This window comes from Bifidobacterium aquikefiri (assembly GCF_002259795.1).
Lineage (GTDB): Bacteria > Actinomycetota > Actinomycetes > Actinomycetales > Bifidobacteriaceae > Bombiscardovia > Bombiscardovia aquikefiri.
The window spans coordinates 230,686-288,356 of record NZ_MWXA01000005.1 but is presented as its reverse complement, the minus strand read 5'-3'; the positions used below and the strand labels follow the sequence as shown (position 1 = coordinate 288,356).

Here is a 57,671-nt window from a genome sequence, read left to right as displayed (position 1 = left end):
GCCAAAATGGGTTGAAGTCATGAGTGCGGACCCGCTTCCAGAAGGTACACAGATTCGCAACTCCAGCCGGAATGCTCCGCTGAGCAGACCCCGTCCCGGTCATGCGGACCTTACCGGTATGCGCAAGTATGGCTTTACCGATGCGCGCCAGGTTCTCGAGCGTTCCAGTGCTCGGGAGACGGCCTCGCGTGTAGCTTTGGGTGCGGTTGCCGGGAACTTCCTGAAGCAGGTGCTTGGCATCGAAGTGGTTTCTCAGGTTGTGTTGATGGGCGGTGTCGGTGTCGACGAACATGCCCCATTGCCAAGACCGGAAGACAGGGATGCCATCGACGAGTCTCCTGTTCGTACACTTGACAAGCAGGCAGAGGAGCGCATGGTTGCACGCATTGATGAGGCGCACAGGCAAGGAGACACCCTTGGCGGCGTCATAGAAGTTGTCGCATATAACGTTCCTGCAGGACTCGGCACCTACGTTGAATCCGATAGAAGACTCGATGCTGCGCTCGCATCTGCGTTCATGAGCATTCAGGCGATCAAGGGAATCGAAATTGGCGATGGTTTCCAAGAGGCGATGCGTTTTGGCTCTGAAGCACATGATGAAATCGTTGAGAGCGATGGCCATATTTCCAGACTTTCCAATCGCGCTGGAGGACTTGAAGGCAGCATGTCGAATGGTGAACCCATTCGGGTTCGTGCCGCCATGAAACCGATTTCATCGCTGCCACGTGCGCTGCGTACCGTCGACGTCTCAACTGGTGAAGAGGCGACCGCCATACATCAGCGATCTGATACGACAGCGGTTCCCGCTGCTGCGGTTGTCGGGGAAGCCATGATGAAGCTTACACTGGCCCGTTTCGTGATTGAGAAATTCGGCGGTGATTCACTTGAGGAAACGAAGCGCAATGCGCAGAATTATCTCAAGTCCTGGCCGGAACACTTGCAGTGATCGATAACACATTACTTGAATTTGCTGGGCAGTGGGGAAGAGAATGCATCAAATGAACGAAAGCAATGTGGACGATAGTTTCAAGTCGAAGAGGAAACACAGAGGGCCTCGCGTCGTAATCATCGGTATGCCTGGGGCTGGAAAAACCCGTATAGGCAAGGAGGTATCCCATCTTCTGAAACTACCCTTCATGGACTCTGATGTTGCAATCGAGCGGCAGGAGGGTACGAGTATCCCCGCCATCTTTGAGGATCTTGGTGAGGATGAATTCAGAGGCATAGAGTGCGATCTGATAGTCAACGCCCTACTTGATCACGAAGGTATACTTTCGCTCGGAGGGGGAGCGCCGATGCAGAGGCGTACCCGTCAAGCGTTGGAGCGATATCGTGACAATGGTGGCCTGATCGCCTATCTGGATGCAGATCCCGAAGAGATGATGGAGCGCGCCTTACGCTCGCAGAATAGACCATTATTGTCGGGCGATGCGCGTGGAACATGGCTCAGGCTCTATGATGAGCGTAGACCTGTTTTTGAACAGTTGGCAAACATTGTGATTAGCACTCACAGAGCGGCGCCTTCAGTGGGAGCACATAAATTGATCAATGCCATGCAAGAGCGGATTGTGCACGTTTCCGGAACCGATCCATATGACGTTCTCATTGGTGATGGTGTGCTGGAACACGTACACGCCTTGTTGGGTAGCACACCCGTGCGGGTTGCGCTGATTCACACTGCTCCTGTGCAGCGTCACAGTGATGCAGCGAGGGCACAGTTGCGAACCTGGGGTTACCAGGTGTTGGATATCAGCATTCCCGATGCGGAGGCAGGCAAGACAGTACAGGTCGCCAACGGTATATGGAAGCGGCTGGCCGATGAGGGATTTACCCGTTCGGATGCGGTAGTTGGTCTTGGAGGCGGTGCCGCGACTGATGTCGCTGGCTTTGTTGCAGCAACTTGGATGCGGGGCATTGCCTATGTGAATTGCCCGACCTCGCTTCTTGCCATGGTTGATGCCTCTACCGGAGGCAAGACCGGAGTCAATATTCCTGAGGGCAAGAATCTGGTTGGCAGCTTCTATACGCCGTTGGGCGTTGTGGCGGACACGCGATTCCTTTCCACACTTCCCAACGATATTTTTATCGAAGGATTGGGAGAGGTCGTCAAGTCAGGTTTTATCATGGACACGCACATTCTTGACATTGTGGAAGACCATGCGGATGAACTGCGAACCATTGACTGTGCAAACATTACCCCTCAGATGCATGATGTCATTGCTGAGCTTATAGAACGCACCGTCAGCGTCAAATCCAAGCATGTTTCAACCGATTTGAAGGAATCTGGCATGCGCGAGTTTCTCAATTATGGTCACACTCTCGCTCATGCAATCGAGCAGATCGAGCACTTCCGCTGGCGCCATGGTCAGGCCGTCGCCGTCGGCATGGTGTACGCGGCTGAGCTTGCGAACATTCTTGGATACATAGACGACCGGACTGTCGAATTGCATCGTTCAATTCTTTCTTCGGTCGGTCTCAAAACACATTGGGACGGTGGAGACTTCACTTCGGTGCTCGCGTTAATGCATCGCGATAAGAAAGCTCGTGGCAATACCTTGCGCTTCGTGATCCTGGATCGTATTGGCCACCCGATTCATCTTGACAATCCACCGGAATCGGCAGTGCGCGAAGCCTTCGAAAGAATTCGTAGCAATTGACGCTAATCTACCTGATGAATCCTGTGCAACTGGTATGAACGTCCGTTAGATGCCACTCAACTTTGGGTGGTTGAACATGATTGGAATGATATGGCAAAAATGAAAGTTCTCGTGTTGAATGGGCCTAATCTTGGGCGTCTCGGTGTGCGGGAACCAGATGTGTATGGGCATCAGAATCTCCATCAGCTTGCGCGGCAGTGCACTCAATGGGCGAACGATCTTGGTTTCAGTGTTGAAGTGCGCCAGAGCGATGACGAAGCCGAGGTAATCCATTGGATCCACGAAGCCGTTGATAACCACAATCCTGTGATACTTAATCCTGCTGCCTTCACCCATTACAGCTATGGACTGGCCGATGCGGCAGCTCAGCTTCACACTGCAGATCTTCCCCTTATCGAGGTGCATATCTCCAATCCCGCTTCACGCGAAGCTTTCCGAAGACACTCCGTCATTTCACCGGTAGCTACATCAACCATCACCGGTCTGGGCTTTGTGGGCTACAAACTTGCCCTTGAAGCCATTGGCGAACTTGAAAAATAATCAGGAATTCGAGTTTTGTGGCAATTGCAAAGTACAGCTATCTGTTTTCCCAGTATTTTCGGTCGAGATATCAACGATTTGATCAGTGTGTGCCTTGCAATTGTCACAAAACTCGAATTTTCGATGGAATTTGCTCGTTCGAGGACGGATCTCGTAATACAAAGCGTCGTTCGTTGATGATAGGCTGAAGTTCCATGGTTAGACAACATGGAACATCACAGGAACACATCACAAAACATATTTTCGTCACCGGCGGTGTTGTATCTTCCTTAGGTAAAGGACTTACCGCTTCATCATTGGGAAGATTGCTTCGCAGTCGTGGCATCCACGTACTTCAGCAGAAGCTTGATCCATACATCAACGTAGACCCTGGAACGATGAATCCTTTCCAGCATGGTGAAGTGTATGTCACTGAAGACGGCGCTGAAACAGATCTCGATATTGGGCACTACGAGCGATTCTTGGATGTATTTCTTTCGCAGAAGGCAAATGTCACCACCGGTCAGATTTATCAGAGCGTGCTTCGCAAGGAGCGTGCTGGTGAGTACCTTGGCCAATGCGTTCAGGTGATTCCTCACATCACCAACGAAATCAAGAGCAGAATGCGTGCTCAGGCATCTGATGACGTTGATGTCATCATCACTGAAATCGGTGGAACCGTTGGTGACATTGAATCCCAGCCATTCCTTGAGGCAGCGCGAGAGGTTCGCCGTGATATCGGTCCGGAAAACTGCATCTTCGTGCATGTCTCTCTCGTGCCATACATCGCCGCTGCACACGAGCTCAAGACAAAGCCAACACAGCATTCCGTCATGATGCTTCGTCAGTTAGGCATTACACCTGATGCTCTGGTGCTTCGCTCGGATCGTCCGCTCAATCAGTCCATCAAGGACAAGATCTCACTGATGTGCGATGTCGACGAAGAAGGTGTCGTGAACTGCGTCGATGCGCCTAGCATCTATGACGTTCCGAAGATTCTCTTCTCCGAAGGTCTTGATGCATATGTCGTCCGTGAGCTCGGGTTGCCCTTCCATGATGTGGATTGGAATGAGTGGGAGGATCTGCTTGAACGCGTGCATCATCCACGCAACGAGGTCAATATCGCGATTGTTGGGAAGTACATCGATCTTCCCGACGCATATCTCTCCGTGACCGAGGCGATCAAGGCTGGTGGTTTTGCCAACTGGGCCAAGGTAAACGTCAAATGGGTCACCGCCGACGTGTGCGCAACCAATGAGGGAGCACAGGCCGCACTCGGACAGATGGACGGCATCGTGATTCCTGGAGGTTTTGGCATTCGAGGCATCGAGGGCAAGATTGGAGCGCTCCGCTGGGCAAGGGAGAACAAGATACCTGCTCTGGGACTGTGTCTCGGATTGCAATCGATGGTCATCGAGTACTCGCGTCACGTTCTCGGACTTGAAGATGCCAACTCCTCTGAATTTGAGCCTGATTGCGAAAACCCTGTCATAGCCACGATGGAAGAGCAGAAGTCGATCGTTGAGGGCAACGGCGATATGGGCCATACGATGCGGCTCGGCTCGTACCCGGCCGTTCTGGATCCAAAGTCCCTGGTCTCCAAGCTCTATGGCACCACCAACGTCACCGAGCGGCATCGCCATCGTTACGAGGTTAACGTTGCATATAAGGATCGCCTGAACGAAGCCGGACTTCATATTTCTGGAACCAGCCCGAACGGCGAGCTCACCGAATTCGTTGAGCTGCCACAGTCCGTGCATCCGTTCTACGTCGGAACCCAGGCTCACCCCGAATTCAAGTCACGTCCAACCAAGCCTCACCCATTGTTCGCGGGACTCGTCAAGGCCGCGATCGATCATCGCGACGCCAAATAATGAGCCAATGCCCACTTTTCGAGATGCAGTCAGCTAGCTTCGAATTCTGGGGTAACGTTCAAGACGAGTACGTTCTTTCACTGAAGCGCCAGCAGCTCTGCAACGATTGATGAATGTTTCGTGAGCAACATCACGAATGTGTCAATCTCAGTTTCGCTCTTTACGAAGCATGCAGACTTGTCTGGCGCTTCGTGGCACGCTTGATTATTGTCAGGCGTTGTATATGAATATCGCGAGCATTGAGAGGAGGGTCATGAATGGCCGATGAAACTGTGACAGAGAGTGCCGCAACAGACAAAACCGTTGGAAGCAGTTCAGCAGCGGGAACATCCGTGAATGCTTCGCAGTCATCTCAAGATGTTGAGATGAGCCAGTATGTGGCCGACCGGGAACGGGTCAACGAGGAGAAGATCAAGAAGGACGACGACATCATCTCCCAGTTTGGCGACTACGAATATGGTTGGCATGACAAGGATTCCTTTGGAGAATCAGCGAAGAAGGGTATCAGCGAGCAGGTCGTGCGCGATATTTCGGCGGACAAGCATGAGCCTGATTGGATGCTTCAATACCGGTTGCGTGGGTACAAGGCCTTTCTTGAGAAGCCTATGCCCAATTGGGGAGTCGATCTGAGTGGATTCAAGGCTCAGGACTTCAAATATTATGTGAAGCCGTTGAAGGAGCAGGCCAAGCGTTGGGAAGACCTGCCCGATAGCATCCGTAACACATACGACCGTCTTGGCATACCAGAGGCCGAGAAGAAGCGTCTTGTCTCCGGGGTGGCGGCGCAGTATGAGTCTGAGGTCATATACAACTCGATACGTGACGATCTCAAGGAACAAGGTGTCATCTTCGTCGACACGGACACAGCCGTACGCGATTATCCAGATCTGGTGAAGAAATACTTCGGCACCGTGATTCCTCCCGAAGACAACAAGTTCGGCGCACTGAACACTGCAGCGTGGTCGGGTGGGTCGTTCGTGTACGTGCCCAAGGGCGTTCATGTCGACATACCGTTGCAAGCATATTTCCGCATCAACACGCCAAATATGGGGCAGTTCGAGCGCACACTCATCATCGCGGACGAAGGGTCGTACGTTCATTACGTCGAGGGTTGCACCGCTCCTATCTATTCGACAGATTCGCTGCATGCGGCGATCGTCGAGATCATCGTTGAGCCTCATGCCCGCGTGCGTTACACGACCGTTCAGAACTGGTCAAACAACGTCTACAATCTGGTGACACAACGCGCCTATGTGCGTGAGGGCGGCACGATGGAATGGGTCGATGGCAACATCGGTTCAAAGGCGACGATGAAATACCCTGCATGCATTCTTGCTGAGCCCTATGCCAAGGGTGAGACGCTTTCACTTGGGTTTGCAGGCAAAGGACAATATCAGGATACGGGTGCAAAGATGATTCATCTTGCGCCGCACACAAGTTCGACCATCGTCGCTAAATCCATTTCACGTTCCGGTGGTCGGTCCGCGTACCGAGGCCTTGTCAAGATACTCAAAGGAGCAGAGGGATCAAGTTCCTCGGTGGTGTGCGATGCATTGCTTGTCGATGACTATTCGCGTTCTGATACCTATCCGCATGTGGATGTTCGCGAAGATGACGTGTCCATGGCGCATGAGGCAACCGTGTCCAAGGTCTCCGAGGATCAGCTCTTCTATCTGATGAGTCGCGGACTTGAGGAGAAAGAAGCCATGGGCATGATCGTGCGCGGCTTCGTCGAGCCGATCTCCCGACAGTTGCCAATGGAATATGCGTTGGAATTGAATAGACTTGTTGAACTTCAGATGGAAGGCTCGGTCGGGTGATGAAAGACAACACAAAGCAAACCGGCAGCGTCGAACAGCCCGGACAAACTGCGTCGGACACTTCCGAGGCGGGTTCTGGTACCAAGGTGAGGGAACGGGAAGTAACAATGCCCCATCGCGACCCGAACAATCCCTATGCATTCCCCGCTTTGATGCCTTCAAGCGCCGACAAGGCGATCCGTTCCTTTTCTCCGGACGCGTTCAGCATTCCGACGAAGGCTCAGGACGATTGGAGATTCACGCCGATCGACCGTATCGATGAGTTCTTCCACGTCTTTGAACCCAGTGGCAAGACCAAAGTCGAGGTCAGTGGCATCGACGGCTCGAATCTCGATCCTGATCTGGTCGAGGTCAGCGAGGTTCCCAAGACACAGGCGCCTAGCGGCACCATTCTGAAACCGAATGATCGTGTCTCAGCGGTTGAATGGGCAAGTCAGGCAACCGCGCATGTTGTGCACGTCAAAGGTGAGAATCCCACGCCAGTTCTGGTGAAGATCACCGGCGGCGGATTGGATATGGATGCCCTGCATCTGGTAATCGTCGCCGATGATCGTACCCATGCGGATATCGTGATCGAGCATGAAGGTCAGGCACGCATCGCTGAGGGCGTCGAAATCACTACAGGCAAGGATTCTCATGTCAGCACCACTTTCGTTCAGGAGTGGACTCCAGATTCCAAGCACGTAGGCAATCACCGCATTCATGTGGGCGAGGGGGCCAGTCTCCGTCATTCCATGGTGACACTGGGTGGAAGCTTCGTCCGAATTCGCATGGATCAGGAATTCGGAGGAAACAAGGGCGATCTGAATATGCTTGGCATCTATTTCGTTGATCCTGGCGAACACGTTGAGCATCGTACGATGGTTGTCCACAACTACCCTGAATGCAAGTCCCGTGTGGTATATAAAGGTGCCCTCGATGGCAAGGGGGCGCATTCGACATGGGTTGGCAATGCGTTGATTCTGCCATCGGCTCCTGTCACTGATTCCTATGAGCTCAACCGCAATCTGGTGCTAACCCCTGGCGCAATCGCTGATTCTGAGCCAAACCTAGAAATTGAGAATGGCAACATCATTGGAGCCGGTCATGCAAGCTCCGTCGGCCGTTTTGACGATGAGGAACTCTTCTATCTGGAATCTCGTGGCGTATCCGAACGAGAGGCACGCAAACTCGTGGTTCGTGGCTTCTTTGGAGAGCTTGTTGAGGAAATTGGAATTACGGCAATCCGTGACCATCTGATGGGAGTCATCGATCGACGACTCTCTCGTGGGGAAGACGAACAAATGCGACATGTGTTGGAGGAAAACTGATATGGCAACCCTGGAAATAAAAGATCTGTATGCTTCCGTGGAAACGAAGGAAGGCAAGAAACAGATTCTTAAAGGTGTGAATCTGACCGTTCACTCTGGTGAGACCCATGCAATCATGGGGCCTAATGGTTCGGGGAAGTCCACCTTGGCATATACGCTCGCCGGTCACCCCAAGTATGAGGTCGATTCGGGTCAGGCGCTGCTTGATGGTCAGGACATTCTCAAGATGACACCTGATGAACGAGCCAAGGCTGGGCTCTTCCTTGCCATGCAGTACCCAGTCGAGGTTCCGGGTGTGTCCATGACCAACTTCCTGCGTACCGCGAAGACCGAGATTGAAGGCAAGGCTCCTGCTATCCGTCAGTGGACAAAAGATCTTAATGCATCCATGAAGCGTCTGCGCATGGATTCCAAATTTGCACAGCGTTCGGTAAATGAAGGTTTCTCCGGAGGTGAGAAGAAGCGTGCAGAGGTGCTTCAGCTCGAGCTGCTGAAACCAAAGTTTGCGATTATGGACGAGACCGATTCAGGTCTCGATGTCGATGCTCTGCGAATCGTCTCTGAAGGCGTGAATCGCGCAAAGGAAAATACCGATCTCGGCATTCTGATGGTTACCCACTACACCAGAATTCTGCGCTATATCAAGCCTGACATCGTTCACGTTTTTTCTGATGGCCACTTTGTCAAGACCGGTGGTCCTGAACTGGCGGATGAGCTTGAAGAAACTGGCTATGACCGCTATCTTCCTCAGGGTGCGGATTCAGAATCGGCTCTGGCATAGTTTCCACGAAGTAAGGCCCGCTGAAAAAGCGGGAATGTCACATTAAGGCAAGGTGTATGGGCAGTATGGTTGATTTCGCTACTATTCGTAGTCAGTTCCCGATTCTGAACCAGCAGATTCACGGCCATCCTCTGGTGTACCTTGACTCTGCTGCCACTGCCCAGAAACCGGAATGCGTGATTGATGCAGAAGCCGAGTTCTATCGCACCATCAACGCTGGGGTCCATCGAGGTGCGCATGAGTTGGCAGCCAGAAGCACGGTTGCCTTCGAAGAGGCGCGAGCCAAGGTAGCGGGACTCGTTGGTGCGCACAGTGAAGAGGGACACGAAGAAGTCGTCGTGACAGCTGGCGCAACGGCAGCATTAAATCTGCTTGCGACTGCATTTTCCAACGCATCTCTTGGTCGTGGGGGGGCAGCGGCGAAACGATTTGCACTGAAACCTGGTGATGAAATCGTCGTGAGCAAGGCAGATCACCATTCGGTGCTGTTGCCATTCCAGGAACTTGCGTACCGCACTGGTGCAACCCTGCGGTGGTTTGACCTCGACCAGGAGGGCCGCGTGCTTTCCGACACAGCAGACGAAGTGATCACCAATCGCACAAAGCTTGTAGCCATCGCCCATATTGCGAATGTGACGGGCGCAATCACCGACATTGCACCGATCGTGAAGCGCGCCCATGAAGTGGGTGCTCTGATGATCCTTGATGCATGTCAATCCGTGCCACATATTCCCGTGGATTTTCATGCCCTTGATGTTGATTTTGCCGCTTGGAGTGCTCATAAGATGTATGGTCCAACTGGCGTTGGCTTTCTTTACGGCAGGCGTGAATTGCTTGAAGCGTTGCCGCCAGCTAGTTTTGGTGGTTCAATGGTCGATTTGGCATATCTCGATAAACCCGCAGAATACAGCATGCCACCTGCACGATTCGAAGCAGGGACGCAGCCCGTTGCCCAAGTGGTCGCTGCGGGTGTGGCGGCTGATTGGCTTCGATCCATTGGTATGGAGCATGTTGCCGCGCATGAGAGCTCAATCACTCAGGAACTGCTGAAAATTGGCGATATAGAGGGCGTGAGGATTCTTGGCCCTACCGATGGCAATCACAGAATCGGAACGGTGGCATTCGATGTCGCGGGAGTTCACCCACATGATGTGGGCCAGTTCATTGATTCTCAGGGCATAGCCATACGCGTTGGTCATCATTGCGCGCAACCCGTTCATCGCCATTTCGGTCTCTTTGCTTCGAATAGAGCGTCCACGGGCGTGTACAACACTGCAGACGAGGCGCGGCTATTGGTCGAAACAGTCAAGAACATTCGTTCTTTTTTCCAGGTTCGTTAGCAGGCTCAATGCTCGCTGAGCGTCAGGCGCTAGATGGGCAGCTCATACGAGTGCAACATCGGATTTCGATACCAGAGAAAATGGAAACCAGAGAGGTAAGCAGGTAGGCTAAGCAACATGGCGATGGAAATGAGTGACGACGATCTTCAACAGATGTATCAGGAAGTCATCCTTGATGCTGCAAGAGCTCCACATGGCAAGGAGCATTTTCTCGAGGATACCAGAACGCAGTCGTTGCGGGCAGATATTGATGGCCATGTAAATCAGACATCGGCGGGAGATACGTCTGTGCTTGCCGAACACGAGGCATGCCTCGCTGCGCAATCTCATCAGTTCAATCCAACCTGCGGCGATGAGGTTACCATTCATGTAGAGATTTCGCAGCAGGAACCTCACATGGTGCAACGAGTGGTCTGGGATGGCCAGGGCTGTTCGATTTCTCAGGCGAGCTTGTCCGTCATGGTGGATCTCGTTGAGAATCAGACCGTGGAAAGGGCAATGAAGCTGAGTGATGATTTCCACACATTGATGGAATCTCGTGGTGCCGGCATACACGATGAATCTGTCGAAGATGATCTTGGCGATGCTATAGTATTTCGAGGCGTTTCGCGATATCCCATGCGTATCAAATGTGCATTGCTGGGTTGGGTCGGGTTGAAGGCTTCGATAGCCCAGGCATTGGCAAACATGAGTGACTCTGATTCGCAGGAAGGCGATTTCCTTGCGTTGCAACGGCAATCTGCTTTTTCGAACGTGAAGGAGTGAGATGGCAGACGAATCAAATTTGGTCCCACCAGCTGATTCAATTTTCGATGCGGTGGAAGAGGCTGTTGGCAGCAAAGAGACGGCTCAGCAGGTTCTTGCTCACCCAGAACGAGCGGCGTTGCTGAACAAGGCGAGCATGGATGACCCTGATGGCTTGGCTGCTGCAGCTCAAACTGCAGAAGGCGATCACGATATTCCATTGATTGCAGCGAATGATATTGGTCTAGCTACGGCCAAGGATGTTCAGGAAGCGCTGCACCAGGTGATTGATCCCGAACTGGGCATTGATGTGATAGATCTGGGCCTTGTTTACAAAATTGAAATTGATGATCAGCAACGAGCGATCATTACGATGACGCTTACAACGCCTGCATGCCCGCTGACTGATGTGCTCGAAGACGAATGTGCCAGCATGCTGGCCGGGCTTGTCGAAGAGTTTAGAATCGACTGGACTTGGATACCACGTTGGACAATGGAGATGATCACCCCCGACGGAAGAGATCAGTTGGCTGCAATCGGTTTCAATTTCAATGGCCCCATGCCCAATACGTAGTCGCCCTGTGTTCATTGTGAACTCATTCGAGTATAAAAGCCTTTTTTGCAAGGGATGGACGGCTCGAATTGAGCTATTCGCGGTTTATATACTTGAGTGAGTTCACAATGAATGGGAATGTTGCAATTTCTCTCGGCTCACAGTCGATTCAGTCCTCAACAATCGTTCCTTTCGGAACAACGGTGATGCCTTCGGGGGACACCGTGAATCCGCGTTCCAAATCATGCTGCGTGTCGATTCCAACTGTCGAATTCTCCTTGAGAACAACATTCTTGTCGAGAATTGCCTTGTACACACGAGCGCGACGATTAATGGTCACATTGTTGAATAGCACCGAATCAATGACCTGCGCCCAGGAATGGATACGAACGTTCGGTGAAATCACAGAATGATGTACTTCACCCCCGGAAACGATGACGCCCGGAGAAACAATTGAGTCAGTTGCATGTCCGAGCCTATCCTGACCGGAATGAACGAACTTTGCCGGTGGTAACGATCCAGAATCGGTATAAATCGGCCAATCAGTGTTATACAGATTGAAATCTGGCACATATGCTATCAAATCCATGTGTGCATCATAGAATTGCTTGATCGTTCCCACATCACGCCAATAAGCGTGATCCTGTTCTGTTGCTCCGGGAACATCGTTTTCATTGAAATCGTAGACACCGGCCTGATGCTTTGCAGCGAAGAATGGAGCGATGTCTCCGCCCATGTCGTGCTTGGTGTCCTCATTCTTTTCATCGATGGCCAATGCGTCGAACAACGCATCGGTATTGGCTACGTAGTTGCCCATCGAAGCAAGGATTGTATTTGGATCATTCGGCAAGCCATCGGTGTGTTCCGGCTTTTCCTGGAAGTTTCTGATCATATTATGCTGATTGGGATCCACCTGAATCACGCCAAATTGATTGGAAGAGGATGCAGGCTGACGAATTCCTGCAACCGTGAATTCCGCTCCTGATTCAATGTGCTGACGAACCATCTGCTCAAAGTCCATACGGTAGACATGGTCTGCGCCAAGAATCACAACGATGTCAGGTTTTACATCCTCGATGATGTTAATCGTCTGATAGATTGCATCCGCCGACCCCAGATACCAATGCTTTCCCAGTCTCTGCTGTGCTGGGACAGGGGAGACATAACTTCCCAACATCGGGGAGAATCGCCACATTCTCGAAATGTGCCGATCAAGAGAGTGCGATTTGTACTGAGTCAGCACAACGATCTGACGGTAGTCAGAGTTTACAAGATTGCTCAGAGGAAAGTCGATGAGACGGAACACGCCGCCGAAAGGAACCGCTGGTTTGGCACGATCTCTGGTGAGGGGCATCAGGCGAGTTCCTTCGCCACCTGCCAAAACTATGGATAGTATCTTAGGATTCTTAGACATGTTTGCCATCCTTTCCTCGGCTGTAATGCATTGAGACTTCTGTCGCATTGCATTGAGCGCTCCATCACGCTTCGAGTCACACCACCATCATTGCATAGAGTTCAGGAATTGGGCGAATATTGTTTCCGGCGAGTCATAATTTGTTCAGTTATTTAACTTCACGCCGATTTTCGTTCATTTTTGTGGGGTTTGTCTCAGTTGGCCTTTCGTCACATTGCGTGTTACAAAGAGCGGCTACCCTAATCTGAGCGCATTGTGATTGGCACATGCACAGGAGAAAGAGAAGATAATGGCATTGTTGGTCAGTTGGAAATTACATGGGGATGGTAAGACCCTTGCACCGGGCGAGGTGGTTGAGCCTGATGAACGACTAACGTGGAGCAGAACCGCTGGTATTGGTGCCCAGCATGTGATTGCAATGTTTGGAGCTACATTCCTTGTTCCAATTCTCACTGGATTTGATCCCTCGACGACGCTGTTCTTTACTGCCATTGCAACGGCGTTGTTCCTTCTAATCAATCAAAATCGGCTGCCAAGTTATTTGGGCAGCTCTTTTGGTTTTATAGCCCCAATAGCCGCCGTGACATCAGCTCACAAGGGCTTGGCGGTTGCAAGCTTCGGTATTCTCGTTACGGGCGTTCTGCTGGCCCTCGTCGGCGTTATCGTTCATTTTGCTGGGGCAAAGTGGATTGACATGCTGATGCCTCCAGTCGTCAATGGTGCGGTTGTTGCCATCATTGGCTTCAATCTTGCACCATCGGCATGGGCTAACTTCAAGACCTTCCCCATCACCGCATGTGTGACGCTGCTTGCCGTAGTGCTGATTGCAGTGCTCTTTAAAGGCATGATTGGGCGACTCAACATCCTCCTTGGCGTGATTGTCGGCTACGCGTTTGCGGCCTCTCAAGGCCAGATCAAGTGGGACAGCATCAAGGAAGCGGCATGGATCGGTCTTCCCCAATTCCATACACCCAAGCCAGATATGAGCATTGTGGTGATGTTCCTGCCCGTTGTCTTGATTCTCATTGCAGAAAATATCGGCCATGTGAAGTCCGTTGCACTGATGACTGGCCGAAACTATGACGGCCAGATTGGTTCGGCTCTCTTCTCAGATGGTATCGGGACGATACTTGCCGGAATTGGCGGTGGCTCAGGCACAACTACATATGCAGAGAACATCGGTGTCATGGCTGCAACCAAGGTCTATTCGACTGCCGCTTACTGGTGCGCTGCAATCTTTGCCTTTATTCTTTCCCTGTGCCCAAAGTTTGGTGCAGTGATCAATTCCATTCCCACCGGCGTCCTTGGGGGAGTGACCACGCTGCTCTACGGCATGATTGGCATGCTGGGCGTGCGTATCTGGGTTGAGAATAAGGTTGAGTTCAGCAAGCCGATCAACGTCATGGTGGCCGCCATAACGATGATCATTGGTATTGCGAACTTCTCCTTCACCTTCTCGGGTATCAGCTTCAACGGGATTGCGATTGGCTCCATTGCCGTGCTCGTGCTTTACCACGGTCTCACCGCCATCGGGAAAGCCACCGGAACCACATACGACAAGTGATGTGTTGAAATCACACTCTATGAGTGCGTCTGCTTGAAAAAGTCCACTGTTCTGCAGCATGATGTCAGAGAACAGTGGACTTTTGCTTGTTCCAACCACTGGGTCCACTCATGGGTGTCCTGCATATCTGCCCCAATCTGAGCTATCGTTTCGTTGCCCAAAAGGCTACAGCGCTTGAAGCGGCAACGTTCAGGCTATCTACGCCTCCACTCATGGGGATTTTCACCGTGAGATCGCTATCTGCAATTGTTTTATGCGATAGCCCGTCGCCTTCGGTACCGAATATCAGGGCCAACTTGCCGATATGGTCGGCTTCATCGGCCGAACTGCCAAGTCGGGCGACAAGTTCATCCAGGGATATCGAATCATCCGAAAGCGCCATGGAAGCTGTGATGAACCCAAGTCGGTGCAATTCCTTGATGCCATCTGTCGGCCAGTGCTCGTTCTCGTCATCACAGATACGAGTCCACGGCACCTGGAAGACGGTTCCCATAGAAACACGCGCGGCACGACGATAGAGCGGATCCCCACATGAGGGGGTGACCAAAACCGCGTCAACATTCAAGGCGGCGGCTGAGCGCATCAGCGCACCGACATTGGTGTGGTCAACGATGTTCTCCATAACTGCAATGCGAGTTGCGCTGGCACAGATTTCCTCCACGCTTGGCAGAGCCCAACGGTGCATGGCGCTCAAAGCTCCGCGATGCAGCCTATATCCGGTGATTGTCTTGAGCAATTCGGGCTTGGCCACAAAAACCGGTACTTCATCGCCCCAATGTGCATCTACATAGGCAAAGGTATCAGCCATGCCTTCAATCCAGGGCTCTTCAACGAGGAACGACATGGGCTTGATACCGGCATCAAGCGCTCTGACAATTACCTTTGGAGATTCGGCTATGAACAGTCCTTTTGCAGGCTCAAGGCGATTCCTGAGTTGCAATTCTGTCAAATGCGTATAGGCTGCCACCCGTTCGTCGTTAAGGTCCTCAAGAGCAATGAATTTCAATCGTGCAGCCCTCCAAACATGCCTGCAATCATTCTGGGTTCGCTGGCCTATCGGCATCCGGAGGAGTGAAAAGGTCACCACGGCAGACATCAGCAACATCAGAGTGCAAAAAATAAAAGGGAGAACGTGACTCATGAAACCATGAGTACGACTCCCTGATCGTGTCCGGAGCGGGACTTGAACCCGCACGCCCGTTTAAAATAGGCACTAGCACCTCAAGCTAGCGCGTCTACCATTCCGCCACCCGGACAAGGTTGCAAACAGACAACGGATAAAACTATAACACCATTTGCAGATTTCAGTGTTCTTCTCCCGTGTTTTTGACAAGAAACCCTGTATTTCAAGGAAAAATCGGCTCATGCAAACTGTGCGAATGGTGTGTCGCACACCTCGCGGTAGTCTAGTCCGCATGACCGATCCACTCTTTCTTTTCGATCCCAACAGTGACGACACCCCGTTGAACTGCGATGAGGCACATACGGGATGGAAACTCACACTGCCGCAGGGCATGAGACGGCATGCCTTGCAATCGATGCGGTTGAAGACGGGAGACACGCTTCAGCTTTCCGATGGCCAGGGATTGCGTATCTATGCTGCAATTGACGATGCAAGTGCCGGATTGGTCGAGATTCTCTCAGTCGGCAAGGAGCCTCAGCCTGTAACGCGACTGGCATTGATACAGGCACTCGCCAAAACGGGGCATGATGAGCAGGCCATTGATATGGCTACACAGCTGGGAGTCGACACAGTCATTCCCTGGCAAGCCCACCGTTCGATTGCCAAGTGGAAACCAGGGAGAACCGACCGGAAATGGCATAATGTGCTCGCTGGAGCCTTGGAACAATCTCGCAGAGCATGGCTGCCACAACTTGGTGAAGTCGCCGACGATGACGACGTCATTGCCATATGCCGTAGAGCATCGGTTCATGGAGACATCGTCATAGTGCTTCATCAGGATGCGACCACCACTTGGTCACGGATACGGGAATCCATAGCCAGGCTTGGCGATGCAAGTCTTGAAGATGGCAAGGCAAGAAGCGTATATGTCATTGTCGGACCCGAAGGGGGAATTGGTGAAGACGAGGTCAAATCCTTTGTTGCCGCAGGTGCAGTCTCGTGCGTGCTGGGACACAATATTCTGAGGGCTTCTTTGGCGGGGCCAGCCACGATTGCTCTCCTGAGCGAAATGCTCGGACGATTTGCATAGCAGTGCATGGCTTCTCCTGAAGGCGTTGCATCCGTCATGGGGACCTCACCATCCGCGCTGTTTTCGACTCATGGTCATTTATCCAAATGAGGCAATACGATGGCCATACCAACGGTATTTATCATTCATGTCTCGAAGGGAGATTCGATGAGCGAAGCAAACGAGTGCCTATTCTGCAAGATCATTGCCGGAGAAATCCCAAGTAACACAGTATTTGAGGACGATTCAACGATAGCCTTTTCCGACATTCATCCGAAGGCAAAGGTGCATGTTCTTATCGTTCCGAAAAAGCATTATGCCACTGTCGCTGAATTGGCGCAGCGGGATCCCAGTGAGCTTTCCCATATGGTTGGCATTGCAAAATCGATTGCCGACAAGGAGTTTCACGGCGCATACCGCCTGATATTCAACACAGGCGAGGATGCCGGGCAAAGTGTTTTCCACGTTCATGCGCATGTGCTCACCGGTGAGGTTCTGGCGGAGTAGAATCTTCGTTAGTCAATTCTTAAGAGAAAGGGTTCTGTGGCTACCACTACTCGCACCATCACGATTCCTACGGAGTTGAATCCTGTCAATGTCCTGGGACCGGTTGATGAGGTTATCAGAGAGGTGGAGCGTGCCTTCCCTGATGTGACGATCATTGTTCGTGGCAATCGCATAGCGATCATGTCCACTACGCGGGGGACTGAGCGCGATGCGCAAAAGGCTCAAGACGTTATCGAAACCATTGTCAGAGCGGCCTATACGGCACCCATGGATGCCGATACGGTTCGCAGAATGCTTGAAAGGGAAGGTTTGCGAAGGCAGGGAACGTTGCGATTTGCCGAACATGAGGGATCAAGGAAAGGCAGCGGAAACAGCGGGAATGCTTCTTCATTCGCCCGTGATGCCTCAATGCGAGCTGCCGCTCTTCGTGAGCGTGAAGGTCATAGGCATGATGTCCCTGGAGTGATCACATTCGCTCTTGGAGTTCCTGTTCGTGCAAAGACAGGAGGGCAGATTGCCTATGTCAATGCGATCAGTACACACACCATCACATTCGCAATTGGTCCGGCGGGCACAGGAAAAACATATCTCGCCGTTGCCAAGGCGGTTCGGGCATTCCAGAATAAGGAAATACGCAAGATTATTCTCACCAGGCCAGCAGTTGAGGCCGGTGAAAATCTTGGCTTTCTTCCAGGAACGTTGAATGAGAAGGTGGATCCATATCTTCGCCCACTCTATGATGCTCTTTCTGACATGCTGGGGGCGGATCAGATGAAGCATTATATGGATGACGGCACCATAGAAGTCGCTCCGCTTGCGTATATGCGTGGCCGTACCCTGAATGATGCGTTCGTGATACTTGACGAGGCTCAGAACACGACAGCACAGCAGATGAAAATGTTTCTGACTCGCTTGGGATTCAACACGACCATGGTCATTACCGGTGACATCACCCAGATAGATCTCACGGTTCCCAACTCGGGATTGATTGGAATCGAGCGCATACTCAAAGATGTTGAGGATATAGCCTTCATCCAGCTTGATGCCGCCGATGTGGTGCGGCACAAGCTTGTGGCCAAAATCGTCGAGGCATACGAAAAGGCAGATGAATCCAAATCCAGAAAGCGTGCAAGGCGTGGGGAATCCCACGGCGGTACTGATGCTCATGCAGCACCAGGTAATGAGAGAGATGTTCAGGGGATTGCTCATGAGCGTTGAAGTCACGAATGAAAGCCCGTGGGGAATCGAGCCGAAGGTATTCTCCGATCTTGGGACCTGGGTACTCAGCCAGATGCGTGTCAGCACGGATTGCGATGTGGCAGTGCTTTTCTGTGAGCCAGCGGCGATAGCTGATCTGCACGAGCGCTGGATGGATTTAAAGGGGCCTACAGACGTTATGAGCTTTCCCATGGATGAATTGCGCCCGGGGGATGGAAAGGCAGCCGCAGACGGGATTCTCGGAGACATAGTCATCTGCCCGGATGTGGCCAGTAAGCAGGCATCGGCAGCAGGCCACTCCACCATGCAGGAGATGATGTTGCTTGCCATTCACGGTATGCTGCATCTCCTGGGATACGACCATATCGGTCATGAACAGGAACATGAGATGTTCGGACTGCAACGGCAGCTGCTATTGACATTTCTTGCTCAGCGTCAGGGAGCGGAACCGCCGGCGGTTGCACCATCGCACTACGAGATTAGCGAGTCGGAGCATCGCACTGCGTTGAGCAATCACAAGGATGACTCGAGTTCCAATGATTCTGGGAGTGTGAAGCGGTGATAATGAGCGTGGATTCAATGCTGCTGATACTGGCCATGGTTGTTGTAGCGGTGATTTTCGTCTGGGTTTCGCTCGTGATGGCTTCAACGGAAGGTGCAATGTCCCGGGTGACTCGTGCGAGCCTGAACAATTTGATGCTCGAGATTCAGACCGATGCCGGGCTGAGCCAGTTCTCACGAATGAAAAAAATCGATCGTATCCAGCGAGTTCAAAGACTTCTTGCCGACAGATTCGCAACGGCCGGTGCCTGTGCATTCTTCCGAGTAACCTGCAATGTCCTCGATGGCGTACTGATCGCGATGATAGCCGGTGTCCTAGGGTTACCTCTGTGGCTGGTGCTCGTCTCGGGAATCGTCGCCGCATTGATCATCGCTACACTTTCCGTGCTGCTGCGTCCTCGTGTTGCGGGTGCCAAGAAGCCTCTCGACATCATGTTCAAGCATGCGACCATCACTACCATTGCATCGCTGGTGACGCCGTTCTCACATGCCAGCGGCTTCGCGCAAGGTAAGCGTGGGCACCGAGATCTGACACTTTCGGATGAAGAGGAACTTGACAAGATTCAGCTCGAACAGGGTCGGGCAATGATCGACCGCATGGTCGAGGCCAACGATTTCGATCCAGAGGTATCAGAGATGCTGAGGAATGTTCTGATGCTTTCCGATACGCTTACACGCGAAATTATGGTTCCCAGAACTGACATGATATGCATCGAGAAGGATGCAAGCCTGGGGACGGCAATGAAGCTCTTTTCTCGCTCGGGATTCTCTCGAATTCCAGTGATCGGTGACGACGTCGATGATCTGGTGGGTATGGCATATCTCAAAGATGTCGTTCGAGCCGTGGCATTCAACCCCGCGGCAGAATCTCGTGATATTGCCTCGATCTGCCGTACGCCCATGTTGGTACCCGAATCCAAGGCGGTTGACGATCTCTTCCACCACATGCAGCAGACACGTCAGCATATTGCTGTGGTTGTTGACGAGTATGGTGGCATTGCCGGTCTGGTAACGATTGAAGATGCCATCGAGCAGATCGTCGGCGAGCTTGAGGATGAGCATGACCGTACTCAGCACTCGCAACCCGAGCAGATCGATGAACACACATGGAAGCTTCCAGCCAGAACTCCCATTGCCGATCTGGAGGAACTCTTCGAAATAGATATCGACGAGGATGACGTAGACACCGTCTACGGGTTGTTGACCAAGATTCTTGGCCGTGTGCCCATTGTCGGTGCTTCGGGAGTGACCAGAGGATTACGCCTGACTGCTGTGGATTCCGCTGGTCGTCGAAAGAAGGTATCGACAATACTCGTCGAACCAGCGACTGAGCCGAGTCGTGCAGAGCAGGAGAACAATGAATCGGATTTGTCGGCACGGACTTCTGCACAACATGACAATCCAAACCAACATGAGATGCCTTATGAGAATCAGACCAGGAGAGCCGATGACACAGCAACAGACGAATGACAATTCAGTCAGCGAAGCAGGGGACTCGCAACCGTATCGTTCGGGGTTTATTGCCGTCGTTGGACGGCCGAATGTTGGGAAATCGACGCTCATCAATGCCATCATCGGCAAACAGGTTGCTATCGCTTCGTCCCGGCCGGAAACCACACGCAAGGCGATCCGAGGGATTCTTACACTTGACCATGCGCAGTTGGTGCTGGTTGATACACCTGGCATTCACAAGCCGCGAACGCTACTGGGGCAGCGTTTGAATGATGTCGTCGATGAATCATTGAGCGAGGTGGATGTCATTGCCTTCGTCCTTCCTGCAGACCAAGAGATTGGTCCAGGAGATAGGCGCATTCTTGCTCGGCTCAAAGAACAGTATGCGCGTGAGAAGCATGGCGACGAGTCAGACCCGCAGTGGAAGATTCCTGTGATCGCTGTTATTACCAAGATTGACATGCTCGATAGGGAACAGCTTGTTGCAAAGCTGGTTGAGGTCCAGCAGTTTGCGAACTTTGCAGAGCTTGTACCCATCAGTGCACAGGACGGCGACAACATTGATGAACTGCGCGATGTTTTGGTCAATGCCACCCCCGAAGGTCCCCAGATGTATCCAGAAGACCAGATCAGCGAGGAATCACCTGAAGATACCATTGCCGAGATCATTCGTGGAGCATTCCTTGAGGAACTCGATGATGAACTGCCTCACTCCTTGGCTGTCATCGTCGATTCAATAAGCTATCCCGATGATGATTTCAACCTTGATGAAGATAGCGCTGTACACGTGTCACAACCGTCTACCGGCAAGGTGACGGTTCACGTTTCTCTCTACGTGGAGAGAAATTCGCAGAAGCCAATCATCATCGGTCATCGCGCCGAGCATCTGGTGCATGTCAAGAAGCGACTGCGAACTCCGGTGAATCGCATCATAGGGGCTAAATCACAGCTCGATCTGCATGTCAAAGTCGCAAAGGATTGGCAGTCGAATCCCAAGCAGCTTCAGCGCATGGGATTCTAGACGCACCGAACCCCCACGTCTGCATCGGTTGCGTGTGAGGGTCGAGACTACCGACGCGGAACATACATCTGCGTGTTGAGCAGATTGGCGTAGCGGGCAATGACCTTGGGTCGAATGACTTTCATGGACGCGGTCATCAAGCCGTTTTCCTGGGTGAAGCCTTCGGGAAGAATGATGAACTTGCGAACCGACTCAGCTCGTGAAACACCCTCATTCGCCTCGTCAACATACTGCTGTATCTCAGCGCGGACAGCCGCGTTGTTTGCAGCCTCGCGGGGTGTCATGGGGTTCAGTCCCTTTGATTCGAGCCAAGAGGCCAAGGTCTCGCCGTCCAAGGTGATGAGAGCTGAGATGAAAGGTCGCTTGTCTCCCAAAACCAGAGCATTCTCAACGATTTCAGAGCGCTGAATCACCTCTTCAATCGGACCAGGGGAGACGTTCTTTCCACCGGCCGTGATGATGAGATCTTTCTTGCGGCCAGTGATGAAGAGAAAGCCGTCATCGGAGAGTCTGCCCAAATCGCCTGTGGCATACCAGCCATCCTTCGTGAAGGATTCTGCCGTAGCCTTATCATTCTTGTGATACTTGGCAAATACGCTGGTGCCCTTGATCTGTATCTCGCCGCTTTGTGAGATGCGAATTGAGAATCCTGGGAATGCGATGCCTACCGAGCCTTCATGGAACGGCGTACCCAATGGGTTGAAGGCACAGGGGGCTGTAGTTTCAGTCAACCCATATCCTTCGTATACCGGTACCTTTGCTCCTCGGAAGAAGCTGAGCAGCGAGGGGTCCAGTGGCGCTCCACCCGACACGATCCATCGTGCGCGACCACCCAGAGCTTGGCGCAATGAGCTATAGACAAGAGGATCAAAAGCCTGACGTCTGGCAGCACTGACATGACCAGCTCTGCCTTTCTCGGAAACCTCGGCCATGTAATCCTGTGCAGCAACGACTGCCGAGGCGAATACCATGCCTTTCATTCCGTGACCTGCCTTTTGAGAGGCTGCGTTATATACCTTTTCAAACACGCGGGGTACACCAATCATGACGGTAGGCCGAGCTACCTGCAGATCAGCGATGAGGCTCTTGATGCCTTCGGCAATATAAATCTGAATCGAGCTGTACGCGCATGCGTAGTTGATGGCGCGTGCAAACGAGTGTGCCTGCGGGAGGAAGAGCAGAACCGATCCCTTTGGATCCTGAAGCAGGTCTGGAATGTATTCACGAAGATTGTGAGCGAGCGTGCAATAATGCTCATGCGTCATCTCGACGCCCTTTGGCGCAGCAGTCGAACCGGAAGTATAGACGACCGAGCAGAGATCCTTGGTTGAAATCGAAGCTATGCGGGCATCGAGCTCCTCGTCACTGACTGTCTTGCCATATGCCTGCAGCTCCTCAAGAGCTCCATTTTCCATGCATGAGATGCGTTTGAGCGAAGGGCAGTCCTCAATGGCCCCATCCGCCTTCTCACGCATGTCACGGGTCTCGACGATAAGGCTTGTGGCATCCGAATTATTGACGATATAGCGGATCTGCTCAGCAGAATCGGTGTCATACACCGTTGCGATTATTCCGCCAATCGACACCACTGCCGCATCGACAACGTTCCACTGATAGCTTGTATGACACATGAAGGCAACTGCATCGCCTTTCTTGAGACCTGCATGAAGCAAACCCTTCGCAGCGGAACGTATGTCCTGCAGCATCTCGTTGGCGGTGCGCACCACCCATTCGCCATTGGACTTGAAGTGATACATCGGTTCATCGCCCAGACGCGTTGCACGATCGCGATATATGTCGTACAAGGTCATGCTTTCAGGAACCTTGCCAGCATCGGCAGTGGAGGTTGTCAGCAGCCCTGAAGCCTTATCAATGAAGGTAGTTGATGGATAGCCTTCTGACCACTCATGAATGCTGGGGAACTGATCAGATGCGTCTTGCTGATTTTCATTGGATTCGGAGTCGGCTTCCTCGGATGACACGACCTCTTCGTCAAGATCATCGTCGTGGTAACGACCCAGGGTTGCTGCACGTTTCGCGGTGGAAACCAGATATGATTTCGCTGAATTGAACAATCCCAATTTTTCTCCTTTAATTCGTACCTGTAAAGACTATCCTGTGGATGGGAGAATGAGGAGCTCGGCGAGGGTCTCTGTCGCCAATGGCTTATACACTCTATCTAGATTCGAAAGTGTCGAATTCTCAACAAAGTAGTGAGAAGGGATGCAAATGGTTCAGCAAGAGCATGGCTCAGTGACGTATGGAGTCATCAAAGAATCCAATCAACAGGAATCAAGAGTTGCATTAACGCCAGAAATTGTCACCAGACTCAAAAAATCGAATATCGCATGTGTCATCGAGCAAGGTGCAGGCGATGCATCGCAGTTCTCTGATGACCAGTATGAAAAGGTGGGTGCAACAGTCGTATCGCGCGATGAAGTTTTCCGCAGAGCGAATGTTTTTGGATTCATCAATCGTCCTCAAGACGCCGATTTGGCAGCGTTGCCACGTGGGTCGTGGGTCGTCGGCATGCTTGGTTCCTTCAATGATCCGAACTATGTGAAGAGGCTTGATCAGGCTGGGCTGACGGCTCTGGCGATGGAGAAGCTTCCTCGTCAGCTGAGCTCCGCGCAATCAATGGATGAGATGACATCGCAAAATTCAGTTATGGGATACAAGGCTGCGTTGTTGGCGGCCGATAGCTATGGTTCTTTCTTTCCTATGATGACAACGGCTGCAGGAACGATTCGTCCGGCCAAGGTACTTGTTCTTGGAACCGGTATTGCAGGCTTGCAGGCCATTGGCACAGCCAAGAGACTTGGCGCAATCGTTACGGGATATGATGTGCGTCCCGCTTCTCAGCAAGAGGTTGAATCGTTGGGAGCCAAGTTTCTTGATCTTGGCCTTGACTTTTCCAAGGGGCAGGGCGAGGGCGGCTATGCTCGACAGCTCACGCCGGATGAACAGGCGCAGCAACAGGCTGCCGTCGATTCCAAGGCTGCGGCCTTCGATGTTGTCATCACTACGGCAAAGGTTCCTGGGCGTCGTCCTCCAATGCTGCTGACCAAGGCTGGTGTCGATGGGCTTCACCGTGGTGCGGTCATTATTGACTGCGCGTCGAGTGAGCTTGGTGGCAATGTTGAAGGTTCACAGCCGGGAAAGACGGTTACCGACAATGGTGTGACCATATTCGGTACTCCAGATTCGGCCAGTGGAGTCGCCACCACGGCATCGAATCTTGCTGCGCGAAATCTGGCGGACGTCGTTTCGCATTTCGCATCTGCGGGAGGCATGAAGTTCGATCTTTCTCTGGAACTTGATGATGCCCTTGTTGTTTCCGGTCGTAAAGAAGGAGATGGTGGCAATGAGTGAGCTTGTTACCCCGATTACCCTATTCGTTCTTGCTCTGCTTATTGGGGTGGAGGTTATCGGCAAGGTACCGGCTACCTTGCATACGCCTCTGATGAGCGGTGCAAATTCCATTCATGGCATCGTTATTGTCGGTGTCATCATCGTGGCCTCGCAGGCTCATACGCCTCTTGCCTATGTTTTCATTTTCCTTGCTGCGGTACTGGGAACGATGAATGTTGTGGGCGGTTATGTAGTCACTGACCGCATGCTTGAGATGTTCAAGTCCGCCAAATCTACCAAAAAGACGAAGTCTGAAAGTGAACAGGCAATATCCGATGATGCCCGGGCGAAGAAGACCAATGAGGGAGCAAAGTGATGAGCACGATTGACGTTGTCGCCTCGTACCTATACCTGAGTTCTGCAGTTCTCTTCGTAGTTGGACTGCACTTCATGAATTCGCCGAAGACCGCTCGCAAAGGCAACCAGATCTCTGCAATCGGTATGCTCATTGCTGTGGTCATGGCATTCATAAGATTCTTTGTCACTGGCTATCTTTCAACGACAGTACTCATAGTGCTGCTCGTTGGCATCGCCATTGGTGCGATTGCTGGTCTTTACTCTGCGAAAAAGGTGAAGATGACCGACATGCCTCAACTGGTTTCCGTGTTCAACACGGTCGGTGGTGGCGCTGCTGCGCTGGTGGCATTGAACGATATTCTGACATCCGAGAAGATTCCAACGCTTGTTGTTCTGATAACCGCAGGACTTGGAATCATCATCGGTTCAGTCACCTTTACTGGTTCTCTCGTCGCCGCCGGCAAGTTGCAGGGCGTTCTTCCTGGAAAACCGATTTCATTGCCATTCAAAGATGTATGGATGATACTTTCCATCATCCTTACCATTGTTTCCTTCATCATGCTGATCGTTGACCAGCCACATAGAGAACTGTGGAGCTTGCTCACCACGTTGTTCGCACTGCTTTATGGATTACTGTTTGTGCTTCCTATCGGTGGCGCAGACATGCCGGTCGTCATTTCAGTATTGAACGCATGCACGGGTACGGCAGTTGCCATGAGCGGCCTTGCGATCGACAATGTAGCTCTGATCGTAGCCGGCGCACTGGTCGGCGCAGCAGGTGTAACACTCTCGGTATTGATGGCCCAGGCCATGAACCGACCACTCTCCAGTGTGCTCATCGGTGGTTTCGGAGGTGCCGATGCCACAGCTGCTGCCGAAGGTCCAGAAGGTGTGATGAAGGAGACCACTGCTGACGATGTTGCGGTGCAACTCGTCTATGCGCAAAAGGTCATCTTTGTGCCAGGGTTTGGTCTCGCGCAGGCACAGGCTCAGCGTGAACTGGCCGATCTTGGCGATCTTCTGAAGAATCGTGGCATCGATGTGAATTATGCAATTCATCCAGTTGCGGGTCGTATGCCTGGTCATATGAATGTTCTCCTTGCAGAGGCAAACGTCCCCTACGAAGAACTCGTGGACCTTGACGATATCAATCCACAGTTCCCTGCAGCTTCGATTTCTCTGGTGGTTGGCGCGAATGATGTCACCAATCCTGCGGCACGCAAGCCGGGAACGCCTGTTTCTGGAATGCCCATTCTCGATGTGGATAAGTCCGAGCATGTTGTTGTCATCAAGCGTGGTCGAGGCAAGGGATATGCCGGCATTGAAAATGAGCTCTACTTCAATGACAACACCCAGATGCTGTTCGGTGATGCCAAGAAGGAACTGCAGTCGATCATCGCCTCGGTCAAGGAACTCATCCAATAATTGAGCTCCAAGGTGCAAGTTTTCCAGTTTTGCGAACTTTGACAAGGTATTACCTCGTAATCGTCGAAAAGATGATTGATGCTCACTTGAGAAAGAAGCTATGCCTTGACAAGTTCGCAAAATTTGCATCTCAAGCAAAAACTGCGGATGGCAAGAGTGCCAATATCTAAAAGTGTGCTACACTGGCGGACGTTGCTTTGGCGAGGGATATGCACGATGTGTATCCGTGATCGACTCGGCGTTTGATGGCCAGTTTCTTGGTTTGTCTTGCGGTGCGTTGATGCGCCGAACGAAGGACATGATTAGGAGAAACACACATGGCTAACACAGTTAAGATCGAAGGCGCAGTACGCGACCAATTTGGTAAGGGTGCTGCTCGGCGTATGCGCGTTGCCAACCTTATTCCTGCAACCATTTATGCAGGTGGAGTTGAGCCAACATTCATCAAGCTTCCTTTGAAGGAAACAACGAACGCCCTGCGTCGTACCAACGCTCTCTTTGAGATTGCCTATGGCACAGGCAAGAAGATGGCCGTTGTCAAGGATGTGCAGCGCAACCCAGTGAAGCGCCGCGTCGAACACATCGATTTCTTTGAGGTCCGCGCTGGCGAGAAGGTTGTCGTTGAGGTTCCTGTCTTCGTTGAAGGCGAGACCAAGGGGGCTTCTGTTGCATTTGTGGATATGCAGAATCTGCAGGTTCGTGCAGATGTCACGAATCTTCCAGAGCGCATCACCATTAGCGTTGAAGGTCTCGGCGACGGTGACAAGGTTCTTGCCAAGGATGTTGCACTTCCAGAAGGCTCTGAACTTGTTATCGACGATCCTGAGGATTCAGTCGTGACCGTCGAAATTCCTAAGGAAGAGTCGCTTGAGCCACAGCTTGACCAGACCACTCCTGAGGCGACTGCAACAAGCGATGAGACTGATGCTGCTCCAGATCAGGCCACGCCAACTGCTGCCTGAGGAATCAATCACGTAGTTTCGTGAAACATCTGCGGTTGCATATATCGCCGAGATATATGCAACCGCTTTTTTCTGTATACGGCCATAATGTGATATAGGGCACACAACGGTCGCAGCACTGTGACATAGTGCTCTGTAAGGCGAGAAGCCCTAGGTTTCTTGTTCTCGATTACGAAAAGCTGCTCGCGTAGAACATATCGGCAGCATAAGTCAAGAAGAAGCATACAGTATGACACAGCAATCACATCATGATCGGCAAGCGTTGGATAAACTCACCGAGCCATTCACTGTTTTGCAGAATCCAAATCCTGCAACAGACGCCAAGCGTCAGGAATTGATTGACAAGCCTGCCTTTGGACAGGTCTTTTCTGACAACATGACGCATATGACTTGGACTAAAGGGGAGGGATGGTCCGATCGTCGAATTGAACCTTATGCGCCCCTGAAGCTGGAACCGGGCGCTTCCGTTCTGCATTATGCTCAGGAGGTTTTCGAAGGCCTGAAAGCATATCATCATGATGACGGTTCGGTGTGGCTGTTCCGTCCAGATGCCAATGCCGAGCGTTTCCAGAACTCTGCCAAGCGTCTCTATCTTCCTGAACTTTCGATGGATGATTTCCTCGGATCAGTCGCTGCACTGGTCAAGAAGGACTATCAATGGGTTCCGACCCGACGTGAATACACACTGTACATGCGCCCGTTTATGTTTGCGTCCGAGGCTTTCCTTGGTGTGCGTGCGCCGGAAGAGGTGGATTACTGCGTCATCGCATCTCCATCCGGCCCATACTTCCCGGGTGGGGTCAAGCCAGTGAGCATTTGGGTTGAAGACAAGTGGTTCCGCACTGGTCCTGGCGGCACAGGTTTCGCCAAGTGCGGCGGCAACTATGCGGCATCGCTGCTTGGAGAATACCGCGGTCTCGAAAACGGATGCGAGCAAGTCTGCTTCGTTGATGCAGCAACCAAGACCTACCTTGAGGAGCTTGGTGGAATGAACATGTTTGCTGTGCATAAGGATGGCCACATGGAAACGCCAAGCCTCACTGGCAGCATTCTTCCTGGCATCACGCGCAAGTCCATCATTCAGCTCGCACAAGATCACGGCCGCGACGTTGTCGAAACCATGATCAAGCTTGACGATCTGCTTGAAGACATCAAGTCGGGCGAGGTCACCGAGGTCTTTGCGTGCGGTACTGCCGCAATCATCACACCGATCGGTCGTTTCAAGTCTGAGAAATTCGATGTGACGGTCGGCGCCGGCGAAACCGGCAAGGTTACGCTCGACCTTCGCAATGAGCTTCTGGGCATTCAGCTCGGCGAAGTCGAGGATAAGCACAACTGGATGTGGAGAGTCAAGTAACATCGTTACCATTGCCACTGTGAAGGGGTGATGGCCGTACATATTGCAAGCTGTGCGCGAATCATGAACATGCAATTGAGATCCATTGATTCAACACACAGTTTGCAACTCCGCTACACATGGTGTAACCTATCAAAGGTTCGTTTTTTGGGGCTATGGCGCAGCTGGTAGCGCATCTCCATGGCATGGAGAGGGTCAGGGGTTCGAATCCCCTTAGCTCCACAAAAGCAAGGCTGAATCGTTGAAATTTCAACGATTCAGCCTTTTATGTTTTTCTCTGTTTCTTCTCCACCTCTGCAATTGCCGGTTTTTTGGGTTATGCTGAGTGTCGCAGACTTCGCTCGATCATCGTCTGGGCAATGCGCGAATATGGACGAGGAATTGTATTACTGACTCAACGTACCATGTCTCAGTTTGGGGAGGACTATATGGTCGAAGAATGTATTGTAAACTGCTTGCCGTTGACCGATGCCGAGCAACAGTCATTTCGGTCTGCGGTTCCTGAAATTCACCAGGAATTCGTTGGGGATGCGAAACAAAGAAACGACATGGTCTGGCTCTGCCATGTCCCGCAGGAGCTTCGTGAAAAGGCTACTGTGGTCATTGGCAATGCACCCGCATCTGAAATCAAGGAATGCAAGAATCTGAAATGGCTGCAGACTTTCAGCGCCGGTGTCAATTCGTATACGGGTGAAGGCATCCTTGCCAAAGGGGCAAAGCTCTCTGGTGCATCCGGTGCTTATGGGCAGGCTGTAGGTGAGCACATGTTCGCCATGATGTGGACTTTATTGAAAAACATCCACCTGTATCGCGACAATCAAAATAAACATCTATGGCAGGATGAAGGTCCCGTTTCTACACCGGATGAGGTGAAGGTCCTCGTATTGGGAACTGGTGACATTGGTTCGCATTTTGCCGTCTTATCTAAGGCCGTCGGTTGCTACACCGCTGGTGTTCGCAGAAATGCTTCTCAATCTGCACCAGGCATTGATGACATGCATGGTTTTGAAGAGCTTGAATCCCTGCTTCCACAGTCTGACGTGATAGCCATGAGTCTTCCCTCCACACCAGATACCAGGCATCTGATCAATCGGCATACTCTGAGCCTGATGAAGCCCAATGCCATAGTGCTCAATGTCGGTAGGGGAGATGCCATAGATTCGGATGCCTTGGCAGCTGCATTGCATGACAAGACGATCCAGGCTGCCGGCATAGATGTTACGGAGCCTGAGCCTTTGCCCGAAGATCATCCACTGTGGAACGAGCCCAATTGCCTTATCACTCCTCATGTCGCAGGTGGAAGTCATCTTGAAGCGACAAGCCGCAAGGTTCTGAGCATCGTTTTAGAAAATATGAAGCGCTATGCTGCGGGGGAGCCACTGCTCAACGAGAGCAAATAACAAGTTTGATATGCCTCGTTGGATTTTTTGAGTTTTGCGGCAGTAGTGAAGTATACGAAGCCAAAACCATTGAAATTTCGTCCGGTGGCAAGCAAAAAAACATTGGCTATACTCCGGAATTGCCGCAAAACTCACAATCTCGGTGAGAAGTGCATCTTCGCATTGGTATTGCATGCTTTTCGAAAAGAAGGCGTTCAGCAAAGTCACAAAAGTCGCCTTTTGTCAGTGGCTCGACTATCCTTATTGAGGTTGCGCGACTGCAAGCCGCACTATATGTAACCGAACCGAACAGCAGCGTTGTATGTGACGTTATGCATGAGAGGCAGGTGATAGCGATGATGAGGGTATTCAGTACCGTCAGCGGACAAATCGAACAGATAGACAAACCAGAACCTGGATCATGGTTATGCCTGAGCAATCCATCAGATGTCGAGCTTGCCAACGTCTCTCAATCTGCCGGCATTGACCTTGCAGATCTACGTGCTCCTCTTGATGATGAGGAACGTTCGCGTGTCGATGTCGAGGATGCATACACGATGATTATCGTGGACATTCCAACGGTTGAAGAACGTGGCGGCCGCGATTGGTACGAGACAATCCCTCTTTCGATCATTGTCACCGAGGATCTCATCATCACGGTTTGCATTCAGGATACGAATCTTCTCCATCCTTTCATGGAAGGATCGATTCGCGGATTCAATACCTACATGAAGTCGCGGTTCATTCTTCAGGTTCTCTACCGCAATGCCACAACGTATTTGCGATATCTGAGATTCATTGACAAGGAATCGGACAAGCTCGAGCTTAAGTTGCGGCACTCGATGCAGAATCGCGAAATTGTCATGCTGTTGGAATTAAGCAAGACATTGGTCTACTTCGCGACCAGCTTGAAGTCGAATGAAATAGTGCTTGAAAAACTCACCAGTCTTGAACGCATTCGGCAATATCCCGACGATGAGGATTTGCTTGGCGACGTCATCACCGAAAACAAACAGGCCATCGAGATGGCTAACATCTATTCCGGGGTTCTCTCGGGAATGACCGATGCCTTTGCCTCGATCGTGTCGAACAATGTAAGCAATGTGATGCGCATTTTCACCATCATTTCAATTACACTTTCCATTCCAACGCTTATTTTTTCCATGTACGGCATGAACTTCCAGAATGGTATGTTCGGGATGCCTCTGACTGGAAAGCCTTGGGGATTCGCCGCAATTGTGATAGTCTCCATGGTACTTTCAGTCGTTGTCACCTGGTTCCTGACGCGCTCGAGATTGTTCAAGTAACTGAGCATCGGAATCTAAACGTTACAATGCTGTGCTAAGTTATCGACCATAATCAGGTAATCTATGACCTTATTTGTTCATGATCTCTGATGGTCGCATGACCACATAGAAAGGATCGCTCCGATATGACAACAAGTACTGCACCTGTATTACTGGATGCAATTGATCGCCCAGTGACGGATGAGAACAGACCATTGTTGGAAATGAGCCATGTAGAGAAATATTTTGGTGATCTTCATGTTCTCAAGGACATCAATCTCAAGGTCACCAAGGGCGAAGTTCTTGTTATTATCGGTCCTTCGGGATCTGGAAAATCAACGCTTTGCCGTACCATCAATCGTCTCGAGACCATTGACTCCGGTACCATAACGATTGATGGAGTGCCGCTTCCTGAAGAGGGCAAGCAATTGACCAAGCTCCGTGCTGAGGTTGGCATGGTATTCCAGTCATTCAATCTGTTCTCACACAAGACGATTCTTGACAACGTCACTCTTGCACCACGCAAGGTGAGGGGTTTAAGCAAGGCTGCTGCCGAGAAAGAGGCGATGGAACTGCTCGCCCGCGTAGGCGTCGATTCTCAGGCCAACAAGCTTCCTGCACAGCTTTCCGGTGGGCAGCAGCAGCGCGTCGCCATCGCCCGCTCCCTGGCAATGCATCCGAAGGTTATGCTCTTCGACGAGCCAACCAGCGCTCTCGATCCTGAGATGATCAACGAAGTGCTTGACGTCATGGTTGATCTTGCCAAGCAGGGCATGACCATGATCGTAGTCACCCACGAGATGGGCTTCGCGCGTCAGGCAGCTAATCGAGTCGTATTCATGGCTGATGGTGAAATTCTTGAGGATGGAACTCCAGAAGAGTTCTTTACTCATACCAAGACCGACCGTGCCAAGGACTTCCTCAGCAAGATTCTTGATCACTGATATCCATATCCTGGTGCCTTCGGTGAAGTTTTCGATGCTTGGTGCAACATTTCTTGCTCGCAAGTTGGTGAAGCCTGAGACATTTTTTGTCTCAGCATGTAGTCGTTGTTTCAAAAGCTGAAACAACTGACCTGTAGTTTGAATTGCATTCCCACTATTGCCTTATCGATCGTAGTGGAATGCTCGGTACATTTAAGAGAAGGAAGAACCCGATGAAAAGAGTAATGCGTAAGATTCTTGCAGCTGCAGTCTCCGTGGCTGCGCTGGGGTCCCTGGCAGCATGCGGCAGCTCTTCAAGCAGCTCATCCAGTGGCCCACAGCTTAAGATTGGCATCAAGTTTGATCAGCCGGGACTTGGATTTAAGCAGGGCAGCACCTATACCGGCTTTGACGTGGACGTCGCAAAATATGTCGCCAAGAAGCTAGGCTATTCAGCCAATCAGATCGTTTGGAAGGAAGCTCCTTCCAAACAGCGCGAGACCATGATCCAAAACGGTGATGTCGACATGGTAGTCGCCACGTATTCCATATCTGATGATCGCAAGAAGGTCGTCGACTTTGCTGGACCATACTTCGTGGCCGGACAAGATCTGCTGGTACGTGCAAACGACAAGTCAATTACAGGACCGACGTCCCTGAACGGCAAGAAACTCTGTTCAGTGACCGGTTCGACATCCGCTCAGACCATTCAGAAGCAATTCGCCAACAAGGTGCAGCTCATGGAACAAACTGGTTATGCTGAATGCGTGACCGCTTTGATTTCCGGCACGGTCGATGCAGTAACTACCGATGACATCATTCTTGCAGGACTTGCTGCAGCAAAGGGTGACGGTCAGCTCAAGGTCATTGGCAAGCCATTCACCGAGGAACGTTATGGCATCGGTGTGAAGAAGGGCGACACGAAGTTGGTCAAGAAGATCAATGCCGCTCTCAAAGATATGGTGAGTGACGGATCGTGGAAGAAGTATATTGATTCCGCAACCAAGGGTACAGGTTACACGCCTAATGCGAAGTACAACCCACCGACAGTATTCGATGCCAAGTCGAGTACCACTGATTTCTAGGATTCGATAGTTCGCAATGCCTCTCATGGCATTGCGAACTCCATTGATTGTGTGTGTCCATCATGACTGTGCTGACTCAATACACAGGCTCGGCAACCATGGATAGACATCAGCAGAGTCGATCCATTCATTGGTTCTTTCGAGACATTGCATGAATTGGCACCAAGTTCATACGACTTGTGGAAAGTGATGAAGTATGTCGGATTTTGTAACATTGTTGACTTCATACGATGTGCTGGGCGCATTCAAGGTCAATGTTGAACTCACACTGTGGAGTGCGCTGTTCTCGCTGATCATCGGTCTCGTATTGGTGATGATGCGTATCAGTCCTGTGTCCAGTCTGCGCGGATTTGCAACTGGATATGTCGAACTGTTCAAAAATATGCCGCTGACCATCATCATGGTATTCATGGTGCTTGGAGCTTTCGGACAGCTCAAGTTCCAGTTCTCCAATAACTTCGATACCAACTTCTTCTGGCTCGCTGTGAGCGGGCTTTCGCTGTATACGGCTGCCTTCGTCTGCGAATCGCTTCGTTCGGGCATCAACACCGTCCCCATCGGTCAGGCGGAAGCCGCCCGTTCCCTTGGCTTGGGGTTCATGCAATCTGCCGGCATCGTTATTCTGCCTCAGGCGTTCAGAGGTGCGGTTGCGCCCCTTGGCAACACGCTTATTGCATTGCTGAAAAACTCAACGGTTGCCGCTGCGGCTTCTGTCGGCACAGAGACATCGAGCCTCATGAGTTCGATGATTGAAAACAACGGTTCGATGATCATATACATCTTCCTCATCTTTGCCATCGGATACGTCATCATGATCATTCCAATCGGTTTGCTTACCACGTGGTTGTCAAACAAACTTGCGGTGAGAAGATAAGGGAGAGCGATACATGAGTGCAACAACATCGGCCATATCCTCATTGTCAGGGTCGCCAACACCATCGTCAGCACCAGATTCCGCAGAAAATCAACCAAAATTGACGCGTCGAGCTCCTGACGACAAACGTTCGGTGCTCTTCGATGAACCTGGTCCCAAGGCACGTCGTAAGATTGCCATCGCCAATACCATTGGTGCGATAGTCTTCATCGTCCTTATTGCCTTGGTGCTGCGTCGTCTGGCAAACCCGCCACAAGGGCAGAATCAACTGAGCTGGTCACTGTGGAAGCCGGCACTGGATTGGCAAGCGTGGCAGGACTTCTACCTGCCGGGATTGCTGAGTACAGTCAAGGCTACGATTCTAGCTGTCATCGGCTCAGTCCTGTTCGGTATTGTTTTCGGCATAGGACGGTTGCTCAATTTCGGACCAATTCGTTGGTTATCGTCAATTATCGTTGAATTCTGCCGTGCGGTTCCCGTGCTGCTGTTCATGATCTTTCTGTGGCAGGCCTTCGCAGCCTTCGGATTCGCTGACAATTCTGCATTTCTGGCAGTCACATGGGGTCTGATTCTCTATAATGGTTCGGTCGTAGCTGAGCTTGTTCGCTCTGGAGTGGGCAATCTTCCTCACGGTCAGCGTGAGGCAGCTCTGGCACTGGGAATGAGTCCTGTGCGTTCGCTCATGTCCGTAGAGGTTCCTCAGGCCCTGATCGCAATGCTTCCAGCTCTGATCACACAGCTTGTTGTGGTGTTGAAGGACACGGCCTTGGGTTCGATCATTACCTATACCGAGCTGCTTCAGGAATCACGTCGACTTGGATCGTCATATTTCAATATGTTGCAGGCTCTGGTTGTTGCCGCTGTAATCTATTTTGTGCTCAGCTATTTGCTGTCTCGTCTTGCAGAAGGACTGCCAAACAGAATGCAGAGACGCACAGCTGGATTTGCCGTCGAACCGGTGCAGGCACCAATCGCCATCCTGGATCCATCAAATACGAGTATGATCGAGCGTGCCGAGGAACGCGAGTTGCCTTTGAGCGGCACTGAACCTGACTTCCATGATCACTACCATGGTTCAAATGCAGTGTCCGGGCATTGGAGAACAAGTCATCAGGAACATGGACACGAACCCATGCGTTCGGATCCGAAGGAGTAAGGTTCTGTGACATGACCAAAGAAGGCGTCCGCTTTTCAGTGGGCGTCTTTTGTATTGAGCGTTGATTCGTCGTGTCGAATGCGTTGTGCAATCGAGTACGGAGGATTATCGCCGAAATGGTTGTTGTTAGGGCAACAGTGTCCACATACATGGAGATAATGCGACATATGGCTTTTGAACAGGGTAATAACGGACAAGCTGACGTTCCAGCCGAACCCGAATATCGGTATAACGCAGAACTTGCTCAAAAAATTGAAGACAAGTGGCAGAACCGCTGGCAGCAGCAGGGTAGTTTCTGGGCAGCGAATCTTGATGGCAAGTTAACGGACGGCAGTGGCAAACATGCCGATGGTCGCACTCCATATTTTGTCATGGACATGTTCCCATACCCCTCGGGGAAGGGTCTGCATGTCGGGCATCCTCTGGGATATATAGCAACCGATGTGGTGAGTCGATATCACCGCATGAAGGGCGAGAACGTGCTGCACGCAATGGGCTACGATGCCTTCGGTTTGCCTGCCGAGCAGTACGCGGTACAGACTGGTCAACATCCGAGAATCACGACCGAGCAGAATATCGCCAACATGCGCCGTCAGCTGCACCGTCTGGGCCTCAGCTTTGATGATCGCCGCTCGTTCGCCACAATCGATCCAGGATACATGCGTTGGACGCAGTGGATCTTCACGAAGATATACAACTCCTGGTATGACCCCGAGTTCGTGCGCAAGGATGGGGGCACAGGTTCCGCCCGTCCGATTGACGAGCTTGTCGGTGCCTTCAAGAGTGGCAAGCGCACGATTCCCGGCCATGAAACCGAGTCCTGGGAATCCTTGGATGCTTTGGAACAGAGTGATGTGCTCAACGACTTCCGTCTGGCTTATATTTCCAAGTCCCCGGTGAACTGGTGCCCCGGTCTGGGAACTGTGCTCGCCAACGAGGAAGTCACTTCCGAAGGGCGTTCCGAACGCGGAAACTTCCCCGTATTCCAACGCGAACTTCGTCAGTGGTCAATGCGAATCACTGCTTACGGTCACCGCCTGATTGCGGACTTGGATATGCTTGACTGGCCTGAGAAGGTCAAGCTCATGCAACGCAACTGGATAGGCGAATCCCATGGCGCTTCGGTACATTTCGAAGTCGAAACGCCTTCTGAGCCCAAGGATATGAAGGTCTACACAACCCGCCCTGATACCTTGTTCGGCACCACCTTTGCAGTCGTTTCGCCGGAGCATTCCTTGCTTGACAGTGTCCCTGAGGACTGGCCCAGTGACATCCCATCCGAGCATAGAGCGCTCTGGACGGGAGGATATGCAACGCCTGCCGAGGCGGTGCACGCATACCGTCTCGAAGCTGAAAAGAAGACATCGAAGGACCGTGTCGACGAGCAGAATGAAAAGACCGGACTGTTCACCGGTCTCTACGCAACTAATCCGATCACTGGTGCAAAACTGCCAATATTCACCGCAGACTATGTGCTGATGGATTATGGCACCGGCGCAATCATGGCTGTGCCTGGTGGTGATGATCGCGATTATGATTTCGCTACGAAGTATGGGCTTCCCGTGGTCTATACCGTCAAGCCGTTGGCCGATGCAGACGATGATCTGAGCAATTATGAAGGCAAGTCGGCGTTCGTGTCCCATGATGGCATCGTCATCAACTCTTCGACTGAACGAACCGAGAGGCTTGGCGATGCATTGTCGCTCGATGGGCTGCGCGTCGACGATGCCATCGCTCGGGTGACCGCATGGTTGCAGAAGGCTCATGTAGGTGAGGGTACGGTTTCGTACCGTCTGCGGGACTGGCTGTTTTCGCGTCAGCGCTATTGGGGTGAACCGTTCCCTGTCGTGTATGACGATGACAATATCCCACACACGCTTCCAGACAACATGCTGCCGGTGAATCTGCCTGAAGTTCCGGATTACACGCCAAAGACCTATGATCCTGAGGATGCTGAGACCAACCCTGAAGCACCGTTGAGTCGCAATGATGAGTGGGTCCATGTCACGCTCGACCTTGGCGACGGTCCCAAGCGCTATCACCGCGATACGAATACGATGCCCAATTGGGCGGGTTCCTGCTGGTACTACCTGCGATATATCGATCCGGACGACAGCCGGCATATGGTTGATCCTGCTGAATGTGAGTACTGGCTTGGACCACATCACAACGAGACAGCGGGTACGTCCGGTGGCGTCGACCTGTATGTCGGCGGCGTTGAACATGCCGTACTTCACTTGCTCTATTCACGATTCTGGCACAAGATACTCTATGACTTGGGCTTCGTTGATTCGATGGAACCATTCCACAAGCTCTTCAATCAGGGCATGATTCAAGCGTATGCGTATACCGACAGCCGTGGTCAATATGTTCCAGCTGCGGAAGTTGAAGAACATCAGGATGGTTCGGACACCACATACACGTGGAATGGCGAGCCCGCTTTCCGTGAATTCGGCAAGATGGGCAAGAGCCTTAAGAACATCATTACACCAGATGAGATGTATGGCACCTATGGTGCCGACACGTTCCGTCTCTATGAAATGAGCATGGGACCCCTTTCAGAGTCGCGCCCGTGGAATACTCGCAATGTCATAGGTGGCATGAGGTTCTTGCAGCGTTTGTGGCGTAACGTACTTGATGAGAATTCCGGTGAGGTGAAGGTCGTCGATGAACAGCCTGATCTCAAGACCTTGAAGCTACTGCACAACACGATTCATGACGTGACTGAAGAGATGGAGGCAATGCGGCCCAATACCGCCATCTCTCGACTCATCGTGCTGAACAATCATCTGACCTCACTGAAGGCTGTTCCGCGTTCAGTCGTTGAGCCATTGGTGGTCATGCTTGCCCCGGTTGCACCGCATATCTGTGAGGAGCTTTGGGAGAAGCTTGGTCATGCCGATTCTCTTTCCTCAACACAGTGGCCAGTCGCCAAAGAGCAATATCTCGGTAAGGACAATGTCACTGCCGTTGTACAGGTGAAAGGCAAGATCCGTGGAAAGCTTGAGGTTTCACCCGACATTTCGGCAGATGAGCTGCAGGCTTTGGCGTTGGCACTTCCTGCTGTACAGGATCACCTTGGTGGCAAGCCGCCGCGCAAGGTAATCGTCAAGGCTCCAAAGATTGTCTCCGTGGTGCCTCAACTCTGAATCAGTGACAAATCATTGCCGAGATTTTGAGTTTTGTGGCAATTGCGAGGCATCCATCGTGAAAAACGTTGGTTTGGCCTTATAAATTAACGCAAATGCGGATTTTATGCTCCGCAATTGCCACACAACTCGATATTTCGTTCAATCTGGCCTGATAATTTCAGATTTCCAGGCCACACACGTCACATTTGACCACAATGTCGTGAACATTTGTGCATGCAGGGGCTTTCGATGACGATGAAACGATGGACCCTCACACAATACGACTCAATCGCATCAATGAACGATGCAACATTGTAACCAATGGTTCAGTGGACAATCATCCTTCGGATGATTCCGATATCTTTCTCAGCGAGTTAACCTCCCTGCCTGTGTTGTCTGGCGAGGATTATGCACAGGTTGACGGCACACGCATCACTGGTGCGTCTGGTCCGTTATCACCTCTAGCAGAGACAATACGAGACCGGCCACGTCTTGTGTTGAATCAGGCGCAGGCGATCATGGTGATTTTGATTCTCAGCTGCGCCTTGGCTACAAGTCTGACCTTGCTCATTCGGCAGAGAATCAACTATGGAAACAGCGAGAATCTTGCGGAACTTGTTCAAGACATGGGCAATGCCTCACCAGATGAGGCACAGGGTGTCGATGCTGAATCTGACGAATCGACCGAAAGCGACGACATAGAGCCTCAAGCACATGATGCTCAGATTTCCAACTCACAAGACACAGAAATTAGCACAGAGCCTGATGCCAATGCTTCAGGTGAATCGGTGCAAGATGCACAAGCGCAGAACCCATCCGACATTGACAATCGAATCAATCTCAATATGGCAGATGCAACGCAACTGATGACTCTCAATGGTGTGGGTCCTGTTATGGCAGAACGCATTCTCGAATACAGAAAAAGCGTCGGTTCATTCCGTAGCGTTGATGAACTCCTCGAAGTCAGTGGCATAGGTGCGAAAACGTTGGAAAAATTGCGTCCTCAAGTGAGAATCCAATGAAGCATGCGTTTCCTGACGATGCAATGCTTCGGAAGCGAAGGCACCGATCATACAATGAAAAGGCCGAGCAGCGGCACCGATTCAGCTCGTTATTGAGCAGCGTTGAAGATCGCATCAACGGCAATCATGATCTACGCATGCTGCCCATAGCCATTACCATCTGGTTGACTGAGCTGCTTCTGCCGCTGATACTCAATTACGATGTCACGGAACGGGATTCATCCAGAACTTTTGGCATTGCTCAAGCGCACGGACTCGGATCAATGCCACTGATGCTGTGTATCTCGTCACTCATCATCGTCCTCATCGTGCTGCAAGCACGAAAACATTGGCGCTGTACCCACCTTGTGAGACTGATTCCTTCCTTTCTCACACTCATGGCAGCAGTGATGATGGCAGTCACATCGTGTCTGCTGTTGACAATCATGACGCAGGCCAGCAATCCATTGAATTACGAGGCCACAGCAACGCAGTCAATCGGAGCGGAAACGGCACTTGCGCAATCTGACAACCTGACCATAATGGCAGTGATGAAACTCGAAGAACCCTGGCAGCGTTCCGTACGCTTGGAATACGATGTCATGGCACATGGAAGACTTATTGCCATCGCATACAACCACGTCGGCACACAGGGATCAGCAACAGTGAACCTCTTTATCAAAGGTGAAGCTGTAAGGCTTGAGCGAGGCGGGACGTATAAGGTGTTCGGCACCTTGAAACAATCGTCATGGGGAAGCGAGGAATTATGGTTCACTGCCGAGACACGGCCAGCCGAGATCAATAAGCCACCGCCGCATTGGCGGATAATCAATGCAATGCATAGAAGTTTCGCCAAGGTAGTCACAGGACTGAGCGATCAGGGGCGATTGCTGGTAACGGGACTCACCTTGGGTACGCTGACCGAGATGAAATTGAGCGATGAGACATCAGCTGGAAGTACAGAGCTAGATGAGCGATTTGTTCAACGCAGTAAACATCAGTTCAGATCAGCCGGAATCATACACCTCATGGCGGTCTCGGGCGGCCACTTTGCCTTGATAGCAACCCTATGTCGCTGGATTCGAGCGTTGTCCAGACTTCCCAGGCTTCCAATCGCCATCATGCACAGCATCTTCAGCGTCATATTAGGCTGGCTTGTGTTTCCATCGGATTCAGTGCTGCGAGCAGCGGCAACGACTGCAAGTCTTGCCTCATTGGCGATGATTGTCGGAAGAAAAGGTCAGAGCGTGCAACAGTTGAACATCATCGTCTCCTTTGTTCTCATTGTCAGACCGACACTCGCGGCAAGCTATGGATTTGCGCTCTCCTGTGCTGCTGTGCTGGGGATAGGGCTGTGGGCCAACGGATTAACTGCCAGCCTGCGCAGAATAATGCCAATAAGCATGGCTCAGATGGTATCCATCGCTCTATCCGCTCAGGCGCTCACACTGCCAATTCAGATTCTTCTACAGCCAGAAATTACCGTGCTATCCATCCCAGCCAATCTTGTAGTGGCACCGTTTGCCGGTTTTGCAACGGTCTGTGGCTTGTTGGCTGTATTGGTTTCGTGGTGTGCGCCTCAACTCGGATGGTTGTTGGTATGGTCGGCGAGTTGCGCGACTTCCATCATCGATCGTTGGGCCGCGATGTGTTCGGAACCGCACTGGGCAACGTTGCCTTGGGCACAGGGGATTCCGGGGGCAGTCATGGCTGCTGGCTGTGAAATAGGTATCGTTGCGAGTTGCTATGGCATTGCAAGATTAAGAGGAAGAATTCATGAAGCAAAAGTCAAGGTAGAAGCTGAATTCAGCAGCTATCGAGGCACAAGATTTGAAAAATCGAAGTTGGATCCAATCAGATTATGGTGGGCTCCAACGATTGCGATGCTTGACTTCAAGGATTCGCCAGAGTACCGAATTTCACGCCTACGTCATAGGACTTCCAGGTATCCACGCAAGTTCTTCCGCGCCAAGCATCATGTCCAGCGATAACGAGAAATTGGAGTCATGGCAAAAAAGAGGAGTCAGGCTTCGACGGTGATATTGGTCGTCGGGGGAGATGAATACCTCAACCATCGCAACGTTCGCGAAGCGGAGCATAGAGCATGCGTTGCCAGACCGGATGCAGAGGTCATCGAACTGGATGCAGCGGACTGCGATTCATACAGTTTTGATGAGGCAGTAAGTCCCACGTTGCTGAGCGATGTTTCGATTGTCGTTCTTCGTAATCTGCAGCGCGCCGGCGAAGCATTGGGAAAGGCACTTGAAACATTCTGTGTTGAGGCCACCAGACATCCTCAGGATTCCAGTGTGGTCATATGTCAACATGAAGGCGGCAACAAGGGCAAGCGTCTGATAAGCACGTTGAAGAACAAGGGTGCTGAGGTTGTGATGGTTCCCGATCTCAAGAAGTTCGATGCCAAGATCAACTTCGTCTATTCATTGTTTGAGCAGCAGCAGCGTCATATCGAGCCATCGGCAGCACAGCAATTGGTCAATGTGCTTGGCGAGAGAACGGGTGAGCTGGCATCAATGTGCTCGCAGCTCTGTTTTGACTTCGATGAGGATCCCATCTCTCGTGCGACGGCTGATAGCTATTTGATCTCTGACCCACAGGTGACTGGCTTTGCAGTTGCCGATAAGGCAGTTGCGGGTGATGTGACCGGTGCTGTGCTTGGGCTTCGTGCGGCCATAGAGCAGGGTGTCGCCCCTTTGGCGCTGATAGGCGCTTTGGGATTGAAACTGCGCACCATGGCTAAGGCATCGGCCATCCGGCATGGCACAATTTCACAGGCAGAAGCCAAGGCAAGCCCATGGCAGTTGAGAGCAGCAGGTCGAGAACTTTCAGGCTGGTCTTCAGAGGGGCTGGGCAGATGCATTGAAAGTCTTGCATGGGCTGATGAGCAGTGCAAGAGTAATGGCGGCGACCCGGTCTATGCTCTTGAACGGGCGATTGGCGCAATATCCGCAAAAGGTAGAGAAATACATGGGGTAGGGGACTCAAGGAATCAGGGGCGATACAGATCATGAGAAATAACAACGAGATGCTGAGTGCTGGATCCCTTGATACGGAGGGTGTCATACGGATTGAAGTTCCTACAGACACCGATATGAGAAATCTGGGATACAATCTTGCCCGTCTCATTCTGGGCGGGGATGTCATCGTGCTTTCGGGTCCGCTTGGCGCTGGGAAGACCACATTGGCTCAAGGCTTTGGCAAGGGACTTGGCATCGATAAGCCGATCGTTTCCCCAACATTCACCATTGCAAGGGAGTTGAATGGCAGTTTCGCAGATCGAAGCCCGGCACATTTGATTCATGTCGATGCATATCGTCTGGGAAGCGAAGGGTATGAGCCAGGTGACGGCATTCGTAACCGTTTGCTCGACGAACTTGAATCCTTGGGTCTTGATGAGGAATTGGAGAGTCCGGGTCAATCCAGTGTTGTACTGATGGAGTGGGGTGAACAGATGGCACAGGAGCTTGCACCGGAACGGTTGGAAATCCACATTGATCGTCCATCTGGCGTGGAGATGGATGGGTTTTCTCAGAGCGGTGATGAGTTATGCAGTGAAGGAACCCGCGAGGTCTTGATACGGGGAGTGGGTTCTGCTTGGACTGATAGAATGCATGGGCTGCGGGAGGCGTTGGAATCATGAATGCAACACGAGAAGAGAATGTTGTGAATCACAACAGCACAAGTCACGATTCGTCAGCTCCAACTCTGGTCATTGATACATCATTTGGCTCGACTGTTGGAATTGTCGGGCAAGAACCCATTTCAGAACATGATTCACGATCGCATGTCGAACATCTCGAACCTAACATCAATGAGGCGGTATCACGCGCTGGATTGACTGTGAGCGACATCGCCACGATCGTCGTTGGTATTGGACCTGCGCCATTTACGGGATTGCGTGCTGGAATCGTCACAGCAAAGGCTTTGGCTTTTGCCACCGGTGCATCACTCATCGGACAGAACGTTCTGGAGCCTGAAGCGTTTTGGATGGCAAACCAGAGATTTACCGTGCCAGATGGCTTGACATCACATAACGATGCAGATGATTCACCACTCCAGGAATCAGACGACATTGACAATGTCGATGCAGCAACGCATCTTGTTCTGGCGGTAAATGATGCCCGTCGTAAACAGTTGTATTTTGCGCTTTATCAGGTTGCCCCGGCTCTATTGGAGCTTTCAGGACCTGCTCAGAGCAGCACCGAGAGTGCAGACCAGTCAACGAAACTTTTGAAATCTATCAATACATCAATGCCCATAGATATCGATTATCCAGATAACATCGTTGCTCGTGTGAATACCTACATCGCCGATATTGCTCATGAATCAGGAGACAATATCAAGCTTGATGTAATGGGACATGGCATTGAGCGCTATGCAGCCATCTTGCAGGGCATTGCACACATTCACTCGATGCATGATGGGTCGCTGCTTGAAGCAGGGTCTAGCGGTATGCAGACGTTTGCAGGGCTTGCCCTCGCACACAGAGCGCATGGTGACGATATTGCGGCAAATCCGCTGTATGTCAGACGTCCTGATGTGCAGGTGCCGAGTCCACTCAAGCGAGTGGTGAATGCCTGATGATTCGTGCAATTCAAGAGTCCGACATCCGCCAGATCGTACCTATCGAGGCGCGTCTGTTTGGCAAGGGCGCGTGGAGCTACGCGATGATTCGTCAGGAGTTGAACGCTCCAGCGCGAACCTATATCGTTGATATTGCTGATGTTGAGGGTGCGAAATACAGCAATCCTCAAATCGCTGCCGATGCCAAAATACGAGGTTATGGAGGCTTTTGGTATGACGGTGATGATGCCGAACTGATGACCATAGGTGTAGATGAGCCATATCAGCGGCAGGGAATTGGAACAGCGATTCTCGAAACCCTGCTCCGGCAGGCAGCCACGCAGGGAGTTCGAAGAATGTTGCTTGAGGTTCGAGTGGACAACGACATCGCTATTGCGATATATCAGGCTTTTGGGTTTGAACGAATAGGATTACGCAAGCATTATTATCAGCCAGAAGGCATTGACGCTTATACGATGGCGTTGGATATCAACGAATGGCAGGCTACAGTGGCAAGACCAGCAGTGACGAAGGGTGATGAGTGATGTCAGGAACAGCAAGGCTAGATGCACGTGATCTCGTCTCGGACATGCAGAGCAGCACAGTGGTGCTGGGAATCGAATCGACCTGTGACGAGACCGCAGCAGCAATCGTTCGAGGCAGAAGCTTGGTTTCGAACGTGGTTGCCTCCTCGATGGAGCAACATGCACGCTATGGCGGAGTCATTCCAGAGATCGCATCGAGAGCGCACGCTGAGGCATTCATTCCCGTTGTATCCAAGGCCTTGAGCGATGCAAACCTGACACTTGACGATATTGATGCCATAGCGGTCTCTGCCGGTCCAGGCCTTGCGGGGTGCCTTGCTGTTGGTGTTTCCGGCGCAAAGGCATTGGCAGCGGCTTGCAGTAAGCCACTGTATGGGATCAACCATGTTATCGGTCATATTGCCGTGACTCAGTTACAGTTTGGGGACTTTCCAGAGGACGTATTGGCGCTGATAGTCTCAGGTGGACACACCTCATTGCTCCATGTTCAGGATGTGGCGAAGCATGTCGATGTTGTCGGTACGACGCTTGACGATGCTGCGGGGGAGTGCTTCGACAAGATAGCACGTCTGCTTGGCTTCCCCTATCCCGGTGGGCCTCATATCGATCGGCATGGTCAGCTCGGCAACCCACATGCGATCCATGTTCCTCAAGGGCTGACACAGGGCAAGTCCGCTGCAGAGCACCCATACGATTTCAGTTTTTCCGGTGTAAAAACCGCAGTTGCTCGCTGGGTGGAAGGCCAGCAGGCGCTAGGCAAGGAGATTCCCGTTGACGACGTCTGTGCATCGTTGGCTGATTCAGTAGCCGGTGTCTTGGCCAAGAAAGCCATTGCAGGTTGCAAGCAATATGATTCTGATACCTTGATTGTCGGAGGCGGGTTTTCTGCAAATTCTCAGTTGCGGGCTCGGCTCATAGAAGAAGGCGAACGTCATGGTGTTGCCGTTCGCATTCCTCGGATTGCTTTGTGCACAGATAATGGAGCGATGGTAGCCATGCTTGGCGTCAATCTCGTAGACGCAGGGGTTTGCCCCTCCGATCCAGATTTTGGTATTGATTCAGCCATGCCAATGGACAAAATCGTGATGTAACAATGTGACGGCTGCGTTCACCTGTATGCACTCGCATTGTCATGCAAGTTCCTAGGTTCTGGAACTTCCTCCTGTGAGGTAGTTGCTGCGACACGCAAAATTCTCGAGACTCGCTGATTTGCATTCAGTAAAAGAAGAAGGTAATATCTATTTCTTGTGTGCGGCGGATGCCACACACGACATTCCTGCGTAGCTCAGTTGGCAGAGCATCCGACTGTTAATCGGACGGTCACTGGTTCAAGCCCAGTCGCAGGAGCCATATGAAGCGGTAGCCAGCAGTAGAAAAGACAGGACTCCGAAGCAATTGAGCTTTGGAGTCTTTTCCTTCCATTGTGCAATTCACATCATTTGATTCACACGCTGGGAATAATGGTGAAAGATAATTGTTCCATGTTGAATACAAATTCAGATAATGATATTGAAAATCAATGGGAAAGCATCTTTAAAGAATTAATCAGCATAAATACAATAAGCGGATCAGCAACGCAGGAGCAAGCATTACGGGTAATTGCGGACTGGCTTACCCAAGCAAACTGCAGCGTACGCGTAGACCGCAAGACAAAATTCCCATTCTTGTATGCTCACACTTCCAACAGTCAAGCTCGACCTGTGCTATTTTTAGCCCATATCGACACAGTTCCTCTGAATCAGGAAGCCTGGTCAATTGCAGAACCCACCAAACCAGTAGAGATCGATGGGAAGATTTATGGACGTGGAACAAGCGATATGAAATCTGGCTTAGTTGCAGGCATGATTGCACTTGCTTATGCAGCTTCGCATTCAAGGAGCGCAGCACTCATAGTTACATGCGATGAAGAGCTTGGCTGCTTGGGTGCCCCTTCAGCGTTTAAAACACTTTCCGAATTGCAACCTAAAATCGTGATTGTTGCCGAATCTACCAATATGAAAGCAGCGCTAGGGCATAGGGGCGCAGCATGGTTTTCAATCACTTCAAAAGGGAAATCTGCACATGCTTCCTCTCCTCAGTTGGGCAGTAATGCAATTTGTTCAATGTCAAAAGTCATCGCAAGCCTTGATTCGGCTCCATATCAGATAGACCAATATCTAGGGAAGGAGACTCTTAGCCCAGACCTTATCAACTCCGGCATTGCGAATAATATTGTGCCGGATTGTTGCAAGGCTATTTTCGATTACAGAATAGTGAAGGAAAACATTGCTCCCATGCAAGATTGGTTTACATCGTTTAGGGGCATTAGTGAGGTACAGACCATATTGAGGTTAAATCCTGTTTGGACAAATCCAAAGCTGCCTCTTGCTCATGCATTGATTGAAAGATTTGGCTTATTTGGCAACGGCACCGTTCCATATTTCACCGATGCAAGCATACTAGAACCGGCAACGCCGAAAGATTGTCCAATAATCGTTTTAGGGCCTGGTAACCCATCAGTGGTTCACGCTGCCGATGAATTTGTAGAGAGCGAGCAGCTCTCTCGCGCTTGCCAGGCCTTCTCGTCAATCGTCGCTTTATGAAACGCACCAAGATCAAGTTACTCAATCAATTGAGAGTTTAAGAATGTCTCGTCTTCGATCATTAATTGGGTTGTTCCATTTACTCCAATTTCTTTCCTTCTCTATGTTTTCAGGGTTAATGCTGGCATACATTATCGAAGACTCGTTTGGACTGGCCGGCCCCGAAAGTATCAATCCATCATTTCCCACAATTACACTTTGTCCAATGAAATCTTGCCCTCTCTCGGTTCCAATCCGATCAGCCGCTATGGAGTAGATGCCATTGACAAGACTGTTCGTTTGCATGAGCATTGGTGCAAGTCCTAGTTCGGATGCCGTCATATGACGCATTGGAACCCAATTGGTTGGGACACAAAGAACCTCGGCGCCATTCAGAGCAAGGGCGCGGACCGTTTCAGGAAACCAAATATCGTAACAGATCAACATTGCCAATTTCCCATACGGGGTTTCAAACGGCATCAATAAATTCTCACCCGGAGAGAAAATTTCTTTCTCAGCACCCCAGAGATGAAGTTTATGATAGATATAAAATTTTCCGTCCGGCAAGATTGCAATAGACGCATTGAAAATTTCCTCATGCACACGATGTGCGAATCCGCCAATGACTAGAACCTGTCGCTTCATGGCAACGGATCTCCAAGCCATAACAGTGGATTCTCTCTGCGTACCAGACAAATCATCAGACGATGCTTTGAGTTCCTCTTTGTCTCTAAACATATAACCACAAGCGGCCAGTTCTGGCATCACGATAATTTTAGCTCCTGAATCGGCTGATTCATGAATTTTGGAAACCGTGGTTTCTCCATTCCATTGAACATTGCCTAATCTGGGCTCAAACTGTATCGATGCAACCTTTACCATAATGTTCCTTTCACATCCTGTAACACAGTGAAATCCGAGACTCACAAATATATGCTTTGGCGTTACACCACTTGTGTATACTGATCACGAAATCATAAAGATCATTTGACCTGCGATGACGGTATGTCTCTGTGAGCAATCCTTGCCTGTCGATAGAACGGTACCTTTGAATGCTGCTTCCAAGGGGTGGCCAGCCTCTCCCATACCGACACCAGGGAGAATGCGAGAAGACCCATGATGGCAAATAATATAATTGCCGCAAAAGTGCCCTTTGTATTTAACCTTGAGGCCTGGGCCATCATATACTGGCCAAGTCCAGCTTGACTTGAAGCAGTCTGTTCAGCAAGAACCGCCCCAGTCACACTGAAAGTAGCAGACATTTTCAGTGCCGAAAAAAGAGGCACATATGTGGCGGGCAATTGAACAGTCAAGAATATTCTCCACCGGTTAGCGCCCATTGCCTTTGACAAATTCAGCATGTCCACATCAACCGACTGCAATCCGTCCAGTACATTAATCAGTACAGGGAAGAAAACAATAAGAGCGATAATGACTAGCTTCGGAGCTAGACCAAATCCAAGCCAAATGACGAGTGCAGCTCCAATGGCTATTACCGGAATTGCCTGGCTTACTATCATGATTGGATACAATATCTTGTTCAAGAGTTTAGAATTGGCCATAATCACTGCAAGAACAAATCCAACAAGCGAACCGATAATGAAACCATACACAAACTCTTGCCCGGTACTTGTGAAACCATGCCAGAGTTCAGGCCAGTCTAAGATTATTTCATGAAACGTTGCAAAAGGCCCAGGCAAGACATATTCAGGAATGTCAAATGCCTCAACCACCGCCCACCATAAGAAAATCAGACCAATGATAGAAATAATGGGATAAAAAATACTTGATGAGTTTGAATCAGAAATTGAACTGATTGTTTTAGGTTTTTCGTTGCTCATAATCTCATTCCTTTCCACCACCATAAATCAAATTCAGAATCATTCGTTTATATTCGACGAACTTTTGATCTGTCAAAATGGTCCTAGTCCTTGGTCTTGGTAGATCGATATCAATGATCTTTTCTATGCGCCCGGGTCTTGGAGTCATCACCACAACTCTGTCAGCCAGAAAAACAGCTTCTTCAACATCATGAGTGACAAAAAGCACAGTCCTGCGCTGTTCTGCCCAGACTTTCAACAGCCATTCCTGCATTGACAATCGCGTCTGGCTGTCAAGGGCACCGAAAGGTTCATCCAGCAGAAGCACGTCTCTATCAAACATGAGTGTTCTCAGAAATGCTGCCCGTTGTCTCATTCCACCACTCATCGAATGCGGAAAATTGTCTAGATAATCGCCTAAGCCATACTCTTGTGCCATGCTGATGGCTAGTTCCAAGTCTTCTTTCGTTGGTTTTCTGGTTAAAGATACACCCGTCAAGATATTTTCAAGAGTCGATTTCCAAGGCAGCAAAAGATCTTTCTGCATCATATAGCCAACGTTTCCTGGGACGTTGGTTACGTCTTTATCGTTGATAATTACATTGCCCTCCGTTGGCTGCAGAACTCCAGAAATGATGTTAAACAGCGTGCTTTTGCCGCATCCTGATGGTCCTACTATTGTTATAAGTTCACCATCAGAAACGGATAAAGAAGTCGTATCAAGAGAAATCTTGCCATTGAAGGTTTTTGACACATTGTCAATGAGTAATTTTTCTGTCATGTCATTTCACCCAAACACACGAAGAAGGACCAAACCACATAACATCTTCAATTTTCGCACCGTATAGATCTGTACCGATGAATGGTTCGAAAGCCCAGGCACCCTTTAAGACAGATTTATTCCATCTATTGAGATATCCATCCTCATATGATCCCCCTTGCGATAACGAATGGCCAATATTTTCAAGACGATCCAAAAGGCGATATGGCGTCGTTTTCAACTTCCTTTCAAAGAGTTGAAAAGCATCACAGGCACGCATCTCTGGCTCCAAAGACGATAGAACCTCATGGTGTATTCGAGACAATGTACTCAAAATTTCGTGGTGTCTGGGATGATTTCCCACAACGATCGTTCTAGTACAATCTCCCCACCATCCCTCTTCCGTCACAGGATGCACATCAACATGCCCAATATCGATATTCCAAAGCGGTCTGTCTGATGGTTTGTCTGTTGGAAAACAGCTCAATGAGCCTGGGCCAAAACCCACTACTGTGGGAGTCCAGAAACCTACTGCCCCCTTTGCCCTTGCGCAGTTTTCCAGGCGGGAAAGCACACCTTTCTCGGTTTCGCCAGGCATAGTTTCATGAACGATTTTCTCTGCAGACTCTATTGCCATTCTTTGAGCTGTCACCAGCCCTTGCGGGGGTTTATTGCTTAATGCAATATTGACCTTATCGTGATCGCTCATTCTATTTTCTCCTTACTAGCCATGATAAAATCCCGAGCCAAAGCTTTGAATAGCCTTGCCAATCCATGAATTCTTTTGAAAGCCAATGTGGTCCCATATCTGTTGCAAACGCTGCGCTGCGTCCTTTACCGATTTCACCAACCACCAATAAAGGATGCTTTTGCTCGCCAATCGTGAGGATCGTTTTCGTATTTTTCTTTGCAACAAGTACCTGATAACCAAGAATGCTTGGCCACTGCGCGTCGATCTTCGAAAAAAATGATGGGTCCTCAACGTGAGGAATCATCCCTTGTGGGGCTTCCACTCTGTCATCGCCTTCAAGAAGTTCGACAGGGAGAATATTCTCAATGGCTGTGCGATGGTATTGAGCCTTGGCTTCGATGCCCTGGAAGCTAAGATAGCCACCAACCATTAAAAAGCTTCCACCCTGTTTTACCCATTCGGCGATGGCATTCAATCGATTGGGATGTTTCTGTTGACTGTTAAAAACACTGGGGGGTAGCAGCAGTGTATTCGCTCCGATATCACTCAGTACAATCACATCATATTTATTCATCTCTTCGAGAGTATTGGGGAACTTCGTTGCAGCTAAATGATTGGGAATGAAGTCATACTCAATGCCTTCGCGATGTATGGCATTGAGAAATTCTGTGCAACCTTCCTCATAGACTGATGTAGTAAAGGTATCGAAACCTTTGATATGAGTTGAAACCGTAGTCCAAGATTCACCGGCTAAAAGAATTTTCATTTTATTCCTCTGTCAATTCATTGGTGAAATATGTAGAAGCCTGTTGTGTTTGATCTACGATTTTGTATTTGGCTGCAGCAGAAACAAGGCTTTTCCATACAGATTTCTTCTGAGCTAAATCTGAACTTTTCACCGTCACATTTTCGGCTCCGAAGAGTGCGGAAGTATCCTCCCACTGTTGAGTGGCGAACTGCTCTGTTTCGGCTTTAGGATATGCTTTCAGGAATATTGATACAGCTTCAGTTTTATGTGATCGAGCATAATTGATTCCCTTTACCGTGGCCTTGATAAATGCCTTTGCAAGAGTTTTATTCTTTTCCAGCCATGTTTTGTTCGCTGCTAAATTCAGAACGGGAGCATTAGGAACACCAAAATCTTTCCCATAGCTCATTTCATAATTCGTCACACCTAAGGATTTCAACTCGCTTCCCTCAGCCATTTGTGTGCCTGTAATTGCATCAACCTTTTTCTGCATAAGGAGAGGGACATCATCATCAGTTGCTGTGACAAGATGGACATCGTCTATTGTTAAACCAACATTTTTGAGCATTATTTCCAACTGTGCTTTACTCCAAGCATCCCCATAGGTACCAATGGTCTTGCCCTTAAGCTCTTTTGGATTTGTCGGTTTACCCTTGAGTGCAATAATTCCAGCATTATTCATGCTTCCGTATTTTGCAATACTAATCACGGGAGCATCTTCAGCGACCGCCGAGACGACATCAATGGATCCAGCGAAAGCAATATCTGATCTTCCGGTACCCAAATATTGCATGGTAGCTGAAGTATTTGGAGGCACCTGAATATCGAGATTAATGCCTGCTGCCTTGTAATACCCCTTTTCTTTCGCGACTACCCAAGGGATCCACTGGGCATCTCCCGTTGGCCATTCCTGCACCATCTTGACAGTGACCAATCCATCAGATGTTGAAGGTTCAGAAGCAGATTGATTTGCGCCACACCCTGCTAGCGCAACAATTAAAGCAGTGACCAAAGCGGATGTGGATATAGCTTTTAATGCTTTCATATCTTTCCTTTTGTAAACGTTTTCTTATTCTTGAAATAGTATTCCGATTTTTTTCATTAAAATTTCAACATTGTAAACAACTTTTTAATTGGATATTTATGTTAACCATCAGATATTATGTAATCGTATTCAATTATGTAGGGCGCGATAGACTCGCAATGTCCTAGGTACAGATTGTGTGGAGGAAGAATGCGTGCAAAGGCAGAGCACAGAGTATTGATTTCTGATGTCGCAAAGGCCTCGAATGTATCAATTGCCACTGTTTCAAGAGTCCTTACACAAACAGGCCGCGTCAACCAGGAAAAGCGTGAACGTGTTCTTTCTGCGGCAAAAGCACTGGGATATAAACGAAATCCTTTTGCAAGCGCATTAAGATCACGCAGAACAGATACGGTTGGGATGGTGATGCCAACTTTGGAGAACCCATTCTTTTCTTCATTAGCAAAATACTTTGAAAAGGTCATTAGCGTTGACGGATTCAATTTAGTATTGTGTTCCTCCGAAGGAGATCCAACCGTTGAACATGACAAGGTTGTGTCCTTACTCAACCATGAAGTGTCGGGAATAGTGATATCACCCGCCGATATCGAAAAAAGTACCGAAACAATATCACAAGCATCGGCGCAAGCCATGGTCGTTCAGGTAGATCAAAGAGTCAGTAGCCCGATTTCTAATTGGGTAGGAATCAACGATGATTTAGCGATGAAACTCATAGTTTCCCATTTTAGATCTAGAGGCTTCAAAACAGCCGGTTTCATCGGCACCCACGCAACAGACTCATCTGCGGCAGATCGTTTATCCGCATTTAAAAAACATTGCCAGGCCGAAGGCATCATCACAAAGCAATCATGGATACAACTTGGAGAACACAATATGGAATGGGGACAAGCAGCAATAGAGAAGATTGTTAGCTCAGGAGATATACCGAGGGCATTGGCGTGTTCGAGCGACATGATTGCACTTGGTGCATTGAATGCAATTAGGACTGCAGGTTTGAATGTTCCCGAAGAAATAGCTATAAGCGGGTTTGACGATACTGCATTTGCCAAGGTAGCTCGGCCTTCTTTGACCACAATTCATCAGCCATACTCTGAAATTGCTTCCGAGACGTGGCATCTGTTGCACTCGCACGATTCGAGGCCAAGCAATGCGGTTGCGAAGATATTGCTCACGCCAAGGTTGGTTGTCCGTTCCTCGACGTGAAACGCTACTTTTTAGCAACTACTGATGTGGTCTGGTTTTGCTCCTGTTTTTCCTTGATAAGGAATGATGGGATTGTGTCTGGAAGATGTTCATTAGAGTTGAAGGTATCGGGCGTCGGCTTTGTTGGCTGATTGCCGTGAGAATCACACGTCTGAGACGAAAGCGGTGGAAACGGTAGCGAGGAATCTTGGCATCGCGGCGGAGACACTGCGTCGGTGGAATGAGCGGGCAGACCGGGAGAAGAGCGCGAATCCTGGCGAGTTCGCGGAGTTGAAGAGACTACGGCGCGAGAATGCCGAGCTGCATGGTACGAACGAGATTTTACAGGCGGCATCGGCTTTTTTCGCAGGCCACGGATCGACTTGGCGCATCATGTCGCGTAAGTCTGGCGTTCCATGATTGGCAAGCCATGGTATCGAGTCAGCGAAGAATAGTACCGTTCGTCAGAAGCGACCAAATATTTATCATATTCCGAACAAAATCGCCCATAATAGCTCAAATCTTATCGTGGTACACTACGGAATTACCTTAGTAATTTTCATGATGAAAATTACTAAGGTTCGGTATGCAAGCACACCGGAGTGATTCGATAACGATGGTTCTCTTCATATCTACAAGGAAGTAAAGGATATGGCGGCATGAAGTTGTGTCGCAGACGTTGAAAAGGAGCAGCACTGAGTTGGAGTGAACAGCGGTTATGCAGGGATGCATGATGCTGCTACTTCGGCCTAGATCAAGTGGCGAACATGAATAAAGTGAAGCAATCGGTAACGTATGCATTTGGCGCTTTCGGACATGATGCGTTCTATGCAGCACTGACAACCTATTTCATTACCTTCATTACCAGTCAATTGCTGGAAGGTTCAGATGGCAAGCAAATCAACGGTTGGATGGTCGGATTCATCACGACGATGATTGTGATCATCCGGGTGATTGAAATTTTCTTCGATCCATTGATAGGTGCGATGATCGACAATACGAAGACCAAATGGGGAAAGTTCAAGCCATGGATTTTTGGCGGAGCAATCGTCAGTTCGATTACCCTGATCATGATCTTCTCGAATTTCTTCGGTTTGACGGAGTCGAATCCAAATCTGTATCTGGTTCTGTTTGCGATTGTGTTTATTATCGCTGATTTTTCATATTCTGCTCTGGATGTTGCTTTTTGGGGTCTGCTGCCATCTCTCAGTTTGAACTCTTCGGATAGAACGAAGATTGGAACTGTTGCTCGTTTCGGTTCCACACTAGGTTCGACAGGTACAGCAATCGTTCTGGTACCGATCAATATTTGGATTTCACGCTGGCTGACCGGCAGCACTGATGACACACAGACACGTGCAGGATGGCTCGGATTTGCTATCTTCATTTCAGCGCTTTCATTGATCGGTGCACTATTAACATGTTGGGGCACGCAAGAAGGCAAGAGTGCGATTCGCAAGAATGTCAAGAAGACTTCGTTTAAGGATATCTTCCAGATTCTTGGACGCAATGATCAGTTGATGTGGCTTGCGAGCTCGTATTTCCTTTTTGCTCTTGGTTTTGCCATTACCAATTCGATGATTGTGTATTACTTCCGCTATGTGATGGATAAACCTGACGAGTATTCGATGGTAGGTGTGGTCGAGGCAGTGTTGGGTATCGTTGCAGTGCTGATGTTTCCAACCTTGCAGAATCTGATCACACGCAAATGGGTTTATGTAAGTTCGATCGGTGTGATGGTCATCGGCTATATCCTCTACAACTTCTCTGGGAATAACGTTGGACTGACGTTGGTTTCGACTGGCCTGCTGTATGTTGCTCAGCCTTTGGTCTTTCTGGCAACATTGATGACGATCTCTGACTGCGTTGAATACGGGCAGTTGCGCAACGGTACCAGAAATGAGTCGGTGACCTTGACCATTCGTCCCTTGCTCGACAAGCTTGGGGGAGCATTCTCGAATGGAATCGTCGGCATAGCTGCCCTTGGAGCAGGAATGACCGGAGCTGCCACAGCGGCAGATATCACCGCATCCGGCATATTGCACTTCAAGGTCTTCATGCTCTATATTCCGATGGTGTTCGTAATCGTCGCTGCGATTATTTTCGCGGTAAAGATAACGCTTACCGAACGCAGACATGCCGAGATCGTGCATGAACTTGAAACCAAGTTTGCGTGATGCGGACCATCGATATATGACATCAGACTGGACACAGTAGGCTATGAAAAACTCACCAGCATCAGCAAAACAACATGGTTACAATATTGATGTGTCCAAGACAAAAACGGCGAGAATGCTGCACCGCCTGATTGTGAATGGGCCAGCGACTCGTGGTCAGCTGGGATCCGAACTGTCGATGAGCCAGGCGACTGCTACACGGTTGTTGACTCCTTTGCTTCAGATGGGTGCAATTCAGATTCTTGATGGCTTCAATGCCGACTACACCATCGGCAAGCCAGCCTATAGGGTTGCCATTGTTCCTGACTTCACCGCTTTTGTCGGTGTGAAAATAACGGGTGACACTTCATATGCCGTTGTTGTGAATTTGAGTGGAAAGGTTTTGGATCAGGACGAAGTTCAGATTCCAGACGATTCCGTTGATGCCGTAATTGCAATTCTGGTTTTGCAGATCAGCCGCTTGACGCAGCACTGTCCTATCTCAGGGGTGGGGATAGGCGTTGGCGGACGCGTTGTAGACAGTAGAATTGTTGCTTCCGGAATTCTGGAATGGAACGATGTTGATTTCGGTGACAAACTGCACGAAGTCCTCGGTATTCCCGTAACCGTCAGCAATGACGTGAACGCGTTTGCTCAGGCTGAAGCTTGGTGGGGTGCTGGGCGCGGGTGCAACAGTTTCGTGCTGCTCTGCATTGGAAGTGGATTGGGCGCCTGCATGGTGCAAGGCGGTGCTGTCGTATCAGGTGAACATGGTTCAGCTGGAATGATAGGCCATCAGCAGATCACAGCCACTGGTCCACGATGTGAGAGTGGACATGTCGGTTGTGCTCGTGCGTATGCATCAAGCACCTGTATTTTGCAAAATTTGCGTGAAAACCACGGCATTGACGAAGATTATGACACCTTTATTGGCCGGGCTGCATCTGGTTCTCAGCCGGAGACCATGATAGCCGATGATGCTGTGAAAGCTGTAGCCAGGCTGGTTCGTTCTGCGATTGCTTTCATCGATCCCGATGCAGTCATCGTTTCGGGCGATGGTGTGCGTCTTCTTGAAGTTTTTGAAGATAACTTTCGTCGTTTGCTGACACAATACAGGCATTGGAACAGTCCACCCGTCGAAGTGAAACTGCAAGAGATGCAGTTCTCCTTCTGGGCAAAAGGAGCCGCCGCAGCCAGCATGGAGCAGTGGACTCAATCCGGGCTTATCTTAGGTTAATGGGTTGCGAAGTTGTTAATCGCATATCGAAAGAATCGGCATTCATGCCGAATGATAACGCTGTGTGGCATGAGCGATGGGCTGCGGGAGGATATCAGGGCTTGTTGTGATTGTGGTGGCTGCGGTGTAAGAATAATGAAGGCGCGATAGTACCTCTCAAATACATGAGATTCTGCCTGTGTACACGCATCCTGTGTGTCGAATGCTGTGCATGACATCCTGTGTTTTTAGGATTGGAGGGTCAAAAATTCCTGTGCAACGTTGGCAAAAGCCGTTTCGTAGGGCTTCATCATACGGTCAACATCGGTGAGCTTGCCCTCAGCGTCACGATCGATATCGTCATGGATAGTGATTTGAGGGTTTGTGGCAAGAGTACGCATGCGTAATCCTCGTAATACCAATCCCAAGGCGAGGGCGGCTTGGAATCCTCCATGGCCACCATATGTGACGACCGAAACGGGCTTTCCACGCCATTCGTCATAGAGGGTATCAAGCGCGTTTTTCAGTACTCCAGGATAACCCCAGTTGTAC

Annotated in this window: 51 protein-coding genes and 3 tRNA genes (2 of these 54 only partly in view); 43 read left to right on the top strand and 11 right to left on the bottom strand. The window is 50.5% G+C overall.

Annotated elements, in window-relative coordinates:
* From aroC to BAQU_RS05090, 10 genes are all read left to right on the top strand, one after another.
* Window positions 1–946: the 3' portion of a chorismate synthase gene (gene aroC / locus BAQU_RS05135; RefSeq protein WP_094693328.1), read on the top strand. 245 nt of this gene lie to the left of the window's left edge; 946 of the gene's 1,191 nt are visible here — the last part of the coding sequence; its start codon lies beyond the left edge, outside the window; its stop codon occupies window positions 944–946.
* Between the two features lie 52 nt (window positions 947–998).
* Window positions 999–2,657, top strand: a complete 1,659-nt coding sequence (locus BAQU_RS05130) for a bifunctional shikimate kinase/3-dehydroquinate synthase (protein ID WP_094693982.1) — start codon at window positions 999–1,001, stop codon at window positions 2,655–2,657.
* Window positions 2,658–2,747: 90 nt separating this feature from the next.
* Window positions 2,748–3,197, top strand: coding sequence for a type II 3-dehydroquinate dehydratase (gene aroQ, locus BAQU_RS05125; protein WP_094693326.1), 450 nt, complete (start codon window positions 2,748–2,750; stop codon window positions 3,195–3,197).
* Between the two features lie 194 nt (window positions 3,198–3,391).
* Window positions 3,392–5,050, top strand: a complete 1,659-nt coding sequence (locus BAQU_RS05120) for a CTP synthase (RefSeq protein ID WP_094693324.1) — start codon at window positions 3,392–3,394, stop codon at window positions 5,048–5,050.
* Between the two features lie 365 nt (window positions 5,051–5,415).
* Window positions 5,416–6,870 carry a Fe-S cluster assembly protein SufB gene (gene sufB, locus BAQU_RS05115; RefSeq protein WP_094693980.1) on the top strand — a complete coding sequence of 485 codons (1,455 nt, stop codon included), beginning with the start codon at window positions 5,416–5,418 and terminating at the stop codon, window positions 6,868–6,870.
* Between the two features lie 107 nt (window positions 6,871–6,977).
* Window positions 6,978–8,180, top strand: a complete 1,203-nt coding sequence (gene sufD / locus BAQU_RS05110) for a Fe-S cluster assembly protein SufD (protein WP_244568466.1) — start codon at window positions 6,978–6,980, stop codon at window positions 8,178–8,180.
* 1 nt (window position 8,181) lies between these two features.
* Window positions 8,182–8,961 (top strand): Fe-S cluster assembly ATPase SufC, encoded by a 780-nt coding sequence (gene sufC / locus BAQU_RS05105; RefSeq protein ID WP_094693320.1) that lies wholly within the window; start codon window positions 8,182–8,184, stop codon window positions 8,959–8,961.
* Between the two features lie 65 nt (window positions 8,962–9,026).
* Window positions 9,027–10,301: a SufS family cysteine desulfurase gene (locus tag BAQU_RS05100; RefSeq protein WP_094693978.1), complete on the top strand. Its 1,275-nt coding sequence runs from the start codon at window positions 9,027–9,029 to the stop codon at window positions 10,299–10,301.
* 129 nt (window positions 10,302–10,430) lie between these two features.
* Entirely contained in the window at window positions 10,431–11,066 is a 636-nt protein-coding gene (gene sufU / locus BAQU_RS05095) for a Fe-S cluster assembly sulfur transfer protein SufU (RefSeq protein ID WP_094693976.1), read from the top strand.
* 1 nt (window position 11,067) lies between these two features.
* Window positions 11,068–11,619: a metal-sulfur cluster assembly factor gene (locus tag BAQU_RS05090; protein ID WP_094693318.1), complete on the top strand. Its 552-nt coding sequence runs from the start codon at window positions 11,068–11,070 to the stop codon at window positions 11,617–11,619.
* Between the two features lie 148 nt (window positions 11,620–11,767).
* Here BAQU_RS05090 and glgC read toward each other — a convergent pair whose 3' ends face one another.
* Complete coding sequence (gene glgC / locus BAQU_RS05085; protein ID WP_094693974.1) at window positions 11,768–13,012, bottom strand: glucose-1-phosphate adenylyltransferase; 1,245 nt, start codon at window positions 13,010–13,012, stop codon at window positions 11,768–11,770.
* A 289-nt stretch (window positions 13,013–13,301) separates the two neighbouring features.
* Here glgC and BAQU_RS05080 point away from each other — a divergent pair, with 289 nt between their 5' ends.
* Complete coding sequence (locus BAQU_RS05080) at window positions 13,302–14,576, top strand: uracil-xanthine permease family protein (RefSeq protein ID WP_094693316.1); 1,275 nt, start codon at window positions 13,302–13,304, stop codon at window positions 14,574–14,576.
* A 142-nt stretch (window positions 14,577–14,718) separates the two neighbouring features.
* Here BAQU_RS05080 and BAQU_RS05075 read toward each other — a convergent pair whose 3' ends face one another.
* Both BAQU_RS05075 and BAQU_RS05070 read right to left on the bottom strand, forming a co-directional pair.
* Window positions 14,719–15,582 carry a TrmH family RNA methyltransferase gene (locus BAQU_RS05075; RefSeq protein ID WP_094693972.1) on the bottom strand — a complete coding sequence of 288 codons (864 nt, stop codon included), beginning with the start codon at window positions 15,580–15,582 and terminating at the stop codon, window positions 14,719–14,721.
* Between the two features lie 162 nt (window positions 15,583–15,744).
* Window positions 15,745–15,832 (bottom strand) — tRNA-Leu (locus BAQU_RS05070).
* Between the two features lie 159 nt (window positions 15,833–15,991).
* Here BAQU_RS05070 and BAQU_RS05065 point away from each other — a divergent pair.
* The 6 genes from BAQU_RS05065 (at window position 15,992) to era (ending at window position 21,527) form a co-directional block, all read left to right on the top strand.
* Window positions 15,992–16,789 carry a 16S rRNA (uracil(1498)-N(3))-methyltransferase gene (locus BAQU_RS05065; protein WP_094693314.1) on the top strand — a complete coding sequence of 266 codons (798 nt, stop codon included), beginning with the start codon at window positions 15,992–15,994 and terminating at the stop codon, window positions 16,787–16,789.
* A 147-nt stretch (window positions 16,790–16,936) separates the two neighbouring features.
* Window positions 16,937–17,275, top strand: coding sequence for a histidine triad nucleotide-binding protein (locus BAQU_RS05060; protein ID WP_094693970.1), 339 nt, complete (start codon window positions 16,937–16,939; stop codon window positions 17,273–17,275).
* A gap of 36 nt (window positions 17,276–17,311) precedes the next feature.
* A complete protein-coding gene (locus tag BAQU_RS05055; protein WP_094693312.1) occupies window positions 17,312–18,493 on the top strand; it encodes a PhoH family protein in 1,182 nt (393 codons plus the stop codon).
* Window positions 18,483–19,055 carry an rRNA maturation RNase YbeY gene (gene ybeY / locus BAQU_RS05050; protein ID WP_094693310.1) on the top strand — a complete coding sequence of 191 codons (573 nt, stop codon included), beginning with the start codon at window positions 18,483–18,485 and terminating at the stop codon, window positions 19,053–19,055. The genes BAQU_RS05055 and ybeY overlap by 11 nt, the downstream gene beginning before the upstream one ends.
* 2 nt (window positions 19,056–19,057) lie before the next feature.
* Window positions 19,058–20,524 carry a hemolysin family protein gene (locus tag BAQU_RS05045; protein ID WP_094693308.1) on the top strand — a complete coding sequence of 489 codons (1,467 nt, stop codon included), beginning with the start codon at window positions 19,058–19,060 and terminating at the stop codon, window positions 20,522–20,524.
* On the top strand, window positions 20,502–21,527 hold the full coding sequence (gene era, locus BAQU_RS05040) for a GTPase Era (protein ID WP_094693306.1): 1,026 nt from the start codon (window positions 20,502–20,504) through the stop codon (window positions 21,525–21,527). The genes BAQU_RS05045 and era overlap by 23 nt, the downstream gene beginning before the upstream one ends.
* Window positions 21,528–21,574: 47 nt before the next feature.
* Here the strand turns inward: era and BAQU_RS05035 are convergent, their stop codons facing one another.
* On the bottom strand, window positions 21,575–23,608 hold the full coding sequence (locus tag BAQU_RS05035) for an AMP-dependent synthetase/ligase (RefSeq protein WP_415447743.1): 2,034 nt from the start codon (window positions 23,606–23,608) through the stop codon (window positions 21,575–21,577).
* Window positions 23,609–23,756: 148 nt separating this feature from the next.
* Between BAQU_RS05035 and BAQU_RS05030 the strand changes: the two genes are divergently transcribed.
* The 22 genes from BAQU_RS05030 to BAQU_RS04925 all read left to right on the top strand — a co-directional run bounded on the left by BAQU_RS05030 (window position 23,757) and on the right by BAQU_RS04925 (window position 47,522).
* Window positions 23,757–24,899 carry an NAD(P) transhydrogenase subunit alpha gene (locus BAQU_RS05030; RefSeq protein ID WP_094693304.1) on the top strand — a complete coding sequence of 381 codons (1,143 nt, stop codon included), beginning with the start codon at window positions 23,757–23,759 and terminating at the stop codon, window positions 24,897–24,899.
* The gene (locus BAQU_RS05025; RefSeq protein ID WP_094693966.1) at window positions 24,892–25,254 is read left to right on the top strand and encodes an NAD(P) transhydrogenase subunit alpha part 2; all 363 of its coding nucleotides are present in this window, start codon (window positions 24,892–24,894) and stop codon (window positions 25,252–25,254) included. Before BAQU_RS05030 ends, BAQU_RS05025 begins: the two co-directional genes overlap by 8 nt.
* Window positions 25,254–26,660 (top strand): NAD(P)(+) transhydrogenase (Re/Si-specific) subunit beta, encoded by a 1,407-nt coding sequence (locus BAQU_RS05020; RefSeq protein WP_094693302.1) that lies wholly within the window; start codon window positions 25,254–25,256, stop codon window positions 26,658–26,660. The genes BAQU_RS05025 and BAQU_RS05020 overlap by 1 nt, the downstream gene beginning before the upstream one ends.
* A gap of 317 nt (window positions 26,661–26,977) precedes the next feature.
* Window positions 26,978–27,622, top strand: coding sequence for a 50S ribosomal protein L25/general stress protein Ctc (locus BAQU_RS05015; RefSeq protein WP_094693300.1), 645 nt, complete (start codon window positions 26,978–26,980; stop codon window positions 27,620–27,622).
* Between the two features lie 229 nt (window positions 27,623–27,851).
* Window positions 27,852–28,979 (top strand): branched-chain amino acid aminotransferase, encoded by a 1,128-nt coding sequence (locus tag BAQU_RS05010; RefSeq protein WP_094693298.1) that lies wholly within the window; start codon window positions 27,852–27,854, stop codon window positions 28,977–28,979.
* Window positions 28,980–29,128: 149 nt separating this feature from the next.
* Window positions 29,129–29,201 (top strand) — tRNA-Ala (locus tag BAQU_RS05005).
* Window positions 29,202–29,407: 206 nt separating this feature from the next.
* On the top strand, window positions 29,408–30,379 hold the full coding sequence (locus BAQU_RS05000) for a D-2-hydroxyacid dehydrogenase (RefSeq protein ID WP_094693296.1): 972 nt from the start codon (window positions 29,408–29,410) through the stop codon (window positions 30,377–30,379).
* A gap of 335 nt (window positions 30,380–30,714) precedes the next feature.
* Window positions 30,715–31,665: a magnesium transporter CorA family protein gene (locus tag BAQU_RS04995; protein WP_094693964.1), complete on the top strand. Its 951-nt coding sequence runs from the start codon at window positions 30,715–30,717 to the stop codon at window positions 31,663–31,665.
* Between the two features lie 203 nt (window positions 31,666–31,868).
* Window positions 31,869–32,588: an amino acid ABC transporter ATP-binding protein gene (locus BAQU_RS04990; protein WP_338022695.1), complete on the top strand. Its 720-nt coding sequence runs from the start codon at window positions 31,869–31,871 to the stop codon at window positions 32,586–32,588.
* A gap of 212 nt (window positions 32,589–32,800) precedes the next feature.
* Window positions 32,801–33,652, top strand: coding sequence for a glutamate ABC transporter substrate-binding protein (locus BAQU_RS04985; protein WP_094693292.1), 852 nt, complete (start codon window positions 32,801–32,803; stop codon window positions 33,650–33,652).
* Window positions 33,653–33,848: 196 nt separating this feature from the next.
* Window positions 33,849–34,526, top strand: coding sequence for an amino acid ABC transporter permease (locus tag BAQU_RS04980; RefSeq protein WP_094693290.1), 678 nt, complete (start codon window positions 33,849–33,851; stop codon window positions 34,524–34,526).
* A gap of 13 nt (window positions 34,527–34,539) precedes the next feature.
* The gene (locus BAQU_RS04975; RefSeq protein ID WP_094693288.1) at window positions 34,540–35,682 is read left to right on the top strand and encodes an amino acid ABC transporter permease; all 1,143 of its coding nucleotides are present in this window, start codon (window positions 34,540–34,542) and stop codon (window positions 35,680–35,682) included.
* A gap of 167 nt (window positions 35,683–35,849) precedes the next feature.
* On the top strand, window positions 35,850–38,831 hold the full coding sequence (gene leuS, locus BAQU_RS04970; RefSeq protein ID WP_094693286.1) for a leucine--tRNA ligase: 2,982 nt from the start codon (window positions 35,850–35,852) through the stop codon (window positions 38,829–38,831).
* Between the two features lie 245 nt (window positions 38,832–39,076).
* The gene (locus BAQU_RS04965; protein WP_143241969.1) at window positions 39,077–39,835 is read left to right on the top strand and encodes a helix-hairpin-helix domain-containing protein; all 759 of its coding nucleotides are present in this window, start codon (window positions 39,077–39,079) and stop codon (window positions 39,833–39,835) included.
* The gene (locus BAQU_RS04960) at window positions 39,832–41,805 is read left to right on the top strand and encodes a ComEC/Rec2 family competence protein (RefSeq protein WP_094693282.1); all 1,974 of its coding nucleotides are present in this window, start codon (window positions 39,832–39,834) and stop codon (window positions 41,803–41,805) included. Before BAQU_RS04965 ends, BAQU_RS04960 begins: the two co-directional genes overlap by 4 nt.
* Window positions 41,806–41,820: 15 nt before the next feature.
* Window positions 41,821–42,843 carry a DNA polymerase III subunit delta gene (gene holA / locus BAQU_RS04955; RefSeq protein ID WP_094693280.1) on the top strand — a complete coding sequence of 341 codons (1,023 nt, stop codon included), beginning with the start codon at window positions 41,821–41,823 and terminating at the stop codon, window positions 42,841–42,843.
* A complete protein-coding gene (gene tsaE / locus BAQU_RS04950; RefSeq protein WP_275542232.1) occupies window positions 42,840–43,472 on the top strand; it encodes a tRNA (adenosine(37)-N6)-threonylcarbamoyltransferase complex ATPase subunit type 1 TsaE in 633 nt (210 codons plus the stop codon). The genes holA and tsaE overlap by 4 nt, the downstream gene beginning before the upstream one ends.
* Window positions 43,469–44,413 (top strand): tRNA (adenosine(37)-N6)-threonylcarbamoyltransferase complex dimerization subunit type 1 TsaB, encoded by a 945-nt coding sequence (tsaB, locus tag BAQU_RS04945; RefSeq protein WP_094693278.1) that lies wholly within the window; start codon window positions 43,469–43,471, stop codon window positions 44,411–44,413. The genes tsaE and tsaB overlap by 4 nt, the downstream gene beginning before the upstream one ends.
* Window positions 44,413–44,940: a ribosomal protein S18-alanine N-acetyltransferase gene (gene rimI / locus BAQU_RS04940; RefSeq protein ID WP_094693276.1), complete on the top strand. Its 528-nt coding sequence runs from the start codon at window positions 44,413–44,415 to the stop codon at window positions 44,938–44,940. The genes tsaB and rimI overlap by 1 nt, the downstream gene beginning before the upstream one ends.
* 44 nt (window positions 44,941–44,984) lie before the next feature.
* Complete coding sequence (tsaD, locus tag BAQU_RS04935; RefSeq protein ID WP_094693960.1) at window positions 44,985–46,031, top strand: tRNA (adenosine(37)-N6)-threonylcarbamoyltransferase complex transferase subunit TsaD; 1,047 nt, start codon at window positions 44,985–44,987, stop codon at window positions 46,029–46,031.
* 183 nt (window positions 46,032–46,214) lie between these two features.
* Window positions 46,215–46,290, top strand: a tRNA-Asn gene (locus tag BAQU_RS04930).
* A gap of 110 nt (window positions 46,291–46,400) precedes the next feature.
* Window positions 46,401–47,522, top strand: coding sequence for a M20 family metallopeptidase (locus BAQU_RS04925; RefSeq protein ID WP_094693274.1), 1,122 nt, complete (start codon window positions 46,401–46,403; stop codon window positions 47,520–47,522).
* A 21-nt stretch (window positions 47,523–47,543) separates the two neighbouring features.
* On the opposite strand, the gene BAQU_RS04920 is transcribed toward BAQU_RS04925, so the two are convergent.
* The 6 genes from BAQU_RS04920 to BAQU_RS04895 all read right to left on the bottom strand — a co-directional run bounded on the left by BAQU_RS04920 (window position 47,544) and on the right by BAQU_RS04895 (window position 52,565).
* Window positions 47,544–48,383, bottom strand: coding sequence for a nitrilase-related carbon-nitrogen hydrolase (locus BAQU_RS04920; RefSeq protein WP_094693272.1), 840 nt, complete (start codon window positions 48,381–48,383; stop codon window positions 47,544–47,546).
* 101 nt (window positions 48,384–48,484) lie between these two features.
* The gene (locus BAQU_RS04915; RefSeq protein WP_094693270.1) at window positions 48,485–49,342 is read right to left on the bottom strand and encodes an ABC transporter permease; all 858 of its coding nucleotides are present in this window, start codon (window positions 49,340–49,342) and stop codon (window positions 48,485–48,487) included.
* A gap of 4 nt (window positions 49,343–49,346) precedes the next feature.
* A complete protein-coding gene (locus BAQU_RS04910; RefSeq protein ID WP_094693268.1) occupies window positions 49,347–50,102 on the bottom strand; it encodes an ABC transporter ATP-binding protein in 756 nt (251 codons plus the stop codon).
* 1 nt (window position 50,103) lies between these two features.
* Window positions 50,104–50,790 carry a M24 family metallopeptidase gene (locus tag BAQU_RS04905; RefSeq protein WP_094693266.1) on the bottom strand — a complete coding sequence of 229 codons (687 nt, stop codon included), beginning with the start codon at window positions 50,788–50,790 and terminating at the stop codon, window positions 50,104–50,106.
* Between the two features lies 1 nt (window position 50,791).
* On the bottom strand, window positions 50,792–51,538 hold the full coding sequence (locus BAQU_RS04900) for a glutamine amidotransferase (protein WP_094693264.1): 747 nt from the start codon (window positions 51,536–51,538) through the stop codon (window positions 50,792–50,794).
* Between the two features lies 1 nt (window position 51,539).
* Window positions 51,540–52,565, bottom strand: a complete 1,026-nt coding sequence (locus BAQU_RS04895; protein ID WP_211277115.1) for an ABC transporter substrate-binding protein — start codon at window positions 52,563–52,565, stop codon at window positions 51,540–51,542.
* Between the two features lie 189 nt (window positions 52,566–52,754).
* Between BAQU_RS04895 and BAQU_RS04890 the strand changes: the two genes are divergently transcribed.
* The 4 genes from BAQU_RS04890 (at window position 52,755) to BAQU_RS04875 (ending at window position 57,140) form a co-directional block, all read left to right on the top strand.
* On the top strand, window positions 52,755–53,768 hold the full coding sequence (locus tag BAQU_RS04890; RefSeq protein WP_094693262.1) for a LacI family DNA-binding transcriptional regulator: 1,014 nt from the start codon (window positions 52,755–52,757) through the stop codon (window positions 53,766–53,768).
* A 165-nt stretch (window positions 53,769–53,933) separates the two neighbouring features.
* Window positions 53,934–54,167, top strand: coding sequence for a transposase (locus BAQU_RS04885; RefSeq protein ID WP_158215647.1), 234 nt, complete (start codon window positions 53,934–53,936; stop codon window positions 54,165–54,167).
* A gap of 347 nt (window positions 54,168–54,514) precedes the next feature.
* Window positions 54,515–55,924 (top strand): glycoside-pentoside-hexuronide (GPH):cation symporter, encoded by a 1,410-nt coding sequence (locus BAQU_RS04880; protein WP_094693956.1) that lies wholly within the window; start codon window positions 54,515–54,517, stop codon window positions 55,922–55,924.
* Between the two features lie 91 nt (window positions 55,925–56,015).
* A complete protein-coding gene (locus BAQU_RS04875; RefSeq protein WP_158215646.1) occupies window positions 56,016–57,140 on the top strand; it encodes an ROK family transcriptional regulator in 1,125 nt (374 codons plus the stop codon).
* Between the two features lie 227 nt (window positions 57,141–57,367).
* Here the strand turns inward: BAQU_RS04875 and BAQU_RS04870 are convergent, their stop codons facing one another.
* Window positions 57,368–57,671, bottom strand: the 3' portion of a protein-coding gene (locus tag BAQU_RS04870) for an NADPH-dependent FMN reductase (RefSeq protein ID WP_094693256.1). It continues 245 nt past the right edge of the window; the window shows 304 of its 549 coding nt (coding positions 246–549); its start codon lies beyond the right edge, outside the window; its stop codon occupies window positions 57,368–57,370.

Coding starts and splice junctions, on each gene's coding strand:
- BAQU_RS05130 (WP_094693982.1), top strand. CDS start 999: ATGAACGAAAGCAATGTGGACGATAGTTTCAAGTCGAAGAGGAAACAC.
- aroQ (WP_094693326.1), top strand. CDS start 2,748: ATGGCAAAAATGAAAGTTCTCGTGTTGAATGGGCCTAATCTTGGGCGT.
- BAQU_RS05120 (WP_094693324.1), top strand. CDS start 3,392: ATGGTTAGACAACATGGAACATCACAGGAACACATCACAAAACATATT.
- sufB (WP_094693980.1), top strand. CDS start 5,416: ATGAGCCAGTATGTGGCCGACCGGGAACGGGTCAACGAGGAGAAGATC.
- sufD (WP_244568466.1), top strand. CDS start 6,978: ATGCCCCATCGCGACCCGAACAATCCCTATGCATTCCCCGCTTTGATG.
- sufC (WP_094693320.1), top strand. CDS start 8,182: ATGGCAACCCTGGAAATAAAAGATCTGTATGCTTCCGTGGAAACGAAG.
- BAQU_RS05100 (WP_094693978.1), top strand. CDS start 9,027: ATGGTTGATTTCGCTACTATTCGTAGTCAGTTCCCGATTCTGAACCAG.
- sufU (WP_094693976.1), top strand. CDS start 10,431: ATGAGTGACGACGATCTTCAACAGATGTATCAGGAAGTCATCCTTGAT.
- BAQU_RS05090 (WP_094693318.1), top strand. CDS start 11,068: ATGGCAGACGAATCAAATTTGGTCCCACCAGCTGATTCAATTTTCGAT.
- glgC (WP_094693974.1), bottom strand. CDS start 13,012: ATGTCTAAGAATCCTAAGATACTATCCATAGTTTTGGCAGGTGGCGAA.
- BAQU_RS05080 (WP_094693316.1), top strand. CDS start 13,302: ATGGCATTGTTGGTCAGTTGGAAATTACATGGGGATGGTAAGACCCTT.
- BAQU_RS05065 (WP_094693314.1), top strand. CDS start 15,992: ATGACCGATCCACTCTTTCTTTTCGATCCCAACAGTGACGACACCCCG.
- BAQU_RS05060 (WP_094693970.1), top strand. CDS start 16,937: ATGAGCGAAGCAAACGAGTGCCTATTCTGCAAGATCATTGCCGGAGAA.
- ybeY (WP_094693310.1), top strand. CDS start 18,483: ATGAGCGTTGAAGTCACGAATGAAAGCCCGTGGGGAATCGAGCCGAAG.
- BAQU_RS05045 (WP_094693308.1), top strand. CDS start 19,058: ATGAGCGTGGATTCAATGCTGCTGATACTGGCCATGGTTGTTGTAGCG.
- era (WP_094693306.1), top strand. CDS start 20,502: ATGACACAGCAACAGACGAATGACAATTCAGTCAGCGAAGCAGGGGAC.
- BAQU_RS05030 (WP_094693304.1), top strand. CDS start 23,757: ATGGTTCAGCAAGAGCATGGCTCAGTGACGTATGGAGTCATCAAAGAA.
- BAQU_RS05025 (WP_094693966.1), top strand. CDS start 24,892: ATGAGTGAGCTTGTTACCCCGATTACCCTATTCGTTCTTGCTCTGCTT.
- BAQU_RS05020 (WP_094693302.1), top strand. CDS start 25,254: ATGAGCACGATTGACGTTGTCGCCTCGTACCTATACCTGAGTTCTGCA.
- BAQU_RS05015 (WP_094693300.1), top strand. CDS start 26,978: ATGGCTAACACAGTTAAGATCGAAGGCGCAGTACGCGACCAATTTGGT.
- BAQU_RS05010 (WP_094693298.1), top strand. CDS start 27,852: ATGACACAGCAATCACATCATGATCGGCAAGCGTTGGATAAACTCACC.
- BAQU_RS05000 (WP_094693296.1), top strand. CDS start 29,408: ATGGTCGAAGAATGTATTGTAAACTGCTTGCCGTTGACCGATGCCGAG.
- BAQU_RS04995 (WP_094693964.1), top strand. CDS start 30,715: ATGATGAGGGTATTCAGTACCGTCAGCGGACAAATCGAACAGATAGAC.
- BAQU_RS04990 (WP_338022695.1), top strand. CDS start 31,869: ATGAGCCATGTAGAGAAATATTTTGGTGATCTTCATGTTCTCAAGGAC.
- BAQU_RS04985 (WP_094693292.1), top strand. CDS start 32,801: ATGAAAAGAGTAATGCGTAAGATTCTTGCAGCTGCAGTCTCCGTGGCT.
- BAQU_RS04980 (WP_094693290.1), top strand. CDS start 33,849: ATGTCGGATTTTGTAACATTGTTGACTTCATACGATGTGCTGGGCGCA.
- BAQU_RS04975 (WP_094693288.1), top strand. CDS start 34,540: ATGAGTGCAACAACATCGGCCATATCCTCATTGTCAGGGTCGCCAACA.
- leuS (WP_094693286.1), top strand. CDS start 35,850: ATGGCTTTTGAACAGGGTAATAACGGACAAGCTGACGTTCCAGCCGAA.
- BAQU_RS04965 (WP_143241969.1), top strand. CDS start 39,077: ATGGACCCTCACACAATACGACTCAATCGCATCAATGAACGATGCAAC.
- BAQU_RS04960 (WP_094693282.1), top strand. CDS start 39,832: ATGAAGCATGCGTTTCCTGACGATGCAATGCTTCGGAAGCGAAGGCAC.
- holA (WP_094693280.1), top strand. CDS start 41,821: ATGGCAAAAAAGAGGAGTCAGGCTTCGACGGTGATATTGGTCGTCGGG.
- tsaE (WP_275542232.1), top strand. CDS start 42,840: ATGAGAAATAACAACGAGATGCTGAGTGCTGGATCCCTTGATACGGAG.
- tsaB (WP_094693278.1), top strand. CDS start 43,469: ATGAATGCAACACGAGAAGAGAATGTTGTGAATCACAACAGCACAAGT.
- rimI (WP_094693276.1), top strand. CDS start 44,413: ATGATTCGTGCAATTCAAGAGTCCGACATCCGCCAGATCGTACCTATC.
- tsaD (WP_094693960.1), top strand. CDS start 44,985: ATGCAGAGCAGCACAGTGGTGCTGGGAATCGAATCGACCTGTGACGAG.
- BAQU_RS04925 (WP_094693274.1), top strand. CDS start 46,401: ATGGTGAAAGATAATTGTTCCATGTTGAATACAAATTCAGATAATGAT.
- BAQU_RS04920 (WP_094693272.1), bottom strand. CDS start 48,383: ATGGTAAAGGTTGCATCGATACAGTTTGAGCCCAGATTAGGCAATGTT.
- BAQU_RS04915 (WP_094693270.1), bottom strand. CDS start 49,342: ATGAGCAACGAAAAACCTAAAACAATCAGTTCAATTTCTGATTCAAAC.
- BAQU_RS04910 (WP_094693268.1), bottom strand. CDS start 50,102: ATGACAGAAAAATTACTCATTGACAATGTGTCAAAAACCTTCAATGGC.
- BAQU_RS04905 (WP_094693266.1), bottom strand. CDS start 50,790: ATGAGCGATCACGATAAGGTCAATATTGCATTAAGCAATAAACCCCCG.
- BAQU_RS04900 (WP_094693264.1), bottom strand. CDS start 51,538: ATGAAAATTCTTTTAGCCGGTGAATCTTGGACTACGGTTTCAACTCAT.
- BAQU_RS04895 (WP_211277115.1), bottom strand. CDS start 52,565: ATGAAAGCATTAAAAGCTATATCCACATCCGCTTTGGTCACTGCTTTA.
- BAQU_RS04890 (WP_094693262.1), top strand. CDS start 52,755: ATGCGTGCAAAGGCAGAGCACAGAGTATTGATTTCTGATGTCGCAAAG.
- BAQU_RS04880 (WP_094693956.1), top strand. CDS start 54,515: ATGAATAAAGTGAAGCAATCGGTAACGTATGCATTTGGCGCTTTCGGA.